This is a genomic window from Rothia sp. LK2492 (assembly GCF_040946345.1).
Classification (GTDB): Bacteria; Actinomycetota; Actinomycetes; order Actinomycetales; family Micrococcaceae; genus Rothia; species Rothia endophytica.
The window spans coordinates 56,377-99,136 of the sequence record NZ_JAYWLX010000009.1 but is presented as its reverse complement, the minus strand read 5'-3'; the positions used below and the strand labels follow the sequence as shown (position 1 = coordinate 99,136).

Genomic DNA, 42,760 nt, shown 5'->3' with positions numbered 1-42,760 from the left:
TTCCGGTCCATGAAAAGGTCGGCGGGCCCCCCAGATGGTGGGCCCGCCGACCTTTTCATGGATTGGGCTTTAACCGGTTACAGCCTCTGCCTTAGGCGGCCAGCCAGGTAGCAAGTGCCCGATAACAGGCTTGGACTTCACGGGCTTTCACATGCTCGTTATCAGTATGGGCCAGCAGGGCATCGCCCGGACCAAAGTTGACCGCGGGGATACCGATTTCACTGAAGCGGGCAACATCCGTCCAGCCGTACTTGGGCTGGGGTTCGCCACCCACCGAGGCAATCAGGGACGCTGCCATGGGTGCGTCCAGGCCAGGGCGGGCAGCCGGGGACTGATCGACAAAATCTAGCTCGTAGCCCTCAAAGATCTCTTGGAGATGGTCGAGAGCCTGGCGCAGAGTTTTGTTAGGGGCAAAGCGGTAATTGATGTGGACGCCAGCAGTATCGGGGATGACGTTACCGGCAACACCGCCAGAGATTTGCACGGCGTTGAGACCTTCTCGATAAGCTAGCCCCTCCACCTCGTAGGTCTGAGGTTGGTAGACGGCCAAGCGGTCCAGGACATCCGCCATCTTGTGAATGGCGTTCTCCCCCTTCCAGGCACGCCCCGAGTGGGCAGCCAGCCCCTCAGTATGAATCCAGAAACGGATGGTTCCGTTACAGCCACCCTCGATAACGCCATCGGTAGGTTCAAGGAGTACCGCGAAATCGGCGTCGGTCAATAGCTGCTCGTGGTTACGCATGAGGCGGGCAAGACCCGAGAGTTCTGAAGCAACTTCTTCGTTGTCATAAAAGACGTAGGTGATGTCGTAGGCAGGGTTAGTCAGGTGGGCAGCTAACGCCAACTGAACGGCAACCCCGCCCTTCATATCCACCGCCCCGCGTCCGTACAGCACCCGCTCCCCCTCGTCGTCCCTCCATACTGAAGGCACCGTGCCCAAAGAGCTCTCAGCGCGGGGCAACGGAACGGTATCCAGATGACCGGCCAGCACAATGCGCTGGCTCCTTCCCAGATGGGTACGGGCAATGATGGAATCTCCATCACGGGTAATCTCTAGGCCGCCGATGCCTTCGAGGGCAATCTGCACTGCATCTGCCAGTCTCGTTTCATCACCAGATACAGAGAAGATATCGAGCAGGTCAGCGGTTAGCTGTTCCACGGGCTGGGTGAGGTCAAGGGTGGCCGGGCCAAAGCGGGCAAAGTCACGGGAGGTAACACGGGGTTCAGTCATACGTCCACCATACAAGCAGAGACTGCACAGTACATCTTGATTTCGTAAACTGGTATCTATGACTGAACAAAAGACCCGCACAGCAGCAGGCCTGGGCCTGGCAACTATTATCGCAAGCGGCGAGCACGAAGGCACCGTACTAGATGTCTGGTACCCCGCCCCCCTTCTCGCACAGACCTCCGACCAGTCCGTGGTCGCTGATCTTGAAGCCCTAGTAGAGACCGATGAAGACCGTAACGTGGTGCGTGAAATCGTAGACGTCACCATTGATTTGGACGCCGCCCCCGCCAACGCAGAGGACGCCTATCTGCGCCTTCACCTGCTATCTCACACTTTGGTAGAACCCAACACCATCAACCTTGAGGGTCTTTTCGGCAAGCTGGCTAACGTCGCCTGGACCAATTTTGGACCCGTTTTGGCCAGCGAGTTCAATACGGTCTCCCTGAAGCTGCGCCGCCGCGGTGCCCTGATCGTTACCCACGTCGATAAGTTCCCCCGCATGATTGATTACGTCGTGCCCGCAGGCGTTCGTATCGGTGATGCTGACCGTGTGCGCCTCGGTGCTCACCTGGCAGTCGGCACCACCGTCATGCACGAGGGTTTCGTGAACTTTAACGCCGGTACCCTGGGCGAATCCATGGTGGAGGGCCGTATTTCTCAGGGCGTAGTCATCGGCAACGGCACTGACATCGGTGGTGGCGCTTCAACCATGGGCACTCTCTCAGGTGGTGGCACCCAGCGCGTTGCTATCGGCGAGCGCTCCTTGCTAGGCGCCGAGGCCGGTATTGGTATTGCTCTGGGCGATGACTGCGTCGTTGAGGCCGGTCTGTATGTGACCGCAGGTTCACGCGTCACCTTGCTCAACCCCGGCGCAGAGCCTCAGGTCATCAAGGCTGTCGAGCTATCGGGTGTTAATAATCTGCTTTTCCGCCGCAACTCGGTGACCGGTGCCATTGAGGCGCTTCCTCGTGAGGGTAAAACGGTTGAACTGAACTTAGAGTTGCACGCTAACTAAAGCGCACTAACCGGCCAAGAGCCCTGACCTGCACTTTTAACCTCGTATATGGGGTGGCAGGCCGGGGCTCTTGCCCTTTAAACTGAAGAGAGCTCGCACACACAGGTATTCAACACACTATCTGATGAAAGATCTTCTCTTATGAAGCGTTCTCTCGCTCTATTGACAGGCCTTGGCCTGGTGTCATCCGCGTTTTTAGCACCGGCTGCTGTAGCGGATGACGGTGACACCGATTTAGGTAACCTCACCGTTCTTGCCACCACCGATATTCACGGGCGGCAGCTGAACTATGACTACTTCACCGGTGAACCCTACGGCACCGGGGATAAGGCGCTGGGTATGGAACACCTGGCAACCGCCATTGAACAGACGCGCAGTGCTAAGGGTGAAGACTCCACCGTTCTGCTCGATAATGGGGACGCTAACCAGGGCAATCCCCTGGCCACCTACTACCAAAAGAACCGTTCGGCAAGCACAGTGGACCCCATGGCGTCGGTCTTTAACCTGCTGGGGTATGACGCGGGCGTGGTGGGTAACCACGAATTCAACTACGGATTGCAGGCATCCGCCCAGTATAAGGACAGCCTTGCTATGCCTCTGCTGGCTGCCAATGTTATTGATGCCCGCACCGGCCAGCCCGCCTATGAGCCCTATACCATTATCAATAAAACCGTGGGTGGTGAAACCGTTCAGGTTGGCGTGATCGGTGTAGTAACCCCGGGGGTGAGGGTCTGGGATAAAGCAACCGTTGAGGGCAACCTCGAGTTTAGGGACGCCGCCGCTGCCGCCGCTGAGTGGGCACCCAAGGTTAAGGAGGCTGGCGCTGATGTGGTCATCGTACTGGCTCATACCGGACTAGATGCTGCCGGCTACACCTACAATCCTGCCGATCTCAACGAGAACATTGCTAAGTCGGTGGCTGAGCAGTCCACCGATGTTGATGTAGTGGTGGGAGGTCACTCGCACGTGACCAATAAGGTGCAGGAGTACTTCACCAATAAGAACGGTGAGCAGGTGCTCTTCACTCAACCGGGCTATTGGGCCCGTTTCCTCTCTGAAGTTACCCTTCCCCTAGTCAAAGAGGCTGATGGGGACATTGAGGTTAAGTGGAACGAGAACGAGCGCCCTACCGCTGCGCCGTTGGTAGCCGGTAATTACGCAGCCGACCCGCGTATCCGCGCTGCTATTGAGCCCTACCATGCCGAAACCACCCAGTGGGTGCAGACTGTGGTTGCCCAGGCTACCGAAGATATGCCAGCTGCAACATCTGCCTGGGAGGACACCGCTGTGCTGGACTTCATCAACCGGGTTCAGACCGATGAGGTAGCCCGCGCGTTGGAAGGCACCCCCTACGCTGATCTCCCGCTGATTGCTGAGGCATCGCCCTTCTCACGCACTGCCGTCTTCAAGCAGGGCCCTGTGACTATCGCGGATATGGCATCACTCTATATCTATGACAACACCCTCTACGCGGTTGAACTGACCGGAGCGCAGCTGAGGGATTACCTGGAATACTCGGCCCGCTACTACCAGCAGCAGGAGCCCGGAGCAGTCATTGAGGACTGGTCAACGGTCACCAATGCTCTCTACGATGGCGCCACCCGCGGCATCCCGGATTACTCCTACGATGTGCTCTCTGGCGTCAACTACCACATCAATATCTCCCAGCCCGTGGGCCAACGCATTGAGAACCTAACACTCGCTGACGGCTCTGCCCTGGCTGATGATCAGAAGGTCATTCTGGCACTCAATAACTACCGCTGGAGCGGTGGCTCGGGTTACCCACACGTGACCTCAGCTCCCATTGTCTATGAAGAGCAGAAAGCCGTGCGTGATCTGATGATTGACTGGGCGGTAGCCAACAAGACCATTGACCCGGCCGACTTCTTCGTTCTCAACTGGACGGTCGGTACTAGCTCACTAGATAACAGTGTTGGCCCCGTACCCACCCCCAGCCAGACACCCGAGCCTTCAGCATCAGCTGAACCCACTGCTTCCCCCAGTGCAGAGCCCAGCGTTGAACCTAGCGATGAGCCAACCTCTGCGCCCAGCGAGGAAACTCCCACTGCTGTAGCAACTGCAGGTGAAACTACAGGTAATCAAGAAGCTGCTGCGAGCTCACAGCCCAACCGCGCCTTGGCACATACGGGCGCACCTCTGCTCACCATGCTGGCTGTAGCGCTTCTGCTACTGGTAGTCGGAAGTATCGCCATGCGGGCAACCCGCAAGGGCAAGCTGTAAAAGCTAGCTTAAGCACCTGGGCATTAGCCCCCTCGATAAGGACGCCCCGCCTATAACAGGTTCAGATAAGGACCTGTCATAGGCGGGGCGCCACTGTCCGTGCATGTGCCCACACCTGTGTGCCAAACCCTGCCCTGGTGCTGCTAACCCGCTAAGCTAGAAACACCACAAATAACCACACCTTATTGAGGGGAACACGTGAAAATTCTCGTTACCGGCGGCGCCGGCTACATCGGCTCGCACACCGTCCTTGAACTGCTCAACGCTGGGCACGAGGTCACCGTCATGGACAACCTCTCCAACTCCTCCATGGAGTCGCTGGCTCGTGTTGAAGAACTGACCGGAAAGACCGTAGAGTTTCGCAAGGTTGATCTGCTGGATCTGCCCGAGATGAAGCAGCTCTTCAACCTGGTCAAGCCAGATGCAGTCATCCACTTCGCGGGTCTCAAGGCCGTGGGCGAGTCAGCTGAAAAGCCCCTCTGGTACTACCAGACCAACGTTACCGGTACCCTCAACCTGCTCTACGCCATGGAAGAGGCTGGCTGCACCTCCATCGTCTTCTCATCCTCAGCAACCGTTTACGGTGAGCCTGAATCAATGCCGCTGACCGAGAAAATCAACATGGATGCTCAGAGCTGCTACGGCCGCACCAAAGAGCACATCGAAGATATGCTGGTCGACCTCGCTGCATCAGACTCCAAGTGGAACATCGCCCTGCTACGCTACTTCAACCCTGTAGGCGCACACGAGTCCGGCCGCATTGGTGAAGACCCTGCAGGTATCCCCAACAACCTGGTGCCCTTCATCGCCCAGGTAGCTGTGGGCCGCCGCGAACACCTGAATGTCTTCGGTAACGACTACCCCACCGTTGATGGCACCGGCGTGCGCGACTACATCCACGTCTCTGACCTGGCCGACGGCCACCTCAAGGCGCTGGACTACATCACCAGCCACCAGGGCCTGCACACCTGGAACCTGGGTACCGGCAACGGCTACTCGGTTCTCGAAGTTCTGCATGCCTTTGAGAAGGCTGCCGGCAAGGAGCTTCCCTACAAGATGGTGGACCGCCGCCCCGGCGACGTCGCTGTCTCCTACGCTGACCCCTCAGCTGCCCTCTCTGACCTGGGCTGGAGCGCTCACCGCGACATCGAGACCATGGTGCGCGATCACTGGAACTGGCAGAAGAATAACCCCAACGGTTACGAAGCCTAAACAACTCCATAAAAAGGGTGCTCTTTCCATGTGTGGAAGGAGCACCCCTTTTTATATTTATGATCTTTCACCTGTTTACCAGTTCACCCCCTGGAAAAGTATGACCAGGGGGAAGAAGAGGAAAATCAAGGCAAAGATCACAATCCAACCCCAGGTGCGGGCGATGACGCTCAGGGGTATAAATATTATTCCCAGCAGAGGTGCCAGCATCCATATCTCAGAAACGGCCGTAGCTCCATAAATTATTAGCCCTAGAGAAAGAGCCGTTGCTACCAGGGCTACTAAGTGAAAGCTACCCCATTTGGATGAGCTAAAGACCCGCCAACCGTGATGTGTTTCGATATATCGGGTATTTGTCATCATATTAATTCACCCTTACAGATAACCATTAGGTACAAATACAGCCATTATTGCCCGTGCCTTGGTACCGACCCACCAAGAATATCTTGATTGCGACAAATCAAGGGCAATCGAAGCTACTAGTTGCCGGTCACAGGCCTTATTGAAATAGCCTTGAGTAGCATAGCATCGGTCATGGGTCTGACAACGCGTATCTAACAGGTCAATTGGAGCAGCGGGGCCACTATGCCCGGGGCCGCACCAATTACCGTGAACAGGAATTCCCCACTGGGGAGAAACTACCCCAGAGACACTGCTGCCTTGGTCTGCAGAAAAAGTGGATGAATTAAAGACTTTCGCTGCATCGATTACTGCACTGTCCGCGTTATCAGAGACTGCTTCAGATATATCAAAGTACTGGATATTCCCTGTAGCATCCAACTGAGCATACTGGAGAAGCTCCTCAACAAGTTGCTCATCACTCGATGGCTTGCTGTAGGCGTTAACAGGTTGAGCGGAAGAAAAAGCCAGCATCAAAGTAAACACAACGGTGAGAACTATTGAGAGGGGGGCGACTTTTCCTGTGAGGGAATACATGATTTCAACCTAACATTCCAAAAACACATAGATTTTATGTGTTGCAGGTAACACTACAGTCATAGAATATAATTTTCAAGAGTTGCTTTAATCGGTTGCGCCAATTCAATAGGTAAACGTTTGGAGCGCTCAAATGATGGTGCGCCATCCGCATGGTCAACACCAGACTCCAAGACCACGACGCGCCCTCCATAACCCAAGCCACCAAAGACATCGCCAGCAAACTCGGAATCGGCCACAACACCCTACAAACCTGGTGTAACAAAGCCGCCCTTAACACCGGCAAAGAATTCACCAGCCCCAACGACATCAACGCTGAAATCCGACGACTCAAACGAGAAAACGCCGAGTTGCGCAGAGCAAACGAAATTCTCAAAGCAGCCTCAGCTTTTTTCGCAGCCGAACTCGACCGACCAGCCCGATGATGATCCGCTTCATCGACACCCACCGTGATCACTTCGGGGTCGAGTCCATCTGCCAAGTTCTCTCAAAGAACCTTGACGGTGGGTTCATCAGCCCTAGCGGCTACTACCGCGCTAAGAAACGTATCCCCTCAGCCCGTGCCCTCAAAGACCAGCTACTCATCCCTGAACTTCTGCGTATTCATGCCGAGAACTACTCGGTCTATGGGGTGCGCAAAATGTGGCAGGCCATGAGGCGGGAAGGCTGGGATATCGGTCGTGAGCAGACCTGGCGGCTGATGAAAGCTGCTGGTATCCAGGGGGCTCACAGGGGCCGTAAACCCATCACAACCCGCCCGGCCAAGGCGCCGGATGACCGGCCTGACCTGGTCAACCGTAACTTTACTGCCGATGCGCCGAACAGGCTGTGGGTAGCTGATTTCACCTATGTTCGTACGATGAGCGGTTTCTGTTATACGGCCTTCATTACTGATGTGTTCTCACGAAAGATTGTGGGTTGGGGTGTTTCTTCAACAATGCATGTTCTGGGGATGCCTCTGATGGCTCTGAAGCAGGCTTTGTTCCAGGCGAGGAAGGATGGTTCTGATTTCACGGAAATCGTGCATCATTCTGATAGGGGTTCGCAGTATCTGGCTGAGGATTACACACATGAGCTGAAGGCCTTGGGTGTGCAGCTGTCGGTTGGTTCTACGGGGGATTCTTTCGATAATGCTCTGGCTGAGAGCGTGAATGGTGCTTATAAGGCTGAGTTGGTGAAGGGTTGTCTTTTTGATTCTGTGGGTCGGTTGGAGGTTGAGACTGCGTCTTGGGTTGCTTGGTGGAATGGGCGCCGGTTGCATGAGGGTCTTGGGTATCGGACGCCGGAGGAGGTGTTTTCTGATGCTTTGATTCTTGTGTGATTTTTGTGATTTTATTAGGGGTGGTTGGTGTGACCTGAACCCAGTACATATCACCCCGTACATATCAGTCAGGGCAAAAGCTCAGCGCCCAATATAAGCAGAATAATCGTGTGTTGAACCGGTTGCGGTCGGTGGTGGAACGGGTTATTGCTCACATCAAGTGTTGGCGGGTGTTGCATACTGGTTTTCGGCGGCCGTTGGGGTCGTATGGGAGGGTGTTTTCGGTGGTGCGGGGTTTGGTGTTTTATGCGGCTGGAGGGAATTTTGAATAACCCTCAATGCAGTTGCAGAAGCTGGCAGATGGAAAGTGAGCATGAAATTATTTTAGTTTGTTCATTAATCAATGGAAGACTTATAAGCAGCATAAAATATTTTAAAACACGCCTAGCCCTCAGGCATTAAACTTAAGAATTCCAACGCTATTTTTACAGTCCCTAATGTTACAAAGTTTTTTCACACAAATCCTGAGCATTGAGACATATGCCCAAATATATTTTTAACCGCATGAGATTACGTATAGAGATGAGCCAGCACAAATTAGCACCATTAGAGGACGGCAGGTATTTTTCGGAGTATATGAATCAGAACCCCAGCGTTTTGTTGGGATCAAATATAAATAATTTTACTACAAAATAATGACTAAAACCTGTCAATCGTTCTATACCTGAAATATCTAGATAGTTAATAACAGTCAACACTAGCGCGATTAAGAACATACATACCCCAGCCACACCCATGAAGCCGTTTTTACCAATCAAAATAAGGCCAATAAGTCCACCACATAGTGATACCACGGGAATGAAAAAAATTTCTTTACACAATTTAAAAATATTATCACACTCATTTGTGATAAAAATATTTCCCAGCACCCAAGGTGTGCTGGGAAATATTTTGCTTAATAGGAATAGTCTACTAGGCAAATAAGAATAAGATAAATGCAATTATTGCCCCAACAAGGGGGAATCCAACTTTATTAGCAATCTGTGCCACTCTAGTGGTCCCTAATGGGGTAGAAAATGGCGAGTATGGCACATCTTCATCTATTCCATACTTATTAATAAAATAAATTTGCACTATCGAGACTAAAAATGCAATGATAGAAAATGATAAAAAAACATAATTCATTATTCGAGTGGCATCCCTATTGTTACTATTGCCGAACAACCAAGTCCAGCACCTGTGGTTAAATTAGCTTGGCCATCAGCTTTCTGATTCATCGCATCAATAAATATTCCACCGTTGGCTCCAAAACCTAAAGCTCCACCGCATGTACCAGATGTCCCAAGCGACTCTTCGTTTGATGGTTCTGCTCCGGTATGCCCCATATAACCTTCAACTGATGCTCTGGGGCCAATACCAAATCCAACATTCCAATTTTTAACATCTGTATCGTCGCTCCAGGTAGCTCCGATACTGAAGCAAGCGAAGAAGCAGAAGCTAGCGCCACCCTGCCATGCACGGCCGGTGGGATCAAAGTTATTTACCGGGTCAGAACCCGCGTACGCATAACGATTAGCATTATTATGATCCAACGGCGCATCCAAAGAATCCTGCTGAGTCCAAACCCCCTGATTCGGATCATAAAACCGAACACCAAACAAATAACGCCCCGTACCACCACGGTCAACCAAACCAAAACGATAACGGAAAGGATCAAACACATCCCTCGGAACAACCGTGACCTTCTCATCACGAGCACCATAAGGATCAAATTCCTTATAAGTCGAGGTAGCCCCATCATCCTTCACCAAGCGGATATCAGAATCCACCGGATCAGAGATATACATATGAACACTCTTCTTATCAATATCACGCAAGAACAAAGGGTTACCCGTGACCGGGTCGTGCTCCACAAAGGCCGTTGACCCACCGTGACGGATTTTCTCAATCATGGGGTTGCCATATCGGTCATTCAAACCATGAGTGTAGACAAAGGTTCCATCTTTAGAAGACTGCTGGGCAATCAGCTGCTTCTGCGTCATACCAGCAAACGTATTAGTCGTTGTGTTGGAGCCATCTTTCAGAGTAGAGGTAACGTTCTGGTTGACCGTGTTGTACGTAAGATCAGACTGGTCTGAAGAAACGAGGTTACCATCAGCATCATACTTCCAGTTATCACTAGTGACCTGGTTTTGCGAATTGAACGTATCACCTTCAGTGATCACTTCACCCGCACCAGTGGTTTGGACAGTCTTAATCTTGTTACCCCGAGCATCATAAGAAAACTCGTACTTACCTTCAGGGCTACCAGGAGTATCAACGGTCAGGAGACGCCCTGCTCTATCGTACGTGTAAGAAGTAATCAGCTCGCTACCAGCTACAGGATTAGCAGTATACATAGCCTGAATCTTATCGACAGCACTAGTCGAGTCAACCGGACAGGACCGAGGATCTACTCCCGGAACGTAGCAGTACTTCTTTTCACTCAGGGTAATAGCACCATCAGGGTTCTGTGGGGTTACCGGAGCATTCTTAGCTTTCTGCACCTTTTCGCCAATTAGATTACCTGACCGGTCATAGTCAGAATGCTTCCAAACTTCCCAATTCTGAGCACCTGTATTAGCGTCTGCCCCGTACCAAGTATCTGTTCTACGTCCGCGATCATCAGTGGCAAACTTAATGGTCTTCTTGACCCCTGCCTCGGTGTAATCAACACTATCGAGAGTCCCACCAGGGGTGTAGTTATAGTTGTTCTGCAGACCATCCAAACTCTTAGAAATCAGCTTGCCTTCACGGTCATACTTATAGGCAATAGTGGTAGTGAGTTCTTTTTCCCCACCGATAGCTGCCTGCCATACAACCTGGGAGGTAACTTCACCACGGGTGCTGTAAGTAAAGCTGGTTTTCTGGGTCAAGGTTCCCTTAGACCAGCTGGCCACTGATGTAGTACGCCCTAGAGCGTCGTAAGTGGTCTCCTGTGAAGCATCAGGGGTGGTTGAGCCCTTGGGGTAGGAGGCTACTTTAGTCACCAGTGAAGTGTTTCCTTCATAGGTGTATCTAATGCTGCCGCCACGACCGGTAGTTTTGGTCGTTAGTCGCCCTAAATCATCATAAATGTAGGATTCTGCTGCTATTGACCCTCCGGCAGCCGGGGTTACTTTACTCAGCAGGCTCTCGGTATTGTAAAAGTATTTGGTGGGGTTACCTACATTGCCAGGTGCCGTTGCATAAGCAGGGGTTCCGTTGGGGTTGTATCCCACTTCAGCTGTAGCAGCTAGCGCATTAGTGGATTTTGCAAGGGCACCAGATGCCGCGTAGCTATAAACACTCTTATTACCACGGGCATCGGTAGATGAAGATGGTGAATACTTGGTGTTATCCGTCTGATTAGCGTAGTCAAAACTATTCTTCTCCCCATTAGCTCCTGTAGAAGAGGTCAGGGAGTTGCTGTTATTGGCTCCGTAGCTATAGTTCTCAGTTCCAGCTGTAGCACCTAGCCCGGAGGTATACGAGCCAATGTTCAGCTGAGGAGTATAGGTCGCTGACTGTGACCGGCCATCGGCATCAACCGATGAAGCGATAATCTGACCAGCAGGAGTGAGGTTGTAGGTGGTATGCGGAACATTAGCTACTGCAACACCAGGATCAGTGTTAGCGCCAGCAACTAGTGTTTTAGTACCGTCAGTGTAGTCAAAGCGGGTAATAGCTTCCACCTTGGGGGCTTCAGCTGTTCCTGGGGTAGCAACTTTGATTACTCGGTTCTTAGCATCATAGGTGATGCTGGTGTAGCCTCCACCGGCAGTGGATACCTTCGAGATGCGCCCTGCGGAGTCGTAGGCGATGGTGGTTTTTAGTCCTCTAGGGTTGGTCAGAGCGACATACTTGCCCTTAGCGCTATCAAGTTTCCAGGAGAGACGTAAGGCATCTTTGGTGGCTCCTGATCCAATCGTGTCGGTGGTGGTTCCAGGGAGCATGAAGGAATTTTTGGCTGCTGCTGGACCTTGCCAACCAGTCAGCTGGGATGGCAGCCCGTTAGCGCTGGTTACTTTGGTTTCGTTCCCATTGCGGTCAACGACTTTTTGTGGGTAGCCATTGAGGCTGAAAAATGTGGTCGATGAGGAATCCCAGGTGACCAGGCGGTATCCATCGGCTGTTTTGCTCAGGGTGTACCTTTTACCAGCGGGGCTGGCGTATATTCCTGGGGTAGCAGCGTTAGGTTTAAATACAATGCGTTCACCGCTTGAGTTTACGAACACCACGTTAGCGTTTTCAGCGAAAAGGTTTCCAGCTCCTATCGCTGCTATGCGCCAGCTATTGCGGGTTCCAGTACCTGTGGTGACGGGGGTGAGAGAATTATGGGAGAAGCTCACCCCATTGACACTCATCGTGGTCTGTAGGTTTCCGGTACCAACATCTAGTTTTCCGCTAACACCGGCCCCCATGGGGATATTTAGGGTAGTGGCTGAAGTGCGACTACCTGTGAGGGAATTTTCTTTTGCCTGAGTGGAGGCCGGTAGGTCTGCTGCTAGAGCTGGTGCCATGGTTAAGGGGCTACATAGAACACCTAGTGATACCAGAACGGCGAGCCCTTTAGAGCGTGTTAGTGTTTTCATCTTAGTATCCAAAAATCGAGTCGTAGCGATAGAGGAAAGCGCAAACAGCGTAGCGTTCAGTCATGAAATACGGTCTGTAAGTTCCATCAGACCAGCCGGTCGTAATTTTCATGCTGTAAAGCCAACTAATTTCTTTGTAGAAGGGGGTGGTTGGCGGGGTATCTGCGAAGAATGACTTGACGGGCGGAACGTAGTTGGGTTCCCCGGCCATTCTGTAAAGGAAAGGCGCTATGATGTGCCGTTCTACGATGGCATCGGGACGGAAGGTTTTATCTTCGTACCCTGCTGTCACACCTTGGGTTACCAGCCAGTTGATTTCCTTGTAGTAAGGATGGGTGGTGGGCACATCGGTGAAAAATGATTTTGTGGGTGGGGTGTAGGCAGGTTTGCCACGGTAGATATAAATCATGCGGGCAAAGGTTTTTCTGTCTATGCCTTCTGCTGGGCGGAAGGTTCCATCGGGGTAGCCCGGCAGGAGGCCTTTGTTGATGGCCCAGGTCATTTCTCTGTAGAACAAGCCTTGAGGTGTTACATCGCTGTAAGTGGCTGCCTGTACGGGTGATGGTGTTAGTGCTAGACCGAGTGCTGCAAGTGGGGTTGCAGCGAGGACGGTTCTGCGGGTGAGCATAGAAGCCCCCTCTGAATATTGTTGTGGGGTACAACACCTTCTAGAGTACTCTTCTCGATGAATTTTCCAGCAGCGACACAGCTAACTATCATATTTAAGTGGTATTTTACGAAATTATGCTTCTGGTCAGCGCAAACAGCATCCAGCACCGTGCGTAGCAAGGGCCAAAAGATGAATTCGTAAAGCAACTAAAACCATTTATTTCGTCCACCCCGACGTAAAAATCCACCGAATAACCGACTGTAGTTGTTGGCGAGAATTTTCACCCTTGACCGCCCTAATCCAAAGCCGGTGATGCCTCTTAGTGGCAAATTTACGGTTGCCACTTAGCTCAGTAAATCAAATTAGAAGACAAGTGGGGTCTCTGACCGCAAATCATGGGTTACTTTGTTCAAACCGCTACAGATAACCCAGTTACCGACGTTATATAGTTGTCCCTGAACAACCTTGAGTAACTAGGGTTCTATGCATTTTTAGGCTATAGATAACAATGGAAACCAAGGCCGCAATGAGGGCGAACCAGTGGAAGTAAGGCCATACGGATGATGTGAAAGCCTTCCAGGAGCCGTTTGCAACTATCTGCCTGTTGTCCATCTTCTTCACCTAACTTTCCCTTAAAGCACAGCACCCCGCCACTCGTGAGTGAGGCTGACAGGGTGCTCTGTTGTCTACATCATCCTGACCGTCTACAGTCCGGGGTAGTGGCGCTCGTTCTGGCCGATGTAAACCTGGCGGGGGCGTCCAATCTTACGATCGGGGTCCTGCACACCTTCGGTCCACTGGGCGATCCAGCCCGGCATACGGCCAAGTGCGAATAGTACGGTGAACATCTTCTCGGGGAAGCCCATCGCCTTGTAAATCATGCCAGTGTAGAAATCTACGTTGGGGTAGAGCTTACGCTCGATGAAGTAATCATCGTTCAGTGCCTTCTCTTCAAGGCGCTTAGCGATATCCAACAGCTCGTTGTTACCACCCATGTTTTCAAGCACCTCGTCAGCGGTTTTCTTGATAAGGCGGGCACGGGGGTCGTAGTTCTTGTAGACGCGGTGACCGAAGCCCATGAGGCGCACGCCGTCTTCCTTGCGCTTGACCTTCTCCATGAAGTCCTCGGGGCTGATGCCCTCCTTCTGGATCTGAGTCAGCATCTTCAGCACAGCTTCGTTGGCACCGCCGTGCAGGGGGCCGTAGAGAGCGTTGATGCCGGCGGAAACGGAGGCAAACATGTTGGCGTTAGCTGAACCTACCAGGCGCACCGTGGAGGTTGAACAGTTCTGTTCGTGGTCTGCGTGCAAGAGCAGCAGAAGGTCAAGAGCCTTAGCATGCACGGGGTTAACTTCGTATTCTTCGGTGGGGAAACCGAAGCACATGCGCAAGAAGTTCTCTGAGTAGTTGAGCTCATTGCGGGGGTAAATCAGGGGCTCGCCCTTGGACTTCTTGTAAGCATAAGCGGCCAGGGTGGGAACCTTGGAAAGCAGACGGAAGGTAGAAATCTCTACCTGGCGCGGATCAAAAGGATCCAGTGAATCTGCGTAGAAGGTAGACATAGCTGAAACGCTGGACGCCAGCACAGCCATGGGGTGGGCATCACGGGGGAAGCCGTTGAAGAAGGTCTTGAAATCCTCATGCACCATGGTGTGGCGGCGGATCATCAGGTCAAACTCTTCCAGCTGATTGGCGGTGGGGAGCTCCCCATAGATCAGCAGGTAAGCGGTTTCGATAAAGCTTGATTTCTCGGCTAGCTCCTCAATGGGGTAGCCGCGATAACGTAAGATGCCGGCGTCGCCGTCAATGTAGGTCACTGCTGATTTTGCGTTTGCAGTGTTCATGAAGCCGGGGTCGTAGGCTACCTTGCCAGTCTCTTTAAGCATTCCAGCTACTTCGAAGGCACCGTTACCTTCGGTTGCTTCCACAGCAGGCAGCGGCAGTTCCTTGCCCTGATAGCTGAGGGTCGCGTTGTTTTCAGTCATTGTTCCTCCTGGTGTGTGAGGTCAAACGTACACGAATCGCTAGAGAGGATTTCATAGATAGCGGCGTGGCCTTCAACCGTTGAGGGCCACACCGCACGCGTACGCATGTCATCTATGGTTCACATTACAACAGAACCATGGGTGAGGTCACATTCAGGGGACGGGCAGGGCAAAAGATTACGCCCTAATAAGACCTGTAATACCGCTGTTTATGCAGCTTTTAGACGAGCTGCTGCCTTCTCAATATCTGAGTCAGAACCGGTCAGTGCCAGGCGCACATACCCCTCACCTGCTTCACCGTAGAAAACCCCTGGACCAATGAGAATGCCCAGCTCAGCAAAGCGTTGGACGGTCGTCCAGGTGTCCTCACCAGCAGTCGCCCAGAGGTAGAGGCCGGCTTCAGAGTTTTCAACGGTCAGCCCAAACTTTTGCACCGCTGGTAGCAGTAGGTCACGGCGGGCACGGTAGAGATCCTTCTGCGCCTCCACATGAGCATCGTCATTGAGCGCAGCTGCCATGGCTGCCTGCACGGGGGCAGGCACAATCATGCCTGCGTGCTTACGAGAATTAATGAGGTTGGGCATGAGCTCTGCGTCCCCGGCGATGAAGGCACCTCGGTAGCCAGCGAAGTTAGACTGCTTTGAAAGGGAGTAGACCGAGAAGACCAGGTGCTGGCTCTCGCCGCACACCCGGGGATCAAGGATGGAAGGCACCAGCTTTCCACCGTGCTGGGTATCCCACTCCCCCCAGCCCAGCTCTGCGTAGCACTCATCAGAGGCGACCACAGCGCCGAGGCTCCGGGCATCATCAACCAGCTTCTTCAGCTCATCAACACCACGGACGATACCGGTAGGGTTGGCGGGGGAATTAACCCAGACCAGACGCACCCGGGCGCGGGTATCGGCGTCCAGCTCATCGAGAGAATCAGCTGCAACAGCAGTAGCCCCAGCCAGCTGAGCACCAATGTCATAGGTGGGGTAAGCAACGGTGGGGCGCACCATCACATCTCCCTCTCCCAGCCCCAGGAGGAAGGGCAGCCAGGCGACCAGTTCCTTAGAACCGATGGTCGGCATAACCTGCTCAACGCTCAAACCCGGCACTTCGCGGCGGCGGTCAAACCAGTCCACGATTGCTTGACGCACCTGAACGTTGCCGTGCGTCGTAGGGTAACCGTGAGCGTCAGTGGCATCAGCGAGAGCCTGACGGATGACATCAGGGGTCGGGTCAACCGGCGTACCGATGGAAAGGTTCACCAGCCCATCCGGGTGCGCCTTGGCTGTTTCCAAGTAAGGAGCCATGGTGTCCCAGGGGTAGTCGGGCAGAGAAAGGCCAAAGGCGCTCATAGGTTTTCCTTCACTAGGCTGAGTTCTGTTCTGCCTCTAGTCTACGCAAGGACGCCGCAGCGCTGCTGGTACCCGCTCGAATGCTGGCAAGGTTGCTTAGCTTAGACCCGCTGATAAGCACCGGGCCGGCAAGCCAAGGTTTACCTGCGAAGTCAAAGTAAATGAGGCTTATTCAAAAGGGTGAAACGGATGGACGCAGTAAGTGGCCAATCTGGCTCGGGACTGGTGTAAATCACCTTGTGAGCGACAGCGAACCAGTTGAGAGGATTAACTTGCCGCTACTGCGCCCATCCGCGGTTTTGATACCTTTTGAATAAGCCTCAATGGATGAAATGTAATTATTTACCGATGATTTCAGGTAGCTGCTCATACGAGAAAACCTCTACCTTGCTACCTTCTTTATATGAATTAGAGAAAACATCGTTGGGTACTTGACCGTAAAGAATATTGGTTTCAGGATATAAAATCGAAGATTCCACCCAGTCAGGGCAAAGAGGCGCGTTATCGGGGTTTTTGCAGTATGCTGTGAGCAGCCCAAGCTGAGAGTCAAATTTCATATCTCCATACTGAGCATCTACAGTAAAAACAACTCTTATCTCTCGTTCATCCTGTAGAGTACATCGCCCCCACCAGCCGCAGGTATACGTACCGGCATATGCTCTGGCAACAAGAGAATTACCCTCCCAGCTGCTTAAGGGAGACCTTCCAACTTTCTTGATAGCTTCAATGTTTCTCAAGCCGTGTTTATGATATGCCTTGTCATAGCCGAAACCCTGCTCACCATCAAAGAATCCGCGTCGAATAGGAAATTCTCCCGGAGCATTAGGATTTTTCACAGTGTCAAGGATTTCCCCTACATTGTATCCTCCAGCTGCCTGCGCTGAAACCGGGGAAAAAGCTAAGATTCCTATGGTTATAATCGAGATAAACCCACGGTATAATTTGTGCTTCATGATAGACCTCCAGGAGTTGCCGAAGAATGAAAAATCGCCTAGCCTGCATACAATGCTTTGTTGCCCAGGAGGGATACATCCCTTTAGAGGAGTTTAACCACAAAATTTACCTATTTGTAGTTTATGACACATTTTTTACTGTCATCCTTAAGAAAAAAAACCATGGACAGGACCTTCTGGCCATCCGAATCCCCTATCGCTCCACTTGCAACCAGATGAAGACCCTCTATTATGAGGTGGTGGAGCCCAGCAATTTTTCATCTACCAAAGATGGCATACTCCTATGGAGCTGCCCGCCGGAAGAAATTCCACCCTATCCTCCAGGCCTGGAGGATAGGCTGTTGACGCTTAGAACAGAGAAATTTGAGGCTGGCCCTACTAAACAGTGGGAAAGCAAAGTAATTTCAACCAACCTACATGGACAGCTTGTGCAGTCTGAGAATTTTTACAGTTAAACTCAAAAAATACTGACACCTTCAGAAACAGCTTTTACCATCAAACCGATGCATGAGCCCTCATCCCATCACACAAACACAGAGGTAGGCACCTCTAAAGCTATTCGATGAGTCACCTATCTGTATATAAAGTTAGATGGCTTTACATATTTATAGATTATCGATACACTCGCTCACCAGCTCTGTAATCATGGTTCCGTTCTGACTCGCGTACGTCTTGAGTATACTCAAATGATGCGCTTGAGCTTGCGAAGCCCTTAACTTCACCATTGGTTCAACCCCGACCAGGCCATTCCGGGCTTAAAAACAAACCCCCTCTCCTCGCCTTAGTTAGGGAGGAGAGGGGGTGGAAGCTGTTTAGTCCTGGTTCTGCGGAGGCAGGGCTGCGATGAAAGGGACGTCCTTTTCGATGAGACCCAGACGGGCAGCGCCACCGGGCGAGCCCAGGTCATCAAAGAAGTCAGCGTTAGCTGCGGTGTAGTCTTCCCACTCTTCGGGGACATCGTCCTCGTAGTAAATGGCTTCTACGGGGCAGACGGGTTCGCAGGCGCCACAGTCAACACATTCATCGGGGTGGATGTAGAGGGAGCGTTCGCCTTCGTAGATGCAGTCGACGGGGCATTCTTCGACGCATGCACGGTCTTTGACGTCGACGCAGGGCTGGGCGATAACGTAGGTCATCTCTGCCTTTCTGGGGCGCGGGTGGGCGCCGGTGCGCTGGGTAGGTTTTGGTTCGTGCTCTAGTTTATAGGGTGCACGCACATGGGGCTTATTTTTGTGGGCTAGAGAACAGTCTAGATCTGTAACCTTAGCCGCTAGCTTTATCCACGTTTGAGGCGGTAGCGGGTGGTGGCGATAAGCGACAGCGTAGCCGCGACCAGGGAACCTAGTGCCCAGAGTGTGCCAGCTATACCCGGTGGGTTGATGGGGTTGATGTAGACCAGCATAGAGTTGCCCTTGGCGTAGGCAAAGATGCTGATGAGGGTGAAGGCGGTGAAGCCAACCAGTGCAGCGGCCCAGTTTTTGCCGGTATGAATAGTAGCCCAGGTTGCAGCGAAGAAAACGGTGAGACAGCCCAGCAGAGCACCCCAAGGCACCCAGAAATCTTGGTTGATGTACCAGATCCATGAGTGATAAATGGTTCCTGAGAAACCCGCTAGCAAGCCAAGGGCTATGGAGGTAATGAGGCTATTGATAGCCCCGGGAGGCTCTTCTTCGGTCTCAGCTACGTTCTGGTCTTCGGTGAGGGGCGCCAGTTTAGCTCCCCTAATTTCATTGCCAAGAAGCCGGTAGGTTTCGACGGCTGAAATGGGTTGAGGCACCCCGTTCGAGTATTCGAAGGTGGTATCCCCGGTAATAGTGATCTGGGTGACATGCGCTGCCATAGCTTCGCGCTTACGCGCCAAATCCCCGTTGATAACAGCCTGCTGCCGGGTATCTGTTGCATCAGCGTCGCCCTCGATACCCCAGAAAAGGGTTGGTGCGGCATCCGAACCTTTAAGCAGCTCAACAGCAGCCTGTGTTGCTTCATAGGTGCGCTTGTGGTCGGGGTGCCCGTAGCCGCCGTCCGCATCATAGGTCACCAGGACGTCGGGGCGAACCTGCTTTATGAGGGCGGCAATAGCCTCAGCTTGGGGCTCTAGGGGAGTGCGAGTCAGGCAGTCGGGTGCAGCGAGGGCGTTGGCAGTAGCTCGGCCGTCCTCACCCCAGGTCATGCCAGAGTCACGATAGAGGGCAGGGGCCTGGGCGGCCCTGGCTGGCCCCTCCCCTAGAAAGGTATGGTGTTTCACGCCCAGAGCGGCTAACGCTTGGTTCAGCTCAGCGGTGCGCAGTTTGCCCAGAGCTACTCCCCCATCAGTGTTCGCGGGGTTCTCAGCTTCTAGGTGGGCGAGGGAACGGTCGATAACCTCCCCCATTTCCCCGCGGGTCATGGTCAAGAGGTGCACTTGGGCGCCAGCCTTAGCCAGGGCACCCATGGTGGCGCCTGTCGATGATGACTCGTCATCGGGGTGGGCGTGCACAAACAAAATCCTGGCCTGACTCATCTCTAAACCGTGAGGCAGAAGAGAAAACACTGCATTCTTAGCTATGTGCTCGCCCGGCTTAGGGTAATAGGGAGTAGATTCAGAAGTCATAGCCTTAAGAGTACAGGGTGCAGCGGTATGAGGTTGACCAGTGAAAGTACAGAACAGATAGCCACATCGTAGAGCTAAATCCGGTAGGTAACTAACTTAAAATCTATGTATTTTTTACCCAATAAGGTATTACACCTCTAAATTATTTTTCTTTTTTTGAGACAATAACTCCCAGGAATAGTCTCTGAGTACAATGAATAATGGGTAATAATCATGTCAAAAAAGTATTTTTAATACAGCTTTTGATTTTCTGTCTTTTAATATGCTCAGCCTGAAGTTTAGGCACATAGCCCTTTTTATGTGGAGGACCTATGAGCGAAACGCGCTCTCCCCTATCTCGCCACACCCTAACTAAAGGATCAGCCTGGGCTGTTCCAGTCGTACTCGCCAGCGCTTCCATACCTGCTTACGCGGCCTCTCCCAAGCCGACTATCACCAGCAGCACACAGTTCGGAAGAGCTACCGGCGCTAGCGCTACAGTACCCGCCTACAGCTGCAGTGGCCGATTACAAATTCAGATTTCCCAAAACTCTTCGACTTTCGTTAAGGTCGATAACATACCCACGGGTTACACGTTGAGTAACCTGGTGGCAAACTACTGGTTTCCTGTGCAATCCGGTACAACCTTTTCACGTGTCTCAGGGACCTCCACCTGCTGGACAGTCCCGACAGCGACCGGCAATAACACGGTTGTTAGCGGGTATACCTTCAGGGAATACCGGTCAACATACACTTGCCCCCTCACCTATTCTGGAACAAGCTGGGCTCAACCCTCATCCAGCAACTTCAGCTTTATCTCTTCTTGCCAGTCAGGTAGCACGCTGCCGACCTATACTTACCATTACACCCAGACAATCACGCTAACCTCCCGCACCGGTTCTGCAATTACCCTAACCAAGGACAACGGCTGGGCTAACAAGCTGGTCTAACAAGCCCACCACTTATCTGGTAAAGCAGATACAGCAAAAGGCAGGGCACCAACCTTTGTTGGTGCCCTGCCTTTTGGGTACTAGCTAGAGCTAGGCGCGTGCGCGCTTACGTGCCTCGCGGACGCGCTCGTTGGCGTCCAGCACGACCTTGCGGATGCGGATTGCCTCGGGGGTCACCTCAACGCACTCGTCTTCACGGGCAAATTCGAGGGACTCTTCGAGGGTCAGCTTGCGGGGAGGGGTCAGGTTTTCGAAGTTATCAGCCGATGCCGAACGCATGTTGGTGAGCTTCTTTTCCTTGGTGATGTTAACTTCCATGTCATCCGCACGGGAGTTCTCGCCAACAATCATACCCTCGTAAACCTCGGTGGTGGGTTCTACGAAGAAGGCTCCGCGTTCCTGTAGGTTGATCATGGCGTAGGGGGTCACAACACCTGCGCGGTCGGCAATCATGGAGCCATTGGTGCGGTACTCGATGGTGCCAGTCCAGGGCTCGTAGCCGGTGGCGTAGGAGCTAGAGATACCAGCACCGCGGGTCTCGGTGAGGAACTGGGTGCGGAAACCAATCAGGCCACGAGCAGGAACAGCGAATTCCATGCGGACCCAGCCGGTGCCATTGTTTGCCATGTTCTCCATGCGGCCCTTACGAGCTGCCATGAGCTGGGTAACTGCGCCCAGGAATTCCTCGGGAACATCGATAATCATGTGTTCCATAGGCTCGTGAACCTTGCCATCCACAACCTTGGTCACAACCTGGGGCTTGCCGACGGTCAGCTCGAAGCCTTCGCGGCGCATCTGCTCAACCAAGATCGCCAGGGCGAGCTCGCCACGGCCCTGCACTTCCCAGGCGTCAGGACGCTGGGTGGGAAGAACCTTGAGGGATACGTTACCGATCAGTTCCTTATCAAGGCGGTCCTTGACCTGACGCGCGGTTACCTTAGCGCCCTTGACCTTACCGGCCAAAGGTGAGGTGTTGATACCGATGGTCATGGAGATTGCGGGGTCATCAACCTTGATCAGGGGCAGGGGCTTGGGGTTCTCTGAGTCGGTCAAGGTTTCACCGATGGTGATGTCCTCGATACCGGCAACAGCCACGATTTCACCGGGGCCAGCTGATTCAGCGGGAACGCGCTCCAGCGCCTTGGTAGCAAGAAGTTCTGAGATACGTACGTTCTTGGTCTGACCGTCCTGGCGTACCCAAGCAACGGTCTGACCCTTCTTCAGGGTGCCGTTAAAGATACGCAGCAGCGCCAGGCGACCCAGGAAGGGTGAGGAGTCAAGGTTAGTAACGTGTGCCTGTAGAACCTCATCGGGGTTGTAGGTGGGGGCAGGGACGTGCTCAAGAATGGTCTGGAAGAGGGGTTCCAGATCTTCGTTATCGGGCAGTGCGCCGTCAGCGGGCTGGTTCAGTGAAGCAGCGCCAGCTTTACCGGAAGCGTAGACAACGGGCACGTTGAGCAGGGCGTCAATGTCTAGGTCGGGAACCTCGTCCGCCAGGTCGCCAGCAAGACCCAGCAGCAGGTCCATTGACTCGCCAACAACCTCATCGATACGCGCATCGGGGCGGTCAACCTTGTTAACAACCAGGATGACGGGCAGCTTAGCTGCAAGTGCCTTGCGCAGAACGAAGCGGGTCTGGGGCAGGGGGCCTTCTGAAGCGTCCACCAGCAGAACAACGCCGTCTACCATAGACAGGCCGCGCTCAACCTCGCCACCGAAATCGGCGTGGCCGGGGGTATCAATCACGTTAATAGTGATGGTCTCACCGTTAGCTGCGGGGCCTGAGTAGAACACGGTGGTGTTCTTGGCCAAAATGGTGATGCCCTTTTCTTTTTCAAGGTCACCGGAGTCCATGACTCGATCTTCAACGTCGCCGTGGGTTGAGAAGGCGTTGGTCTGCTTGAGCATCGCATCAACGATGGTGGTCTTGCCGTGGTCAACGTGAGCCACGATTGCCACGTTGCGAAGGTCGCTACGTGAAGCGGTGTTCTGAGTTTCAGACATGCGTAAAATATCTCGCTTTATCTAGGGTAAAAGGACGCCGGAGCGCACCGAACGCTCATTAAAGAGAGCCGGGTGCTTTTGGGCTTTCGTTCTGAGTATACCGCCCCACGGTTCAAGTGGAACTATCACGTGGAACACATGTTTATAGAGGTGCGGCGCCCCTTTCTGACTACTTGAGGTACAAGTGAGTAGAAAAGGACGCCGCCACAATAACTCATTTTAATGAGGTGGGTTACTTATCCCAGGGCTTTTCCTGTGTCTTAGGAGTAACGACGGGGATCGCACCGGTGGAAGTACGAATCTGATCGATTGCTGCTGTGTTCGCTGAGATCTGAACGTTGACCTCATCTACTGCCTTCTCAACCGCTTCTTCAACCGCTTCTTCAACCTTAGCTTCTACGGCCTTGTCGAGGGCTGCATCGAAGTGGCTATCAAGGTGCTCATCCACGCGGTCAGCCACGGAGTCCATCAGCTCTTCGCGGGCGTTGCGTCGCTGAGCGCGCACAAAGAGGCGGTGCTCAACGCTTAGTGCCTTATAGAGCGAGATACACATCAGGATGATGACAACTGAGAAGGGCAGAGCGGTCAGAATCGCGATGGTCTGAATGGCGGAGAGCGCTTCGCTACCACCCACAATAATCAGGGAGATAGAGGTTACTGCAGCTACGCAGACCCAGAAGACACGGATCCAGGTCTTGGGCTCGGGTGAGCCGTTGGTGGACAGCATACCCAACACCAGAGCGCCTGAGTCAGCCGAGGTCACAAAGAAGACGGTAATCAGCAAGACTGCACCAACGGTTAGAACAACACCGCCGGGCAGGTTGCTGAACATCTCAAAGAGAGCGTGCTCAGCGGAGACGCTGCCGTCAGCATTCCTGAGGGTCTCGCCACTGAAGAGCTCCTGGTGCAAGGCGGTGCCGCCGAGCACAGAGAACCAGAAGAAGGAGGTTAGGGCAGGGACCAGCAGGACGCCGGTGACGAACTCACGCACGGAGCGTCCCTTGGAGACGCGGGCGATGAACATGCCCACGAAGGGCGACCAGGAGATCCACCAGCCCCAGTAGAAGGTGGTCCAGGCAGCCTGGAACTGTTCGCCGTCCACGCCGTAAAGGGCCAGGGTTTCGAAGGTCATGGCCACAATATTTTGTAGGTAGTGACCGAGGGAACCGATGAACTCGCGGAAGATGAAGAGGGTGGGGCCGACCAGCAACACAAAGATACAGACGATAGCCGCCAGAATCAGGTTGCCGTTTGAGAGCCACTTCATGCCCTTCTCCAGGCCGGTGACTACTGAGAAGAGGGTGATTCCCATGAGCACCAGGATGATGCCAATTAGCCAGAGGTTACCCTCAGCCGGAATGTTGAGGTAGCCAAGACCCGCTGCAATCTGCATCACGCCCAGCCCAAGAGAGGTGGCGACACCGAAGAGGGTGCCCACCAGGGCAACAATATCAATGAGGTTACCCCAGTTGCCGGTGACACGGTCGCCCAGCAGCGGCTTGAGGGAGTAACGAATAGAGAGGGGCTGTTTGAGGCGGTGAGCTGAGTAGGCAATCGCAAGGCCCACAATTACGTAGATAGCCCAGGGGTGTAGTCCCCAGTGCAGGAAGGACTGGCTCATGGCCGCCTGCGCTATCTGCTCTCTACTGCCGCCTTCTACACCGGGGCGGGGGTCAACATAGTGCATCAGCGGTTCGGTCGCGCCGTAGAAGACCAGGCCGATGCCCATACCAGCAGCGAAGAGAAAAGCAAACCATGTGGTGAAGGTGTAGGCAGGCTCGTCGTCATCATCACCCAGTTTGATGTCACCCATGCGGGAGAACCCTAAGTAGAGGGCAAAAACCACGAAGAAGGCGACGATGGCAACGTAGTACCAACCAAAGTAGTTGATGACGTCCGTCTGCAGGGCGTCAAAAATTGATTTTGCACGTTGAGGGAAGGCTATAGTCAGACCAACGAAAAGCACCATGATGGCTGCGGCGGGCCAGAAAACCTTGGGAGCAAGATTGCCCTCACGCATATTTTGACGCTGCTCTTTACTCAGGCCTCCCTTCCGCAGGTCTACGCCCGCACCGGGCGGGGTTTGGTTCTGAGAAGTAGTCATGTATCTATTCCTTTAGTATGCAGTCTGTATGTTTGTCGTCGTCTTTACACATTAAAAAGTGCCCTCCCCTGCCCCTTGGCTTAGGTCTCGAGGTTGAGGCACACACTGGCACCAACCATAACACTACTGATAATTTCTGGCTAGAATTTACCGTCAAAACCACAAAAAACCACACGAAGAACATCAAAATCCCACCAATCCAACATAAGATGGAAATAAGTACCCCATAACAGCAAGGGAGATGCAGGCACATGTCTGTTAACACCATCGTTGACCCCGTCACCACCACCGCGTGGAAGGCACTGGACGCTCACAGCCAGGGTTTGGATGCCAACCTACGCACCTGGTTTGAGCAGGACGCCCAGCGCGCCAGTAAGCTCAGCTTCACCGCCGCAGATTTGCACGTTGATCTTTCCAAGAACCTCATTACTGATGAAACACTTGACCTGCTGATGAAGCTGGCAGGCGAAGTTAATTTAGAAGACCGCAGGGCTGCCATGTTTGCCGGTGAGCACATCAACACCACCGAGGACCGCGCCGTCCTGCACACGGCACTGCGCCGCCCTGCTGATGCCCAGCCCCCGCTGATCGTGGACGGTCAGAACGTGGATGAGGACGTCCACGAGGTTCTTGCTAAGGTCTACGACTTCGCGGACCGTGTACGTTCAGGTGAGTGGACTGGCATCACCGGCCAGCAGATTGAAACCGTGGTTAATATCGGGATTGGCGGCTCTGACTTGGGCCCGGTCATGGTCTACGAAGCTCTCAAGCCTTACGCTCAGCCCGGCTTGACCGCTCGTTTCATCTCCAATATTGACCCCACCGACGCCGCTGAGACCGTGGCTGACCTGGACCCAGAAACCACCCTCTTCATCGTTGCTTCCAAGACCTTTGGCACTCTGGAGACCCTGACCAACGCACGTGTCTGCCGCGAGTGGTTGCTGACCAACCTGCGCGAAGCCGGTGCGCTGGAAGGTAAGGAGGAGAAGGACGCCGTTGCAGCCCACTTCGTCGCCGTCTCTACCGCCCTGGATAAGGTCGCTGATTTCGGTATTGACCCCGAGAACGCTTTTGGTTTCTGGAACTGGGTGGGCGGCCGCTACTCCGTTGACTCAGCTATCGGCACTCCCCTGGCGATCGTGCTGGGCCCCGATGTTTTTGAACAGTTCCTGGCTGGCTTCCATGCTATGGATGAGCACTTCCGTACCGCTCCCCTGGCAGAGAATGTCCCTGCTCTCATGGGTCTGCTGAACATCTGGAACGTTAACTTCTTGGGCGCTGAAACCCACGCCGTCCTACCCTACGATCAGTACCTGCATCGTTTCCCCGCCTACCTGCAGCAGCTGACCATGGAATCCAACGGTAAGTCGGTACGCGCGGATGGCACCCCCGTCACCACCGAGACCGGTGAGGTTTTCTGGGGTGAACCTGGCACCAACGGCCAGCACGCCTTCTACCAGCTGATTCACCAGGGTACCCGCCTCATCCCCGCTGACTTCATTGCCTTCGCCAACCCGGTGCACTCCACCAAGGACGGTGAGCAGGATGTTCACGAGCTCTTCCTGGCTAATTTCTTCGCTCAGACCAAGGCACTAGCTTTTGGTAAGACCGCTGAGGAGGTACGAGCAGAAGGAACCGCCGAAGAGATCGTACCCGCACGTGTCTTCTCTGGCGACCGCCCCACCACCTCCATCATGGCATCTCAGCTGACCCCCTCAGTTCTGGGCCAGCTCATTGCCCTCTACGAGCACATCACTTTCGTGCAGGGCACCGTCTGGGGCATCGACTCCTTCGACCAGTGGGGCGTAGAGCTGGGCAAGCAGCTCGCCCTGCAGCTGGCACCCGCTGTGGGCGGTGACCGCGAGGTCTTAGCTCAGCAGGACTCCTCCACCAAGGGTCTGATTGAGTTCTACCTGAACAACCGCAAGTAAACGCTCAGTCACAGGTAGCTAAACCTAAAAAGGTGCCCGGTTCGCAAGAACCGGGCACCTTTTGTCTAGCAGTGCGTGTCTAGAGCTTTTCGGCAACCCAATCCTGGGCGGCGGTGGCCGGGTTAGCCTTTTCTTCGCCCGAAACGCGGGTGTTGAGCGCAATCAAATCCTCGGTGGTGAGTACCGCTGAGACCTCATTCAGCACCTGCGCTGCGGCATATGAGACAAGCTCGCCGTTGATGACTGGCAGTACCTGCTGGGGCAGGAAGTTGTTCTTGGGGTCTTCTAGCACGACCAGGTCGTTGGCGATGATGGCTGGGTCGGTGGAGAAGAGATCAACGATTTGCACCTGGTCATCCAGCAGTGCCTTGACGGTCAGGGGGCCGCCACCATCGTTGATGGGCTCAAAAGATTGCGGGGTGAAACCGTAGTTTTTTTCTAGCCCGGGCAGCCCGTAGCCTCGCTCTGCGAATTCTGGGGGTGCACCTAGCACCAGTTGACGGTTGTGTTCTGATAAGTCATCCAAGCTACGCAAGCCCAACTCCTCCGCGGTCTGGGAGGTAATCACCATGGAGTCTTTGTTCTCCGCGGTTGAGGGTTTCAGGGCAGCTAAGGTCTCACCCAGTGCTTGGGGCAGGGCAGCAATAATCTCTTCAGCGGTGACCGCGGTGCTTTGGGCATCGAAGTAGAGCAGAAGATTACCGGAGTAGTCAGGGACCACGCCCACCGACCCTTCTTGCAGGGCACCGATGTAGGCTTCTCGGGCGCCTATAGCGGGGCGGGTTTCAGCTGATATGCCCCGCTGGTTGAGAGCCGCCGCGTAGATTTCGGCGATGATTTGGGATTCGGGAAAGTCGGCTGACCCAACGATGATGGGCCCGCCCTGGGCACCGGTCCCGAAGGCTGTTTCCCCGGAGATGCCGCAGGCGGTCAGGGCGCTGACGCTTGCCCCGACGCCCAGGACGCCAAGGAACCGGCGTCGGTTCAGGGAAGTGGTGTTCAAAGAAATGTTCATGAGGGTGTCCTAGGATGTTCCGGCGGGAGTCGTGAGGCGTTGTAGACCTGCGAGCAGGAGATCTACCAGCAGGGCGAGGGCAGCGACCAGAAGAACCGCGCCCACCATACGGGAGTAGTCGCGCACGGCTAACCCGTCAATGAGGAAACGACCCAGACCACCCAGGTTGATATAGGCAACGATGGTGACGGTAGCAATCACCTGTAAAGCGGCGTTACGGATTCCGCCGAAGATGAGGGGCAGGGCTAGGGGAATTTCTACCCGACTCAAGATCTGCCATTCGGTCATTCCCTGGGCACGAGCGGCGTCCACGGTGATTGGATCTACTGCTGCAATTCCGGCGTAAACCCCTGCCAGTAAAGGTGAGATGGCAAGAATGACGAGCGCTGCGATGGGAGCCGTGAGCCCCAACCCCAGCCAGAGAGCAAACAGGGTCAGAAGGCCCAGGGTGGGCAGGGCACGCAGGGCACCGGTGAGCGCAACCACCAGGTTTTCGCCTTTACCGGTGTGACCCACTAAGAGACCCAGGGGAAAAGCGATGAGGGCTGCAAGGATGATCACCAGCGCAGAGTACCCCAAGTGTTCTGTGGTGCGCTGGATGATACCGCCGGCACCTGCCCAGGTGCCCTCAGCAGTAAACCAGGCTGCGGTGCTTTCAAAGATATTCATGCTTTCCTCCAGCGAGTATTCCAGGCGCCTAGGGCTGCGAGCACTCGGTCTAGGACGAGGGCGAGCAGGACGGTGCCAATGATGCCCACGATAATTTCAGCGGGGATGTTGCGGCGTAAACCGTCGGTGAAGAGAGTGCCCAGGGACTGAATGCCAATAACGGCACCCACCGATACCATGGAGATATTAGAGACCAGAGCCACCCGCAGACCGGCGACCATGACGGGGATAGCCAGAGGCAGTTCAACCATCCAGAAACGCCTGACCGGGGTGTAGCCCATCGCTGTAGCGGCCTCTAGGGTGATGGGCGAGACGGATTCGAAGGCGTCAACGGCGCTGCGCACCATCATGGCCAGCACATAGAGCGAGAGCGCCACGTAAACGTTGAGCAGGGAGGTTATCGAGGTGCCCAGGATCAGGGGCATGAGTACAAAAAGTGCCAGCGAAGGGATGGTGTAGAGCAGGGCAGCAGAGTTAATAACTGTAGCCCTGCGCACCTTGCCCCCGGTCGTACTCAGTTCTGTGGAACGGCCGTCGCGGCGGCGTCCTACCGCCAGGCGGGCCAAGGGCAGGGCAAGCAGTGTGCCAGCCACCAGCGGGATGAGCGCCTGCAGTAAATGGAGAGCCGTTAGCTGCGCTACGTAGTCGAGGTTAGAAGACAGCCAGTTCACGCGCCAACTCCGTATCGACGCTGGCGTTCGGTTTCCGTAGCGTCCAGAACGTCATCGGATTTAAGCAGGCCCAGCAGTTTGCCCTTATGATCCACAGCAACACCCCAACCTGAAGGTGAAGACAGTACCGAGTCCAGGGCATCGCGCAGGCTAGCTCCTTCGCGGTAGAGGGAGCCGCCGGGGATCAATCGCCCGTCCAAGAGCCAGCCAGCGGGTTTACCGTCCTCAACCTTCAGCTGCCAGTTCTGCCACGGGGTCTCTAGAGCGTGAAGGGAGTGAATGGTGACATCGGATGCTGAGGCAAAAGTCAGGCGACGCATACCACGGTCGCGGCCCACGAAGGAGGCCACGAAATCATCGGCAGGCTGACGCAGGATTTCTTCGGGTGTGCCAAACTGGGCAATACGCCCGCCGCGAGCAAAAACTGCTAGCTGGTCACCCAGGGTGATGGCTTCGTCGATATCGTGGGTAACAAAGATGACGGTCACCCCCAGCTCACGTTGCAGACGTAGCAGCTCATTTTGCAAATCGCTGCGCACCACCGGGTCAACGGCGCTGAAGGGCTCGTCCATTAACAAAATTGAAGAGCCGGAGGCCAGGGCTCGGGCCACGCCCACACGCTGAGCCTGACCGCCCGATAGCTGGGCGGGGTAACGTTTCGCGAAGGACCGGTCCAACCCCACCCTCTCCAATAGCTCTAGTGCCTGGGCACGAGCTTCTTTGGTAGAGACCCCTTTGAGCACAGGAACGGTAGCGATGTTATCGACGATGGTGCGGTGGGGCATCAGCCCTGCCTGCTGCAGCACGTAGCCGATAGACCGCCGCAGCTCGTGCGCGGGGCATCCAGTGTTGGGCTGGCCGTCCACCAGAATCTCGCCTCTGGTGTGCTCCACCATGCGATTAATCATGCGTAGGGAGGTAGTTTTACCGCAACCTGACGGCCCCACGAAGACGGTAATTTTTCCTGCAGGGACGCTCAGGCTGAGATCATCGACCACGGTGTTCTCACCATAGGTCTTGGTGACGTTCTTGAATTCGATAGCGGGAGGTATAGGCATGAAAGCCGCCTTATCGGTTGGTGAAGGTTGGGGATCAGTTGGATGGATCTGTGGGCTGGTAACGTTCTGGAGTTTTCTAGATGACATAGTTCCCTTCTTTGCCTTCGGCCCCTGCCCCCATCAACAATCCGGCCAGGGGCCCGGCAAGGAGATAGATGCCTTGGGCTGAGAGTAACAGCAAAATAGCAAGTAGGGTGTCGAACCTGCCGATATTGAATCAAAGATTATCAATAGAAGCCATCGCCATGGTGTGGCACTCTACTTCGCTTCCTTCGCGGTGATGAGCGCTGACTGCTCAATCATGCCAGCGAGCTGCCCCTCGGCGAGAGTGGGTAGCTCGCCGCTTTCTACTCCACCAGTATCAGCGTGAGCGCGGATGAGCTCGCCGGCGTCCTGCTTGAGGGTTTCTGATGCATGATCGGGGTGAGAGAGCGGAATATGGATGAAGCCAGCTGGAATACTGCCCTGGGTAGCGTGCATCAACTCGTAAAAGATGTGGTTGCAGACGAAAGTCCCGGCTGTATAGGACAGTTCTACCGGCAGCCCGGTTCTGCTCAGTTCCTCATAAATGGTGCGGGTGGGCAGAGCAGAAAAGTAGGCGTCCGGCCCATCGGGCCGGATAGGAGTATCGGTGAGCTGGGCACCGGCGTTATCGGCGATGCGCGCTGCATCTAGATTGATAGCCACTCGTTCTAGGCTGACCTTCTCCCGCCCAGCCGCCACACCGAGGCTGATAGCAATATCGGGCTCATATTCATCTAAGGCTTCGCTGAGCACCCGGCTAGAACCGGCAAATTCAACCGGTAGCTCCTTAAGATGCACCGTCAAATCTGGGGCGCTGACGGCAAGCAGGTCAGCAGCCCGGCGGGCAACTACCCGGGTGGGATTGTAGGGCACCCCTTCAAAGGCACCGAAATAGGTGAGCAGTAGCGTGGCCATCTCTATCTTTCCGTATGATTTATGGGGCTGGTTTGGGTAGGCTGGTGAGTATGTCTGAGAAAAATCCTACCCCCAGCTTCGTCTATGAGACCCTGAGTGACGATACCCCCGATGCTCTTGCCGCAGGCGGTTTCACTGAGGACGAGCTGGCCGACGAGCGCCGCACGCCTGCCTTTGCTGAAGAGGTAGGTTTTGGGCGCGCTGTTCGGCTTTTTTACCGTCATTACTGGAATGACCGTGGCACGGCGTCCGCTTCTGAGTTTCGCTGGGCCATGATTTACGTGGTGGTAGGCACCGTGCTCTATATCGGCACCACTTTGCTTCTGAACCATTTCGTGATCCCTGCTGATGCGTCCTCACTGGTGCGCACCCTCTTTATGCTTTTTGTCATCACTAACCCCTTGTGGTTAGCAATCAACATTGCGCCGACGGTTTCTCTGATTAAACGCCGGCGCAATGCAAAAGAAGGGCTTTAGCCCAACAGTTCAGGTGCCTGGAACTCCTGCCCACCCAGGTGCTGCGCCAACCAGGCGCCAAAGACCTGATACCAGAGACGGGAGTTACCCGGCTTGAGAATCCAGTGGCCCTCGTCCGGGAAGTAGAGGTATTTGTGCCCCAGCTCCGGTGAGTGGTGCTGCAGATCAGCCCAGAGGTGGTGTGCCTGGCCGATGGGCACGCGGTAGTCCTTATCGCCGTGAATGACTAGCATGGGCGCAGCAATGGTAGCAGCGAACTGGCGCGGTGAGATACTATCGCCTTCCCCACCATCGCTGAGTTTCCACTCGTGCCAGGCACCGTTATCAGAGACAAAGTACATAGCCTGGTAATCCCAGATGGACGCGTGGGTGACGTAGCACTTGAAGCGGGTGCCTGCCTGCCCAGCCACCCAGTTAGTCATAAACCCACCGTAGGATCCGCCAGAGAAAGCAACATTATCGCCCTGAATATCGGGGCGGTCAGCTACTTCTTCGACCACCTGCAGGATGTCCCGGTAGGGGGTGCCCCCCAAATCGTCCCCACCGCGGTCAATCATCTTCTGTCCGTAGCCGGTGGAGATTGCCGGGTCTGGCATCAACACGGCGTAACCAACCTGGGTGAAGTACCAGGGGTTCCAGCGGTAGCTCCAGGAGTTCCAGGAGCCCCAAGGCCCACCGTGGGCAAAGACTAGCAGGGGCAGCGGGTCAATCTTTTCATCGTTGGTTTCTGGCAGGGCCAGGAAGCTGGTCAGCTGGGTGCCATCCTCAGCGGTACTGGTGAGACGCTCCAGACGCCCGGGAGCGCGTAGTTCCTCCGCGGGAGCGGCCAAGCGGGTGACCTCACCGGTGGCAGGGTCAATACTGACCGGGTAGGCAGAGTGCTGGTGACTATTTTTCAGAGCCACCAGTTGCCCCCTGTTGTAGGCAAGGTGGGAGAAGTAGCTGGCGCCATCATCAACCAGGGCGCGGGTTTCGCTGCCGCCGATACTACCGGTAAAGATAGCGGTTGCCCCCAGGTGATCGGTGACGAAGGCGTAGTCGGTATCCGTTAGCCAGACCAGGTGAGAGGACCAGCGGTCCAAATCGCTGGACAACTCGGTGAGATTCGCGCTGGCTAGGTCGTAGTAGTGAGCGTTGAGCTTAATGGACTGGCCCGGTTGCCAGCGGCGTACTTTCAAAATTTCTAGCCCGGTACCGCCGGGGTTGAAGCTCCCGGGGTCGTAGTCATGGGTGCCGTCTGCTGCTGCGATCTGCTGGGGCTCTTTGCCGCCGTCCAGGTCTAGTAGCCAAACGCTAGAGCGCTGGTAAATACCGCGTTCTTTGGTTTCCACACTGACTGCCACCAGTTTGCCAGTGGGGCAAACAGTGAAGCCGCTGAGTTGAGCGCGGGGGCCGCCGGGTAGTTCTATGCGCCGAGGTTCGCCGTCACCGTCTTTGACGAAGAGGGCGGGGACGCCGGTGCCCAAGTCATGATCCCAGTAACGGGTGGGGAACTCGGTGTAGAGCACCCCGCTGGTGCCGGTTTTCTTCCGTGAGTCCAGGGTTGATGCCTGCTCTTCCAAGCTACCGCGGTGGGCTTTGGCGCTAAAGATATAGCGGGTTCCCTGCTCGCGCTCGCGCACCACTAGGGAGTCGATACCGCCGGGGTACGTAAAGACCAGTTCGGGTTCGCCTTGCTCAGGCAGCCGGTAGACTCCCTTGACGCTCTCGGAGTCGGCCTCGTCCACGTCTTTGTCTAGACTCAGGTAGAGCATCCCTTTATCGGTAACGGTGAGGACGCTGGCCCCGGAGTCGGGTGCGGTCAGCGGGTAGGTGCGCCCACTGTGACCCGTATTCTTTTCTAGTGCCCAGAGGCGGGGGCGGTACTTGGCGCCGTCCTTGTTAAGGGTATTGATGGTCAGCACAGGGTTACCCTCGCGGCCTGCGGTCAGGGAGACCATGCGGGGGTGTTCAATCAGTTGGGTCAGGTAATCGGTGTTGTGCGGTGTTTCTGTCATGCCTACCAAGTTACCCGCTAGTGATGCTGGCCTCAATGTCCACCGGCTACGCATCAAGCAGAGTGAGCGCGCAGCTGATTATTCCAGGGGTCCATGAAGTTCAGCGACTGCCCATCAAAAGTGGTAGCAATGCCCTTGTATTTCAGGCGGTCAGCCAGAGTATCGAGCGCTCCCTCCCCCGGTAGGTGAAGATTCACCACTCCTAGGCCCAGGGTGTTTTGGCGAGGGCTGGCACCCAGAGAATTCCAGACATTCATGGCCATGTGATGGTGGTAGCCACCAGCAGAGACAAAGACCGCAGCGTTACCCAACCCGGCAGTGCGCTCAAAGCCCAGGGCATCAACATAGAACTGTTGAGCAGTAGCCACATCCCCCACCTGCAGGTGCACGTGACCCACGGTGCCTGCGTAGTCTGCGGGGGTCTCTGCCGCCAAGGCGATCTGCTCATCGGTCAGGTGTTGGCGAATAAATTCAACGGGGTCAATATGGAGAGTATCCATAGCAACCTCACCGTTGGACCACTGCCACTGGTCGCGGGGACGGTCAATGTAGAGTTCAACTCCGTTGCCCTCTGGATCAGCAAAATAGAAAGCCTGGGAAACTAGGTGGTCGCCTGAACCTACATATCGGTTGCGGTAGGAGGTCAAGCCTCGAATGAGTGACTTGGCGAGATCCTGCGGGGTGTCAAAGAGAATTGCGACGTGGAAAAGGCCGGCTTCAGTGCGGGCAGGGGCGCGCAGGGAAGGGTCATGCTCGAGGGTCACTAACACCTGATTGCCCAAACCTAGGTGGACGCCGGGTAGGTCAGAAGTCAGTTCAACTAGACCTACGCCGCGGGTGTAGTAGTCATAGACAGCTTTTAGGTCTTTGACGCGCAGGCGGACAGTGCCCATGGTGGTATTTGCTGGCAGAAGGTGAGTTCCATGCGAGGCTTCAGTCATGGCGGGGGCCTTTCAAAAACATTTACTTTACTTGTAAAGTATTTCCTAGAAAATTGTAACCGTCAACCCCTCACCCTAGAGAAAAGGGCAGCCCCCAAAAAGTTAATTTCTTTCCGGCGAACTGACTTCTTGAGTGACACCCCAGGCTCCCGCTACCAGCCCAGCTCCGCAAACAGCTGATCCACATCCTGCACCACCGTTAAACCCTCAAAATAGCGGCTATCCACAAAGCCAGCGTCCGCCATCGATTTGAGCGCCTCAATCAGCGGGTTCCAGTAACCGCCCACATTCAGCAGATAGAGAGGCTTATTATGCTGGTTGAGGTAGTACCAGGTCCAAGTTTCAAAAAATTCTTCAAGGGTTCCGGGGCCACCGGGCAAAGCAACGAAAGCATCCCCCTCCTCTGCCATACGAGCCTTGCGCTCGTGCATGGTTTCCACGACCACTAGCTCGGTGAGGTTCTGATGCGCTTTTTCTAGAGGAACCATGAATTCGGGAATAACACCTAGCACGTCGCCTCCCGCAGAGAGAGCAGCATCTGCCATCTGCCCCATCAGCCCAATCTGCGCACCTCCGTACACCAACCTGACGCCGCGCTGGGCAGCTTCAAACCCCAGCCGGTTTGCTTCAACCGAGAAGACAGGGCTATTCCCCAGAGACGAGCCCATAAAGACGGTCAGCGATTTCTGCACATCGAAGTCCTCAAACTGCTCGACCAGGGCAGGAAAGACCGCCTCGGTGTTGAGCGGTGCCTGGTGTTTTAGGTTACCTGCAACGGGGTGAACCCAGCGGATCTGCTCAATTTCAGCCTGCGGGCGCACCTTACCCCAGCTGGTATCAACGATGGGCGCCAGATAGACATGAGCTTCGACCATCATTCCGGGTTCATTGAGGGCAGGCTGGGTAAAGACGCCGATCTCTTGCAGGCCGGGAACAGAAATCCTTAGCCCCAACTCCTCATAGACTTCGCGTACGGCTGTCTCTTCGAAGCTTTCCCCCGGTTCGGGTTTGCCGCCGGGCAACATAAAACCGGTGGTGCCCCGTTTGCGCACGGTCAGCACCTCCATATCGTCACTCACAAAAACTACTGCTGAAACACGGATAACAGACATGCTTTCTAGAGTACCGGCCAGAAGAGCCAAGCCAGCTCACCCCACAAGCGCCCTGCGGCAGAGCTAATTCAGCTCTTCTCAACACGTAGACTTCTCGCTTCGTAAAATTATGTGAGGGTTGGCACAAGATAGTATTCTGAGTAACAGTACCTGCCTAAAAACTGATCAAGGGAGACCACCCTATGGCAAAGATTATCTACACCCACACCGACGAAGCGCCGCTGCTGGCCACCTACTCGTTCAAACCCATCGTTGAGGCTTTCGCTGCTACCGCCGGTATTGAGGTTGAGACCCGCGACATTTCGCTGGCCGGCCGCATTTTGGCACAGTTTAGCGACATTCTGCCCGCTGACCAGCAGGTTGCAGATGCGCTAACCGAACTGGGCGAACTCGCTAAGACCCCCGAAGCTAATATCATCAAGCTACCCAACATCTCGGCGTCCGTGCCCCAGCTCAAGGCAGCTATTGCTGAGCTTCAGGCTCAGGGTTACGGCATCCCCGACTACCCTGATGAAGCTGAGACCGAAGAGCAGAAGGACGTCCGCGCTCGCTACGACCGCGTCAAGGGTTCAGCCGTTAACCCTGTGCTGCGTGAGGGTAACTCTGACCGCCGCGCTCCCCTATCGGTCAAGAACTACGCGCGCAAGAACCCTCACTCCATGGGTGCGTGGAGCGCAGACTCCAAGACCAACGTGGCCACCATGGGTCAGAACGACTTCTTCAGCAACGAAAAGTCAGTGGTGATCTCTGGTGATGACACTCTGAAGATTCAGCACGTGGCAGAAGACGGCACCGTGACCGTTCTCAAGGAATCTCTGCCCGTTTTGGATGGCGAAATCATTGACGGCACTTTTATGGACGTCGCCAAGCTGGATGCCTTCCTGGCTGAGCAGATCGTCCGCGCCAAGGCTGAGGGCGTGCTCTTCTCCGTGCACCTCAAGGCAACCATGATGAAGGTTTCTGACCCCATCCTCTTTGGCCGGGTGGTACGCGCCTACTTCTCTGAGCTCTTTGAGAAGTACGGTAAGCAACTGGAGGAGGCCGGCCTCAACGGCAACAACGGTCTGGCAGCGATCATCAGCGGTATCGAAACCCTACCCGCCGACATCCAGCAGGACGTCCGCGACCTCATTGAGAAGGGCCTGGCAGAAGGCCCCGAGCTGGCGTACGTCAACTCAGATAAGGGCATCACCAACCTGCACGTCCCCTCAGATGTCATTGTGGACGCTTCCATGCCCGCAATGATCCGCACCTCCGGTCAGATGTGGGGCAAGGAAGGCCAGCAGGCCGACACCCTGGCGGTGCTGCCGGATTCCTGCTACTCCGGTGTTTACCAGACCGTTATTGACGACTGCCGTAAGAACGGCGCCTTTGACCCCGTCACCATGGGCACCGTGCCCAACGTTGGTTTGATGGCTCAGAAGGCTGAGGAGTACGGCTCACACGATAAGACCTTCCAGCTAGATGCAGCCGGTAAGGTGCAGATTGTTGCGTCCAACGGCGATGTGCTCATTGAACATGATGTGAAGGCTGGCGACATTTGGCGCGCCTGCCAGACCAAGGACATTCCCGTGCAGGACTGGGTCAAGCTGGCTGTCTCCCGTGCCCGCGATTCTCAGACTCCCGCCGTTTTCTGGCTGGACGAGAAGCGCGCTCACGATGCAAATCTGATTGCTAAGGTCAACAAGTACCTGGGTGACCACGACACCGAGGGCCTGGACATCCGCATCCTGGCACCCGAGGCTGCCACCCAGTTCTCCATTGACCGCATCCGCAAAGGTGAGGACACCATCTCGGTGACCGGTAACGTTCTGCGTGACTACCTGACCGATCTCTTCCCCATCCTCGAACTAGGCACCAGCGCGAAAATGCTCTCCATTGTTCCGCTGATCAACGGTGGCGGTCTGTTTGAGACTGGCGCTGGCGGTTCTGCGCCCAAGCACGTTCAGCAGCTGGTGGAAGAAAATCACCTGCGTTGGGATTCACTGGGTGAATTCCTGGCACTGGCGGCTTCTTTCGAGCATCTGGCAAAGACCACCGGCAATGCGCGTGCGCAGGTTCTGGCGAACACTTTGGATGCTGCGACCGGCACTTTCTTGAACGAGAACAAGTCACCGTCACGCAAGGTGGGCGAGATCGATAACCGCGGTTCGCATTTCTACCTGACTAAGTTCTGGGCTGAGGAGCTAGCTGCTCAGACCGAGGACGCAGAGCTGGCTGAGGCTTTCGCACCGCTAGCTGAGGGTCTGGGTGAGAAGGAAGAGGTTATTGTGGCTGAGCTGCTGGAGGTTCAGGGTAAGCCCGTGGACCTGGGCGGTTACTACAAGCCCTCCGACGAACTGGCCGAAGCCGTGATGCGTCCGAGTGCGATGTTCAACGGCATTCTTGAAACACTGACATAAAATAACGAATTCATTGTTAAGGCGCATCAGCATTATTTTGCTGATGCGCCTCTCCCTCCAGAAAAAGGAAAAATATATATGGAAAACCAACTACAGTTCAATAATTTCCAAACAGACGAGATAACCGATGAAGAATTTATTAATGAAAATATTGATAAAGAACTAGAATCTGTCAGATATGCGACTCAGGTGTATGATATCGACGGATTAATTCGCAGGCTCCAAGACGGTGACCTAGTTGTACCACAGTTCAGAAGCAACACTGAAGAACTTGAAACAGAGGGCTTTCAAAGGGAATTTGTCTGGAAAAAGCAACAAATGGACAGGTTCATTGAATCTATTCTGGTGGGCTTTCCAGTTCCTGGGATATTTTTGGTCGAGCAAAGCGATAATAGATTACTTGTCCTTGACGGTCAACAGCGCCTTACTACATTGAGGTTCTTTAAGGAAGGAAGGATCCAAAGGAGAAATCAAGATAACGGCGAAACCGTAAATTCTCCTTTTGTTTTAAAATATGTTTCAGATGAATTTTCCGGTAAGTCTTACGAAGACCTATCATCTGAACAACAAAGGAAATTTAGAAACACTGGTATTACAACAACAATAGTTCGAACAGTCCCTGAGCCCGGTGATTTAAGTACAATCTATCAGATTTTTGAAAGAATCAACTCTGGCGGAACAAAACTTACCCCACATCAAATTAGAATAGCTACATTTGCGGGCAGAATTGTAGGATTTATTGAGGAAATCAATAACACCTCAGATTGGAGACATCTATACGGAAAGTATGACGTCAATGCACATGATCACGAAATAATTTCTAGAATATTAGCCTTGTACTTTAATTGGGAAAACTATTCAGCTCCAATGAAGGAGTTCATTAATGACTTTTATGAGAAACATCGCTATGCAGATAACCCCAGTCATGAATTAGAAAACGCCAAACAGCTATTCCTCAGAGTAACATCTCTTATTCGCCAAGCTTACCTCGATAAAGGATGGGCGCGAGAACATAGTATCTCATATGTAGACTCTCTGTATGTAGGACTCATGAAACGTATCGAGAAATCTGAAATTGGAGCAGAAGAACTGCTGTCAAGATTACACATTTTTTCAGATGAACTTGATTGGCAAGCAGTCAGCCGAAATGGTTCAGATAAATTCTTTATCAGCCAAAGAATGAGAGCTGCAATAGAGGTATTTGGCGAATGATACCTTCAGAATTTTCGCTTGTTGAAGTTTTGCAAAAACTGGTTGATACATATTCCCCTATCCGACTAGATAACATATCAAATTCTGTTGTAACTTGGGATGCCTTAATTGAGTCTATTAGATTTTATCCTCAATGGATTAAAGCTAAAGAAAATGTTAGACCCATGTCACTTGAATCATGGATGACATCAAAAATGCAGCAGAATATAATTGTACAAGCTTCCTCCAATGTGGAGTCTGCCCTACGCGATTGCTCTATAACCCGTCTAAAAAAAGAGTTTCCAAATTTTGAAGACATAGAAGAATTTGTTGAGAAGTCCAATAATTCAAAAGGATTTAAAAGTGAAGATCACGGTAAAATTAAAACAGCTTGGTCGGATGCCATTAAGTCAACGATACCTTACGGTGCCAATCCATCCAATTCTCGAATCAAAGAGTGCCTAACCTACATCTCATCTAAATGTTCTGAAGATTACACATCCTTAATTAATAATACATCACTAAATCCTGATGTTATTAAATTTCAAGTTGACTTGAGAAACTCAATTTCTCATGGCAATTCTGGAATCAGTTTCTCTGAAGAATTATTAGCACTAATTGTTTGGCATTCTTTTGAAATCCCGTACGCCCTCAACCTTTATGCTTCAGGGTTAAATAGAATCTGTGACATCAATGGGAATTATAATCTTATAAGCAACCCATTCGAGGCTGATTTTATACGATTCCACACACAGCTCCATTTTCGTAAAATTATTAAATAATCACTCATAGAATTTAACTGCATATAAAATTAATTTCTATCCAAGATAATAATTAGGTAAGCCATTATATTGGCTTACCTAATTATTTATATAAAGATACCTTTCTAGCTAATTAGCATAGGAGCTAATTCACAGGCATCCAACGGTTCATCCGAAAGATGCGCCTGAGGAAAACTTCCTTCGATACGCCTACCCAAGAGTTTATGGCTGGAACTAAATAGCAATACCGGCGCAGCCGCTTTCTCATCAGATTCGATGTCCTGGTTATCGCCACCCTCAGGTGCACAGAGATAAGCTATACGCTGCGGATCGTGGTGCCAGAAATAGGCCGCGCCGTCTGCCGTCTGTAGTTTCAACCGGGTGCCGCGCTGCTCAAGCACTGTGGCTTTCTCCCACAACTTATTTGAAGCGTTGATATCAACAGCAGGCACAATTCCGTGACCAGCAGTGTGAAGAATACAGCGGGTACCAACAGTGTCCTTGCTTGTTTCTGCATCGGCATTAGAAGAAGAAAAAGAAAGCTGACTCATGAGGGCCTCCTAAAATAGTCGCTACTTTCACTGGACCGTCTGAGCCTGGTGACCGATTTTCCTTTGAAGGCACCGTCTGCGAAAGGCGGTTGCCAGCCAACAAGTCAAAGGGCTTAGCGTTGGGCTTCTGAATCGTGGTAGCAACTTCAACAGAGTTTTATCAGTTCACACAATAAGCTCTATTACAAAGGGGCCGCCCTCCCCTACCGCTGGTAGGTGAAGGGCAGCCCCTCGTCTGCCAAATAACTTAGTTCTTCTGCAGTGACTTTACGATGTTGTCAGCAACTTCCTGTGCCTTAGCGGTGTCCGAAGCTGAAACGGTGATAATGCTGTAACCGTCACCAGTGCCTGCCGGCACAATGATGTAAACACCTCCGACATCTACCCCAGCAACCTCAGCAGTGTACGCCTGAGTGACACCTTCGCCCAGAGACGTCTGAACCTCAGCAAATGTACCGGCTGTACCGTTAACCTCCTCAACCATCGCCTTAGCTTCCTCAGCAGAAGGCGCCACCGATGCAGAAACCGGCTCCGCCAAAACGTTGACGTTCTCAGCAAAACCAGCTGCATCACGAGTCGCAGACATAGCCATCACATCAAGCTGAGCCATCTGTTGCTTTAGCATCTCAGCGTTCATACCGGTCTCAGAACCAGCCTGCTCCAAGTATGCCTGAATCTCGGCATCATTAGCCATAGCCTGACTATCCACCTCCAGCCAGCCCTCGGGCACGCCAAAGGACTGGCCATTATTAGGTGCGGAAATCAGTTTGTAGCCCTCAGGCAGCTCCGCCTGCACCGCCGCGGCGGACGAAGTTTCAGAAGCCGCCGAAGTCTCAGTAGCGGTAGTAGCCGCAGCAGAGCTTGCCGACGATGCACTGCTCTCAGCAGTCACTGGCTCATCGCTGTTTGAACCGCAACCGACCAGGACGGTCAAAGCTAGCAGCGCGGCGGTAGGTACGGACAGGAAACGAGAAGTGGGGGAAGACATGTCTGCCTCTTTCACCTGAAAGGAGTAAATACCCTTTCAGAGTAGACCCAGGTCACTATATTGGAGTAGCTACCGGCCAGTAATCGAAATATTTCTTCTACGCGCCGTAGAAAACCAGCTCCGCCCTTAGCTCAGCGCACCGCCAGATTCTTCTAGGTAGCAGGTAGCACACAGGGACTCGTAGCCCACGTGCACGCCGTCGATGGCCACCTGGTCGCCGTCGAAAATGAACTTACCATCAAGCGTCCGCCCGTTAAAGAGTGCTTTACGTCCGCACCGGCAAATGGTCTTCAATTCTTCAAGGGTGTGGGCGATTTCAAGCAGGCGGGCAGAACCGGGGAAGGCGTGAGTACGAAAATCGGTGCGGATACCGTAGGCAAGCACTGGGATATCCTCCAGCACGGCAATGCGCATCAGGTCATCAATCTGTTCTGAGGTCAGGAACTGTGCCTCGTCCACTAGCAGACAGGAGACGGGCAGGTGCCAGTGCATCCGGTCAGGGTCTTCAGCTACTTCAGCAGCGGCATGAAAGAGATCCTTCGCTGAGTCCTCAGGGCCAATGAGGAAGTCAGCATGGCGGGTCACGCCCAGGCGAGAAACAATGAGGGCATCACCCTTGGTATCCACGCGGGGCTTAGCCAGCAGGACGCGCTGGCCCCGCTCCTCGTAGTTATAGGCAGCCTGCAGCAGGGCCGTAGACTTGCCCGAGTTCATCGCCCCAAAACGGAAATACAGCTTAGCCACGTGCGCTACCCCTTCACCAGAAAAATCAAACGGCACCAGTCTACCCGCAAACAAAAACACCAGCATGGCTGCTCCCCCTCGCGAGCGAAAGGTAAGCCATGCTGGCGCAGCGGTGGCGGAGTAGACGTGCTTGCAGCCGGCTGGCTCGGGGCTGGCATGAATCGAGGCGAGCGCCCCGCGCGAGTCTCGAGAGGATCAGCCGGCGAGAGCACGTCCGCCCCGCCACCGTTCAGTTTGAAGTTAGCCCTTGACGGGTTCAACCTCGATGCCAGAGACATCCACCTGCT

At 54.0% G+C, this 42,760-nt stretch carries 37 protein-coding genes and 1 riboswitch (1 of these 38 cut by a window edge); of the genes, 12 read left to right on the top strand and 25 right to left on the bottom strand.

Annotated features, from left to right (window positions below):
- Positions 1 to 91 precede the first annotated feature (91 nt).
- Positions 92 to 1,231: a succinyl-diaminopimelate desuccinylase gene (gene dapE / locus VVR27_RS09975; protein WP_368548211.1), complete on the bottom strand. Its 1,140-nt coding sequence runs from the start codon at positions 1,229 to 1,231 to the stop codon at positions 92 to 94.
- A gap of 58 nt (positions 1,232 to 1,289) precedes the next feature.
- Between dapE and dapD the strand changes: the two genes are divergently transcribed.
- The 3 genes from dapD to galE all read left to right on the top strand — a co-directional run bounded on the left by dapD (position 1,290) and on the right by galE (position 5,699).
- Positions 1,290 to 2,246 carry a 2,3,4,5-tetrahydropyridine-2,6-dicarboxylate N-succinyltransferase gene (gene dapD, locus VVR27_RS09970; protein WP_409349952.1) on the top strand — a complete coding sequence of 319 codons (957 nt, stop codon included), beginning with the start codon at positions 1,290 to 1,292 and terminating at the stop codon, positions 2,244 to 2,246.
- Positions 2,247 to 2,387: 141 nt separating this feature from the next.
- Positions 2,388 to 4,487, top strand: a complete 2,100-nt coding sequence (locus tag VVR27_RS09965; protein WP_368548210.1) for a 5'-nucleotidase C-terminal domain-containing protein — start codon at positions 2,388 to 2,390, stop codon at positions 4,485 to 4,487.
- A gap of 198 nt (positions 4,488 to 4,685) precedes the next feature.
- Entirely contained in the window at positions 4,686 to 5,699 is a 1,014-nt protein-coding gene (gene galE, locus VVR27_RS09960; protein ID WP_368548208.1) for a UDP-glucose 4-epimerase GalE, read from the top strand.
- A 75-nt stretch (positions 5,700 to 5,774) separates the two neighbouring features.
- Here the strand turns inward: galE and VVR27_RS09955 are convergent, their stop codons facing one another.
- Both VVR27_RS09955 and VVR27_RS09950 read right to left on the bottom strand, forming a co-directional pair.
- Positions 5,775 to 6,062, bottom strand: a complete 288-nt coding sequence (locus VVR27_RS09955; RefSeq protein ID WP_368548206.1) for a hypothetical protein — start codon at positions 6,060 to 6,062, stop codon at positions 5,775 to 5,777.
- Between the two features lie 12 nt (positions 6,063 to 6,074).
- Positions 6,075 to 6,635, bottom strand: coding sequence for a hypothetical protein (locus tag VVR27_RS09950; RefSeq protein WP_368548204.1), 561 nt, complete (start codon positions 6,633 to 6,635; stop codon positions 6,075 to 6,077).
- Between the two features lie 152 nt (positions 6,636 to 6,787).
- Between VVR27_RS09950 and VVR27_RS11585 the strand changes: the two genes are divergently transcribed.
- From VVR27_RS11585 to VVR27_RS09940, 3 genes are read left to right on the top strand one after another with little or no spacing between them, the layout of a single operon-like run.
- Complete coding sequence (locus VVR27_RS11585; RefSeq protein WP_409349951.1) at positions 6,788 to 7,060, top strand: transposase; 273 nt, start codon at positions 6,788 to 6,790, stop codon at positions 7,058 to 7,060.
- Complete coding sequence (locus VVR27_RS09945; protein ID WP_409349950.1) at positions 7,057 to 7,956, top strand: IS3 family transposase; 900 nt, start codon at positions 7,057 to 7,059, stop codon at positions 7,954 to 7,956. Before VVR27_RS11585 ends, VVR27_RS09945 begins: the two co-directional genes overlap by 4 nt.
- A gap of 47 nt (positions 7,957 to 8,003) precedes the next feature.
- Positions 8,004 to 8,228, top strand: coding sequence for a transposase family protein (locus tag VVR27_RS09940; protein ID WP_368548214.1), 225 nt, complete (start codon positions 8,004 to 8,006; stop codon positions 8,226 to 8,228).
- A 309-nt stretch (positions 8,229 to 8,537) separates the two neighbouring features.
- Here the strand turns inward: VVR27_RS09940 and VVR27_RS09935 are convergent, their stop codons facing one another.
- From VVR27_RS09935 to VVR27_RS09910, 6 genes are all read right to left on the bottom strand, one after another.
- A complete protein-coding gene (locus tag VVR27_RS09935) occupies positions 8,538 to 8,825 on the bottom strand; it encodes a hypothetical protein (RefSeq protein ID WP_368548200.1) in 288 nt (95 codons plus the stop codon).
- 255 nt (positions 8,826 to 9,080) lie between these two features.
- Positions 9,081 to 12,437 (bottom strand): RHS repeat domain-containing protein, encoded by a 3,357-nt coding sequence (locus tag VVR27_RS09930; protein WP_368548198.1) that lies wholly within the window; start codon positions 12,435 to 12,437, stop codon positions 9,081 to 9,083.
- Between the two features lie 73 nt (positions 12,438 to 12,510).
- Positions 12,511 to 13,137, bottom strand: a complete 627-nt coding sequence (locus VVR27_RS09925) for an S-layer homology domain-containing protein (RefSeq protein WP_368548196.1) — start codon at positions 13,135 to 13,137, stop codon at positions 12,511 to 12,513.
- Positions 13,138 to 13,823: 686 nt separating this feature from the next.
- Positions 13,824 to 15,104 (bottom strand): citrate synthase, encoded by a 1,281-nt coding sequence (locus tag VVR27_RS09920; protein ID WP_368548194.1) that lies wholly within the window; start codon positions 15,102 to 15,104, stop codon positions 13,824 to 13,826.
- A 209-nt stretch (positions 15,105 to 15,313) separates the two neighbouring features.
- A complete protein-coding gene (dapC, locus tag VVR27_RS09915; protein ID WP_368548192.1) occupies positions 15,314 to 16,447 on the bottom strand; it encodes a succinyldiaminopimelate transaminase in 1,134 nt (377 codons plus the stop codon).
- Positions 16,448 to 16,785: 338 nt separating this feature from the next.
- Positions 16,786 to 17,400 carry a hypothetical protein gene (locus VVR27_RS09910; protein ID WP_368548191.1) on the bottom strand — a complete coding sequence of 205 codons (615 nt, stop codon included), beginning with the start codon at positions 17,398 to 17,400 and terminating at the stop codon, positions 16,786 to 16,788.
- Between the two features lie 26 nt (positions 17,401 to 17,426).
- Between VVR27_RS09910 and VVR27_RS09905 the strand changes: the two genes are divergently transcribed.
- Entirely contained in the window at positions 17,427 to 17,855 is a 429-nt protein-coding gene (locus tag VVR27_RS09905) for a hypothetical protein (protein ID WP_237202135.1), read from the top strand.
- A gap of 357 nt (positions 17,856 to 18,212) precedes the next feature.
- Here the strand turns inward: VVR27_RS09905 and fdxA are convergent, their stop codons facing one another.
- The 4 genes from fdxA to VVR27_RS09885 form a co-directional block, all read right to left on the bottom strand.
- Entirely contained in the window at positions 18,213 to 18,536 is a 324-nt protein-coding gene (fdxA, locus tag VVR27_RS09900) for a ferredoxin (protein ID WP_237202136.1), read from the bottom strand.
- Between the two features lie 140 nt (positions 18,537 to 18,676).
- Complete coding sequence (locus VVR27_RS09895) at positions 18,677 to 19,990, bottom strand: PIG-L family deacetylase (protein WP_368548189.1); 1,314 nt, start codon at positions 19,988 to 19,990, stop codon at positions 18,677 to 18,679.
- A 1,019-nt stretch (positions 19,991 to 21,009) separates the two neighbouring features.
- The gene (gene typA, locus VVR27_RS09890) at positions 21,010 to 22,923 is read right to left on the bottom strand and encodes a translational GTPase TypA (RefSeq protein ID WP_368548187.1); all 1,914 of its coding nucleotides are present in this window, start codon (positions 22,921 to 22,923) and stop codon (positions 21,010 to 21,012) included.
- Between the two features lie 232 nt (positions 22,924 to 23,155).
- A complete protein-coding gene (locus VVR27_RS09885; RefSeq protein WP_368548186.1) occupies positions 23,156 to 25,027 on the bottom strand; it encodes a BCCT family transporter in 1,872 nt (623 codons plus the stop codon).
- A 251-nt stretch (positions 25,028 to 25,278) separates the two neighbouring features.
- Between VVR27_RS09885 and pgi the strand changes: the two genes are divergently transcribed.
- A complete protein-coding gene (gene pgi, locus VVR27_RS09880; RefSeq protein ID WP_368548185.1) occupies positions 25,279 to 26,958 on the top strand; it encodes a glucose-6-phosphate isomerase in 1,680 nt (559 codons plus the stop codon).
- Between the two features lie 79 nt (positions 26,959 to 27,037).
- On the opposite strand, the gene VVR27_RS09875 is transcribed toward pgi, so the two are convergent.
- The 5 genes from VVR27_RS09875 to VVR27_RS09855 form a co-directional block, all read right to left on the bottom strand.
- Positions 27,038 to 27,973, bottom strand: coding sequence for an ABC transporter substrate-binding protein (locus tag VVR27_RS09875; protein WP_368548184.1), 936 nt, complete (start codon positions 27,971 to 27,973; stop codon positions 27,038 to 27,040).
- 9 nt (positions 27,974 to 27,982) lie between these two features.
- The gene (locus VVR27_RS09870; RefSeq protein WP_237202142.1) at positions 27,983 to 28,642 is read right to left on the bottom strand and encodes an ABC transporter permease; all 660 of its coding nucleotides are present in this window, start codon (positions 28,640 to 28,642) and stop codon (positions 27,983 to 27,985) included.
- Entirely contained in the window at positions 28,639 to 29,313 is a 675-nt protein-coding gene (locus tag VVR27_RS09865) for an ABC transporter permease (RefSeq protein ID WP_368548182.1), read from the bottom strand. Before VVR27_RS09865 ends, VVR27_RS09870 begins: the two co-directional genes overlap by 4 nt.
- Positions 29,310 to 30,371 carry an ABC transporter ATP-binding protein gene (locus VVR27_RS09860; RefSeq protein WP_368548181.1) on the bottom strand — a complete coding sequence of 354 codons (1,062 nt, stop codon included), beginning with the start codon at positions 30,369 to 30,371 and terminating at the stop codon, positions 29,310 to 29,312. The genes VVR27_RS09865 and VVR27_RS09860 overlap by 4 nt, the downstream gene beginning before the upstream one ends.
- 258 nt (positions 30,372 to 30,629) lie before the next feature.
- A complete protein-coding gene (locus VVR27_RS09855) occupies positions 30,630 to 31,310 on the bottom strand; it encodes a pyroglutamyl-peptidase I (protein WP_368548179.1) in 681 nt (226 codons plus the stop codon).
- 50 nt (positions 31,311 to 31,360) lie between these two features.
- On the opposite strand from VVR27_RS09855, the gene VVR27_RS09850 reads away from it, so the two are divergent.
- Entirely contained in the window at positions 31,361 to 31,786 is a 426-nt protein-coding gene (locus VVR27_RS09850; RefSeq protein ID WP_368548178.1) for a hypothetical protein, read from the top strand.
- Here VVR27_RS09850 and VVR27_RS09845 read toward each other — a convergent pair.
- The 3 genes from VVR27_RS09845 to VVR27_RS09835 form a co-directional block, all read right to left on the bottom strand.
- Positions 31,783 to 33,783, bottom strand: a complete 2,001-nt coding sequence (locus VVR27_RS09845; RefSeq protein ID WP_368548177.1) for a prolyl oligopeptidase family serine peptidase — start codon at positions 33,781 to 33,783, stop codon at positions 31,783 to 31,785. The genes VVR27_RS09850 and VVR27_RS09845 overlap by 4 nt on opposite strands.
- A gap of 53 nt (positions 33,784 to 33,836) precedes the next feature.
- Entirely contained in the window at positions 33,837 to 34,724 is an 888-nt protein-coding gene (locus VVR27_RS09840; RefSeq protein ID WP_368548176.1) for a VOC family protein, read from the bottom strand.
- Between the two features lie 152 nt (positions 34,725 to 34,876).
- On the bottom strand, positions 34,877 to 35,836 hold the full coding sequence (locus tag VVR27_RS09835; protein WP_368548175.1) for a TIGR00730 family Rossman fold protein: 960 nt from the start codon (positions 35,834 to 35,836) through the stop codon (positions 34,877 to 34,879).
- A 182-nt stretch (positions 35,837 to 36,018) separates the two neighbouring features.
- On the opposite strand from VVR27_RS09835, the gene VVR27_RS09830 reads away from it, so the two are divergent.
- The 3 genes from VVR27_RS09830 (at position 36,019) to VVR27_RS09820 (ending at position 40,211) form a co-directional block, all read left to right on the top strand.
- On the top strand, positions 36,019 to 38,238 hold the full coding sequence (locus tag VVR27_RS09830) for an NADP-dependent isocitrate dehydrogenase (RefSeq protein WP_368548174.1): 2,220 nt from the start codon (positions 36,019 to 36,021) through the stop codon (positions 38,236 to 38,238).
- A gap of 78 nt (positions 38,239 to 38,316) precedes the next feature.
- On the top strand, positions 38,317 to 39,450 hold the full coding sequence (locus VVR27_RS09825) for a DUF262 domain-containing protein (protein WP_368548173.1): 1,134 nt from the start codon (positions 38,317 to 38,319) through the stop codon (positions 39,448 to 39,450).
- Positions 39,447 to 40,211 (top strand): hypothetical protein, encoded by a 765-nt coding sequence (locus VVR27_RS09820; RefSeq protein ID WP_368548172.1) that lies wholly within the window; start codon positions 39,447 to 39,449, stop codon positions 40,209 to 40,211. Before VVR27_RS09825 ends, VVR27_RS09820 begins: the two co-directional genes overlap by 4 nt.
- Before the next feature lie 104 nt (positions 40,212 to 40,315).
- On the opposite strand, the gene VVR27_RS09815 is transcribed toward VVR27_RS09820, so the two are convergent.
- From VVR27_RS09815 to VVR27_RS09800, 4 genes are all read right to left on the bottom strand, one after another.
- Positions 40,316 to 40,741, bottom strand: coding sequence for a hypothetical protein (locus VVR27_RS09815; protein ID WP_368548171.1), 426 nt, complete (start codon positions 40,739 to 40,741; stop codon positions 40,316 to 40,318).
- Between the two features lie 16 nt (positions 40,742 to 40,757).
- Positions 40,758 to 40,875: riboswitch (SAM riboswitch) on the bottom strand.
- A gap of 113 nt (positions 40,876 to 40,988) precedes the next feature.
- Positions 40,989 to 41,729 (bottom strand): hypothetical protein, encoded by a 741-nt coding sequence (locus tag VVR27_RS09810; RefSeq protein ID WP_368548170.1) that lies wholly within the window; start codon positions 41,727 to 41,729, stop codon positions 40,989 to 40,991.
- A gap of 126 nt (positions 41,730 to 41,855) precedes the next feature.
- On the bottom strand, positions 41,856 to 42,473 hold the full coding sequence (locus VVR27_RS09805) for a thymidine kinase (RefSeq protein ID WP_368548169.1): 618 nt from the start codon (positions 42,471 to 42,473) through the stop codon (positions 41,856 to 41,858).
- A 240-nt stretch (positions 42,474 to 42,713) separates the two neighbouring features.
- Positions 42,714 to 42,760 carry the final stretch of an amino acid permease gene (locus VVR27_RS09800; protein WP_368548168.1) on the bottom strand. Its footprint extends 1,438 nt past the window's final position, so only the last 47 of its 1,485 coding nucleotides appear in the window; its start codon lies off the right edge, out of view; it ends in the stop codon at positions 42,714 to 42,716.

Excerpts from the sequence above, each read along its gene's own strand:
- VVR27_RS09895 (WP_368548189.1), bottom strand. The coding sequence starts at position 19,990 with ATGACTTCTGAATCTACTCCCTATTACCCTAAGCCGGGCGAGCACATA.
- VVR27_RS09885 (WP_368548186.1), bottom strand. The coding sequence starts at position 25,027 with ATGACTACTTCTCAGAACCAAACCCCGCCCGGTGCGGGCGTAGACCTG.
- dapC (WP_368548192.1), bottom strand. The coding sequence starts at position 16,447 with ATGAGCGCCTTTGGCCTTTCTCTGCCCGACTACCCCTGGGACACCATG.
- VVR27_RS09845 (WP_368548177.1), bottom strand. The coding sequence starts at position 33,783 with ATGACAGAAACACCGCACAACACCGATTACCTGACCCAACTGATTGAA.
- VVR27_RS09920 (WP_368548194.1), bottom strand. The coding sequence starts at position 15,104 with ATGACTGAAAACAACGCGACCCTCAGCTATCAGGGCAAGGAACTGCCG.
- VVR27_RS09855 (WP_368548179.1), bottom strand. The coding sequence starts at position 31,310 with ATGGCCACGCTACTGCTCACCTATTTCGGTGCCTTTGAAGGGGTGCCC.
- typA (WP_368548187.1), bottom strand. The coding sequence starts at position 22,923 with ATGTCTGAAACTCAGAACACCGCTTCACGTAGCGACCTTCGCAACGTG.
- VVR27_RS09850 (WP_368548178.1), top strand. The coding sequence starts at position 31,361 with ATGTCTGAGAAAAATCCTACCCCCAGCTTCGTCTATGAGACCCTGAGT.
- VVR27_RS09950 (WP_368548204.1), bottom strand. The coding sequence starts at position 6,635 with ATGTATTCCCTCACAGGAAAAGTCGCCCCCCTCTCAATAGTTCTCACC.
- VVR27_RS09860 (WP_368548181.1), bottom strand. The coding sequence starts at position 30,371 with ATGCCTATACCTCCCGCTATCGAATTCAAGAACGTCACCAAGACCTAT.
- VVR27_RS09955 (WP_368548206.1), bottom strand. The coding sequence starts at position 6,062 with ATGATGACAAATACCCGATATATCGAAACACATCACGGTTGGCGGGTC.
- fdxA (WP_237202136.1), bottom strand. The coding sequence starts at position 18,536 with ATGACCTACGTTATCGCCCAGCCCTGCGTCGACGTCAAAGACCGTGCA.
- VVR27_RS09835 (WP_368548175.1), bottom strand. The coding sequence starts at position 35,836 with ATGTCTGTTATCCGTGTTTCAGCAGTAGTTTTTGTGAGTGACGATATG.
- VVR27_RS09965 (WP_368548210.1), top strand. The coding sequence starts at position 2,388 with ATGAAGCGTTCTCTCGCTCTATTGACAGGCCTTGGCCTGGTGTCATCC.
- VVR27_RS11585 (WP_409349951.1), top strand. The coding sequence starts at position 6,788 with ATGGTCAACACCAGACTCCAAGACCACGACGCGCCCTCCATAACCCAA.
- VVR27_RS09945 (WP_409349950.1), top strand. The coding sequence starts at position 7,057 with ATGATGATCCGCTTCATCGACACCCACCGTGATCACTTCGGGGTCGAG.
- pgi (WP_368548185.1), top strand. The coding sequence starts at position 25,279 with ATGTCTGTTAACACCATCGTTGACCCCGTCACCACCACCGCGTGGAAG.
- VVR27_RS09810 (WP_368548170.1), bottom strand. The coding sequence starts at position 41,729 with ATGTCTTCCCCCACTTCTCGTTTCCTGTCCGTACCTACCGCCGCGCTG.
- VVR27_RS09875 (WP_368548184.1), bottom strand. The coding sequence starts at position 27,973 with ATGAACATTTCTTTGAACACCACTTCCCTGAACCGACGCCGGTTCCTT.
- VVR27_RS09905 (WP_237202135.1), top strand. The coding sequence starts at position 17,427 with ATGAAAAATCGCCTAGCCTGCATACAATGCTTTGTTGCCCAGGAGGGA.
- VVR27_RS09925 (WP_368548196.1), bottom strand. The coding sequence starts at position 13,137 with ATGCTCACCCGCAGAACCGTCCTCGCTGCAACCCCACTTGCAGCACTC.
- VVR27_RS09840 (WP_368548176.1), bottom strand. The coding sequence starts at position 34,724 with ATGACTGAAGCCTCGCATGGAACTCACCTTCTGCCAGCAAATACCACC.
- VVR27_RS09910 (WP_368548191.1), bottom strand. The coding sequence starts at position 17,400 with ATGAAGCACAAATTATACCGTGGGTTTATCTCGATTATAACCATAGGA.
- VVR27_RS09830 (WP_368548174.1), top strand. The coding sequence starts at position 36,019 with ATGGCAAAGATTATCTACACCCACACCGACGAAGCGCCGCTGCTGGCC.
- VVR27_RS09820 (WP_368548172.1), top strand. The coding sequence starts at position 39,447 with ATGATACCTTCAGAATTTTCGCTTGTTGAAGTTTTGCAAAAACTGGTT.
- VVR27_RS09815 (WP_368548171.1), bottom strand. The coding sequence starts at position 40,741 with ATGAGTCAGCTTTCTTTTTCTTCTTCTAATGCCGATGCAGAAACAAGC.
- VVR27_RS09870 (WP_237202142.1), bottom strand. The coding sequence starts at position 28,642 with ATGAATATCTTTGAAAGCACCGCAGCCTGGTTTACTGCTGAGGGCACC.
- dapE (WP_368548211.1), bottom strand. The coding sequence starts at position 1,231 with ATGACTGAACCCCGTGTTACCTCCCGTGACTTTGCCCGCTTTGGCCCG.
- VVR27_RS09930 (WP_368548198.1), bottom strand. The coding sequence starts at position 12,437 with ATGGCACCAGCTCTAGCAGCAGACCTACCGGCCTCCACTCAGGCAAAA.
- VVR27_RS09825 (WP_368548173.1), top strand. The coding sequence starts at position 38,317 with ATGGAAAACCAACTACAGTTCAATAATTTCCAAACAGACGAGATAACC.
- dapD (WP_409349952.1), top strand. The coding sequence starts at position 1,290 with ATGACTGAACAAAAGACCCGCACAGCAGCAGGCCTGGGCCTGGCAACT.